Source organism: Pseudomonas sp. SM4 (assembly GCF_051913165.1).
GTDB lineage: Bacteria > Pseudomonadota > Gammaproteobacteria > Pseudomonadales > Pseudomonadaceae > Aquipseudomonas.
On record NZ_JBODOE010000003.1, the window covers coordinates 210,794 to 268,464 of the forward strand.

At 58.6% G+C, this 57,671-nt stretch carries 42 protein-coding genes (1 of these 42 cut by a window edge); 21 read left to right on the plus strand and 21 right to left on the minus strand.

Annotation, left to right across the window (positions count from 1 at the left end; translation table 11 throughout):
* The 7 genes from hisS to ACQ4MY_RS06705 form a co-directional block, all read left to right on the plus strand.
* On the plus strand, positions 1-1,001 hold the 3' portion of the coding sequence (gene hisS, locus ACQ4MY_RS06675; protein WP_016984369.1) for a histidine--tRNA ligase. The gene continues 289 nt to the left of window position 1, outside the view; 1,001 of the gene's 1,290 nt are visible here — the last part of the coding sequence; its start codon lies beyond the left edge, outside the window; it ends in the stop codon at positions 999-1,001.
* A 41-nt stretch (positions 1,002-1,042) separates the two neighbouring features.
* Entirely contained in the window at positions 1,043-1,684 is a 642-nt protein-coding gene (locus ACQ4MY_RS06680) for a YfgM family protein (protein WP_008084642.1), read from the plus strand.
* Positions 1,677-2,828, plus strand: a complete 1,152-nt coding sequence (gene bamB, locus ACQ4MY_RS06685) for an outer membrane protein assembly factor BamB (protein WP_045123217.1) — start codon at positions 1,677-1,679, stop codon at positions 2,826-2,828. The genes ACQ4MY_RS06680 and bamB overlap by 8 nt, the downstream gene beginning before the upstream one ends.
* A 136-nt stretch (positions 2,829-2,964) precedes the next feature.
* Complete coding sequence (gene der, locus ACQ4MY_RS06690) at positions 2,965-4,434, plus strand: ribosome biogenesis GTPase Der (protein ID WP_008084638.1); 1,470 nt, start codon at positions 2,965-2,967, stop codon at positions 4,432-4,434.
* Positions 4,435-4,682: 248 nt separating this feature from the next.
* A complete protein-coding gene (locus ACQ4MY_RS06695) occupies positions 4,683-5,831 on the plus strand; it encodes a pyridoxal phosphate-dependent aminotransferase (RefSeq protein WP_440094459.1) in 1,149 nt (382 codons plus the stop codon).
* Entirely contained in the window at positions 5,819-6,610 is a 792-nt protein-coding gene (locus ACQ4MY_RS06700; RefSeq protein ID WP_008082525.1) for an amidohydrolase, read from the plus strand. Before ACQ4MY_RS06695 ends, ACQ4MY_RS06700 begins: the two co-directional genes overlap by 13 nt.
* 81 nt (positions 6,611-6,691) lie before the next feature.
* Positions 6,692-7,090, plus strand: a complete 399-nt coding sequence (locus ACQ4MY_RS06705) for a hypothetical protein (protein ID WP_008082523.1) — start codon at positions 6,692-6,694, stop codon at positions 7,088-7,090.
* Between the two features lie 122 nt (positions 7,091-7,212).
* Here the strand turns inward: ACQ4MY_RS06705 and leuA are convergent, their stop codons facing one another.
* The 4 genes from leuA to ACQ4MY_RS06725 form a co-directional block, all read right to left on the minus strand.
* Positions 7,213-8,892, minus strand: coding sequence for a 2-isopropylmalate synthase (gene leuA, locus ACQ4MY_RS06710; protein WP_008082522.1), 1,680 nt, complete (start codon positions 8,890-8,892; stop codon positions 7,213-7,215).
* Between the two features lie 478 nt (positions 8,893-9,370).
* On the minus strand, positions 9,371-10,192 hold the full coding sequence (locus ACQ4MY_RS06715) for a peptidoglycan DD-metalloendopeptidase family protein (RefSeq protein ID WP_440094461.1): 822 nt from the start codon (positions 10,190-10,192) through the stop codon (positions 9,371-9,373).
* Between the two features lie 3 nt (positions 10,193-10,195).
* Positions 10,196-11,575, minus strand: a complete 1,380-nt coding sequence (xseA, locus tag ACQ4MY_RS06720) for an exodeoxyribonuclease VII large subunit (RefSeq protein ID WP_440094463.1) — start codon at positions 11,573-11,575, stop codon at positions 10,196-10,198.
* 131 nt (positions 11,576-11,706) lie between these two features.
* Positions 11,707-12,594 (minus strand): LysR family transcriptional regulator, encoded by an 888-nt coding sequence (locus ACQ4MY_RS06725; protein WP_440094464.1) that lies wholly within the window; start codon positions 12,592-12,594, stop codon positions 11,707-11,709.
* Between the two features lie 100 nt (positions 12,595-12,694).
* Between ACQ4MY_RS06725 and ACQ4MY_RS06730 the strand changes: the two genes are divergently transcribed.
* The 4 genes from ACQ4MY_RS06730 (at position 12,695) to guaA (ending at position 17,547) form a co-directional block, all read left to right on the plus strand.
* A complete protein-coding gene (locus tag ACQ4MY_RS06730; protein WP_440094465.1) occupies positions 12,695-13,462 on the plus strand; it encodes a sulfite exporter TauE/SafE family protein in 768 nt (255 codons plus the stop codon).
* A gap of 183 nt (positions 13,463-13,645) precedes the next feature.
* Complete coding sequence (locus ACQ4MY_RS06735) at positions 13,646-14,194, plus strand: sugar ABC transporter ATPase (protein WP_440094467.1); 549 nt, start codon at positions 13,646-13,648, stop codon at positions 14,192-14,194.
* A 206-nt stretch (positions 14,195-14,400) separates the two neighbouring features.
* A complete protein-coding gene (gene guaB / locus ACQ4MY_RS06740; protein ID WP_008082513.1) occupies positions 14,401-15,870 on the plus strand; it encodes an IMP dehydrogenase in 1,470 nt (489 codons plus the stop codon).
* 99 nt (positions 15,871-15,969) lie between these two features.
* Complete coding sequence (gene guaA, locus ACQ4MY_RS06745) at positions 15,970-17,547, plus strand: glutamine-hydrolyzing GMP synthase (RefSeq protein WP_008082511.1); 1,578 nt, start codon at positions 15,970-15,972, stop codon at positions 17,545-17,547.
* 134 nt (positions 17,548-17,681) lie between these two features.
* On the opposite strand, the gene ACQ4MY_RS06750 is transcribed toward guaA, so the two are convergent.
* Together ACQ4MY_RS06750 and ACQ4MY_RS06755 are read right to left on the minus strand one after the other, a co-directional pair.
* A complete protein-coding gene (locus tag ACQ4MY_RS06750) occupies positions 17,682-19,754 on the minus strand; it encodes a TerD family protein (RefSeq protein WP_440094469.1) in 2,073 nt (690 codons plus the stop codon).
* A 339-nt stretch (positions 19,755-20,093) separates the two neighbouring features.
* Positions 20,094-23,069, minus strand: a complete 2,976-nt coding sequence (locus tag ACQ4MY_RS06755; protein WP_440094471.1) for a membrane-targeted effector domain-containing toxin — start codon at positions 23,067-23,069, stop codon at positions 20,094-20,096.
* Positions 23,070-23,322: 253 nt separating this feature from the next.
* On the opposite strand from ACQ4MY_RS06755, the gene ACQ4MY_RS06760 reads away from it, so the two are divergent.
* Positions 23,323-24,699: a multicopper oxidase family protein gene (locus tag ACQ4MY_RS06760; RefSeq protein ID WP_440094473.1), complete on the plus strand. Its 1,377-nt coding sequence runs from the start codon at positions 23,323-23,325 to the stop codon at positions 24,697-24,699.
* On the plus strand, positions 24,699-25,196 hold the full coding sequence (gene tadA, locus ACQ4MY_RS06765) for a tRNA adenosine(34) deaminase TadA (RefSeq protein ID WP_440094475.1): 498 nt from the start codon (positions 24,699-24,701) through the stop codon (positions 25,194-25,196). Before ACQ4MY_RS06760 ends, tadA begins: the two co-directional genes overlap by 1 nt.
* Positions 25,197-25,330: 134 nt before the next feature.
* On the opposite strand, the gene cmoB is transcribed toward tadA, so the two are convergent.
* The 10 genes from cmoB to ACQ4MY_RS06815 form a co-directional block, all read right to left on the minus strand.
* On the minus strand, positions 25,331-26,287 hold the full coding sequence (cmoB, locus tag ACQ4MY_RS06770; protein WP_440094477.1) for a tRNA 5-methoxyuridine(34)/uridine 5-oxyacetic acid(34) synthase CmoB: 957 nt from the start codon (positions 26,285-26,287) through the stop codon (positions 25,331-25,333).
* Positions 26,284-27,027 carry a carboxy-S-adenosyl-L-methionine synthase CmoA gene (gene cmoA, locus ACQ4MY_RS06775; protein WP_440094478.1) on the minus strand — a complete coding sequence of 248 codons (744 nt, stop codon included), beginning with the start codon at positions 27,025-27,027 and terminating at the stop codon, positions 26,284-26,286. Before cmoA ends, cmoB begins: the two co-directional genes overlap by 4 nt.
* Before the next feature lie 182 nt (positions 27,028-27,209).
* On the minus strand, positions 27,210-27,698 hold the full coding sequence (locus ACQ4MY_RS06780; protein ID WP_440094479.1) for a hypothetical protein: 489 nt from the start codon (positions 27,696-27,698) through the stop codon (positions 27,210-27,212).
* Between the two features lie 133 nt (positions 27,699-27,831).
* Positions 27,832-28,479, minus strand: coding sequence for a lysoplasmalogenase (locus ACQ4MY_RS06785; protein WP_440094481.1), 648 nt, complete (start codon positions 28,477-28,479; stop codon positions 27,832-27,834).
* A 2-nt stretch (positions 28,480-28,481) separates the two neighbouring features.
* Positions 28,482-28,874 carry a protease inhibitor I42 family protein gene (locus ACQ4MY_RS06790; RefSeq protein ID WP_008082494.1) on the minus strand — a complete coding sequence of 131 codons (393 nt, stop codon included), beginning with the start codon at positions 28,872-28,874 and terminating at the stop codon, positions 28,482-28,484.
* A 223-nt stretch (positions 28,875-29,097) separates the two neighbouring features.
* A complete protein-coding gene (locus tag ACQ4MY_RS06795) occupies positions 29,098-29,487 on the minus strand; it encodes a hypothetical protein (protein WP_440094483.1) in 390 nt (129 codons plus the stop codon).
* A 198-nt stretch (positions 29,488-29,685) separates the two neighbouring features.
* Positions 29,686-32,103, minus strand: a complete 2,418-nt coding sequence (lon, locus tag ACQ4MY_RS06800) for an endopeptidase La (protein WP_158835976.1) — start codon at positions 32,101-32,103, stop codon at positions 29,686-29,688.
* A gap of 906 nt (positions 32,104-33,009) precedes the next feature.
* Complete coding sequence (locus ACQ4MY_RS06805) at positions 33,010-33,375, minus strand: DUF6124 family protein (RefSeq protein WP_440094486.1); 366 nt, start codon at positions 33,373-33,375, stop codon at positions 33,010-33,012.
* A gap of 522 nt (positions 33,376-33,897) precedes the next feature.
* Positions 33,898-36,309 (minus strand): glucose/quinate/shikimate family membrane-bound PQQ-dependent dehydrogenase, encoded by a 2,412-nt coding sequence (locus ACQ4MY_RS06810; RefSeq protein ID WP_440094488.1) that lies wholly within the window; start codon positions 36,307-36,309, stop codon positions 33,898-33,900.
* A 215-nt stretch (positions 36,310-36,524) separates the two neighbouring features.
* Positions 36,525-37,886, minus strand: a complete 1,362-nt coding sequence (locus ACQ4MY_RS06815; RefSeq protein WP_440094490.1) for a carbohydrate porin — start codon at positions 37,884-37,886, stop codon at positions 36,525-36,527.
* Between the two features lie 332 nt (positions 37,887-38,218).
* Between ACQ4MY_RS06815 and ACQ4MY_RS06820 the strand changes: the two genes are divergently transcribed.
* Both ACQ4MY_RS06820 and ACQ4MY_RS06825 read left to right on the plus strand, forming a co-directional pair.
* Entirely contained in the window at positions 38,219-38,449 is a 231-nt protein-coding gene (locus tag ACQ4MY_RS06820) for a VF530 family DNA-binding protein (protein ID WP_008088485.1), read from the plus strand.
* Position 38,450: 1 nt separating this feature from the next.
* Complete coding sequence (locus ACQ4MY_RS06825; RefSeq protein WP_440094492.1) at positions 38,451-39,080, plus strand: Pr6Pr family membrane protein; 630 nt, start codon at positions 38,451-38,453, stop codon at positions 39,078-39,080.
* A gap of 145 nt (positions 39,081-39,225) precedes the next feature.
* On the opposite strand, the gene ACQ4MY_RS06830 is transcribed toward ACQ4MY_RS06825, so the two are convergent.
* Positions 39,226-40,011 (minus strand): siderophore-interacting protein, encoded by a 786-nt coding sequence (locus tag ACQ4MY_RS06830; RefSeq protein ID WP_440094494.1) that lies wholly within the window; start codon positions 40,009-40,011, stop codon positions 39,226-39,228.
* On the minus strand, positions 40,008-40,583 hold the full coding sequence (locus ACQ4MY_RS06835) for a PadR family transcriptional regulator (RefSeq protein WP_440094495.1): 576 nt from the start codon (positions 40,581-40,583) through the stop codon (positions 40,008-40,010). The genes ACQ4MY_RS06830 and ACQ4MY_RS06835 overlap by 4 nt, the downstream gene beginning before the upstream one ends.
* A 535-nt stretch (positions 40,584-41,118) precedes the next feature.
* Here ACQ4MY_RS06835 and ACQ4MY_RS06840 point away from each other — a divergent pair.
* The 6 genes from ACQ4MY_RS06840 to ACQ4MY_RS06865 all read left to right on the plus strand — a co-directional run bounded on the left by ACQ4MY_RS06840 (position 41,119) and on the right by ACQ4MY_RS06865 (position 48,171).
* Entirely contained in the window at positions 41,119-41,610 is a 492-nt protein-coding gene (locus ACQ4MY_RS06840) for a CS1 type fimbrial major subunit (RefSeq protein ID WP_008088477.1), read from the plus strand.
* 108 nt (positions 41,611-41,718) lie between these two features.
* Positions 41,719-44,241 (plus strand): CS1-pili formation C-terminal domain-containing protein, encoded by a 2,523-nt coding sequence (locus ACQ4MY_RS06845; RefSeq protein ID WP_440094498.1) that lies wholly within the window; start codon positions 41,719-41,721, stop codon positions 44,239-44,241.
* Between the two features lie 72 nt (positions 44,242-44,313).
* Complete coding sequence (locus tag ACQ4MY_RS06850; RefSeq protein WP_008088473.1) at positions 44,314-45,051, plus strand: hypothetical protein; 738 nt, start codon at positions 44,314-44,316, stop codon at positions 45,049-45,051.
* A gap of 33 nt (positions 45,052-45,084) precedes the next feature.
* Complete coding sequence (locus ACQ4MY_RS06855) at positions 45,085-45,585, plus strand: CS1 type fimbrial major subunit (protein WP_440094500.1); 501 nt, start codon at positions 45,085-45,087, stop codon at positions 45,583-45,585.
* Between the two features lie 33 nt (positions 45,586-45,618).
* A complete protein-coding gene (locus ACQ4MY_RS06860; RefSeq protein WP_440094502.1) occupies positions 45,619-46,866 on the plus strand; it encodes a hypothetical protein in 1,248 nt (415 codons plus the stop codon).
* A 60-nt stretch (positions 46,867-46,926) separates the two neighbouring features.
* Positions 46,927-48,171 carry a hypothetical protein gene (locus ACQ4MY_RS06865; protein WP_440094757.1) on the plus strand — a complete coding sequence of 415 codons (1,245 nt, stop codon included), beginning with the start codon at positions 46,927-46,929 and terminating at the stop codon, positions 48,169-48,171.
* Here ACQ4MY_RS06865 and ACQ4MY_RS06870 read toward each other — a convergent pair.
* The 3 genes from ACQ4MY_RS06870 to ACQ4MY_RS06880 form a co-directional block, all read right to left on the minus strand.
* A complete protein-coding gene (locus ACQ4MY_RS06870) occupies positions 48,168-53,285 on the minus strand; it encodes an NEL-type E3 ubiquitin ligase domain-containing protein (RefSeq protein WP_440094503.1) in 5,118 nt (1,705 codons plus the stop codon). The two genes, ACQ4MY_RS06865 and ACQ4MY_RS06870, sit on opposite strands and share 4 nt — an antisense overlap.
* Positions 53,286-53,459: 174 nt before the next feature.
* Positions 53,460-56,573: a transglycosylase domain-containing protein gene (locus tag ACQ4MY_RS06875; protein ID WP_440094504.1), complete on the minus strand. Its 3,114-nt coding sequence runs from the start codon at positions 56,571-56,573 to the stop codon at positions 53,460-53,462.
* A 302-nt stretch (positions 56,574-56,875) separates the two neighbouring features.
* Complete coding sequence (locus ACQ4MY_RS06880) at positions 56,876-57,334, minus strand: REP-associated tyrosine transposase (RefSeq protein WP_440094759.1); 459 nt, start codon at positions 57,332-57,334, stop codon at positions 56,876-56,878.
* Positions 57,335-57,671 lie beyond the last annotated feature (337 nt).

A 57,671-nucleotide genomic window follows, 5' to 3' on the forward strand; every position in this document is an offset into this window, starting at 1 on the left:
TCACCGGCGGTGGCCAGGTGCAGAAACTCTGGTACATCGGCCCGATGTTCCGCCACGAGCGTCCGCAGAAAGGCCGTTATCGCCAGTTCCACCAGATCGGTCTGGAAGTGTTCAACCTCGACGGTCCGGACATCGACGCCGAGCTGATCACCATGACCTGGCGCCTGTGGGGCGAGCTGGGCATTCGTGATGCAGTCAAACTCGAGCTCAACAGTCTGGGCACCAGCGAATCCCGTGGGCGTTATCGTGAAGCGCTGGTCGAGTACCTCTCGGCGCACCACGACAAGCTTGACGAAGACAGCCAGCGTCGCCTGAAAACCAACCCGCTGCGCGTGCTCGACACGAAAAATGCCGACACTCAAGCGGTGCTGGTCGATGCGCCGAAGATGGCCGACTACCTCGATGACGAGTCGCGTGCACACTTCGAAGGTTTGAAAGCGCGTCTGGATGCCGTCGGCATTCCGTACGTACTCAATCCGAAGCTGGTGCGTGGCCTCGACTACTACAGCAAAACCGTTTTCGAATGGGTCACCGACAAGCTCGGCGCCCAGGGCACTGTCTGCGCGGGTGGCCGTTACGACGGTCTGGTCGAGCAGATGGGCGGCAAGCCAACCACTGGCGTCGGTTTCGCCATGGGCATCGAGCGTCTGGTGTTGATGCTCGAAACCCTTGAGCAGATCCCGGAAGAAATCTCCCGTCAGGTCGATGTCTACCTCTGCGCATTCGGTGAAGAAGCCGAGCTGGCGGGGCTGGCCCTGGCTGAACGTGTTCGTGATCAACTTCCAAACCTGCGCCTGCAAGTCAATGCCGGCGCCGGCAGCTTCAAGAGCCAGTTCAAGAAGGCCGACAAGAGCGGTGCGCTGTACGCACTGATCCTCGGTGACGACGAAATGGCCCAGCAAGTGGTAGGTTTCAAACCCCTGCGTGGCCAGGGCGAACAACAAAGCATTGCCTGGGATGCGCTCGCCGCTCACCTGGCCACCTGCGTCGTGCAGGGTTGAAGCTGTCTAAACAGCCGATTTAGCGATTAAGGAGTATTGGGGTGTCGAGTACCGAAGACGAACAGTTGGCGGATTTGAAGGACTGGTGGACACGCAACGGCAAACCTCTGGTCACCGGCGGCCTGTTGGCGCTGGTCATCGTGTTCGGCTGGCAGGCTTATCACAAATATCAGGGCAACCAGTCGCAAGGCGCCTCGGTGCTCTATCAGCAATTGCTGGAAACCACGCTGACGCCTGACGGCAAGCCTGATGCTGCCCGCGTTGCGGATCTGGCCGGCAAGCTCAACAGCGAGTTCGCCGGTTCGGCCTACGCGCAGTACGGCAGCCTGTTCGTGGCTAAAGTGGCGGTCGACAGCGGCAAGCTGGATGACGCCGCCACCGAGCTGAAAGCCATCGTCGACAAACCGGCCAACCCGGCGCTGGGCGAAATCGCCCGTCAGCGTCTGGCGCAGGTGTTGGGTGCACAGAACAAAGCCGACGACGCCCTGAAACTGCTCGACGGTGATGCCGACAAAGCGTTCCTGGCCACTCGCGAAGAACTCAAGGGCGACCTGCTGGTGCAGTTGGGCCGTACCGATGACGCGAACAAGGCGTATCAAAAAGCCAAGGCGGCACTGTCGGATGAAGCGGCGGTCGGTGGCCTTCAAATCAAGCTCGACGACCTGGCCAAAGGGGATGCGTGACGTGATCCGTTGGAAGCATGCAGCATTGCTGGCTCTGGCCCTTCTGGCCGCGGGTTGCAGCAGCAACAGCAAGAAAGAATTGCCACCGGCTGAACTGACCGACTTCAAAGAAGAAGTGGTTCTGCAAAAGCAGTGGAGTCGTTCGATCGGTGACGGTCAGGGCGAAACCTACAACATGCTGGTGCCGGCGATCGACGGTGACACCATCTACGCCGCTGATGTAACCGGCGTGGTGATGGCCATGGATCGCGGCAATGGCGATGTGAAATGGAAGCAGGATCTTGATCTGCCTGTCTCCGGCGCTGTCGGCGTTGGTTATGGGCTGGTTCTGATCGGCACCCTGCGTGGCGAAGTCGTTGCTCTGGACACCATCAACGGTGAAGAGAAGTGGCGTGCCCGCGTCAACAGCGAAGTTCTTGCGCCACCGGCCAACAACGGTGACGTCGTGGTGGTGCAGACTCAGGACGATCGTCTGATCGGTCTGGATGCTTCCACCGGTACTCAGCGTTGGGTGTATGACAGCACTCCGGCCGTACTGACCCTGCGTGGCACCAGTGCACCGCTGGTCACCAACCGCCTCGCGGTGGCTGGCCTGTCGACCGGTAAAGTAGTCGCTCTGGACATTTCCAACGGCGTGCCGGTTTGGGAACAACGCATTGCGATTCCGCAAGGTCGTTCGGAGCTGGAGCGTGTAGTCGATATCGACGGCGGTCTGCTGTTGTCCGGCGGTACGCTGTACGTTGCCAGCTATCAGGGTCGCGTCGCGGCACTGGATCTGGAAAGCGGTCGTCAACTCTGGCAGCGCGATGCGTCGAGCTACGCTGGTATTGCTCAGGGTTTCGGCAGCGTTTACGTGAGCCTGTCCTCGGGCACTGTTGAAGGCGTCGACGAACGTTCCACCACAGCATTGTGGAGCAACGATTCGCTGGCTCGCCGTCAACTGTCGGCGCCGGAAGTGTTCTCCAGCTACGTGGCAGTGGGTGACCTGGAAGGTTATCTGCACCTGTTGAGTCAGGTTGACGGTCGTTTCGTCGGCCGTGAGCGCATTGACAGCGACGGCCTGCGTGCCCGTCCGCTGGTGGTGGGTGACACGATTTATGTGTATGGCAACAGCGGCAAACTGGAAGCCCTGACCATCAAGTAACAACTATGCTTGGGGTTAAACCCCCAGGCGGCCCCGAATTCATGGGGCTTGCAGCGCTAACAGGCGTTGCCCCGAGCACCAGCCGCTGCCTCGCAGCGGCTTTTGTATTTTCTGAAATAACGAAGTGGAGAGCCGCATGGTTCCCGTAATCGCCCTGGTGGGCCGACCGAACGTCGGCAAGTCCACCTTGTTCAACCGCCTGACCAGGACTCGCGACGCCATCGTCGGCGACTTGTCCGGTCTGACCCGTGATCGCCAGTACGGTGAGGCCAAGTGGCAAGGGCGTTCCTACATTCTGGTCGACACCGGTGGTATCTCCGGTGACGAGCACGGTATGGACGAAAAAATGGCCGAGCAGTCGCTGCTGGCCATTGAAGAAGCAGATGTTGTGCTGTTCCTGGTAGATGCCAAGGCCGGTTTCACCGCCGCCGACCAGATGATCGCCGAACACCTGCGCAAACGTAACAAGCGCTCCTACGTGGTTGCCAACAAGGTCGACAACATCGACCCGGAAATGGCCCGCGCTGAATTCGCTCCGTTGGGCATGGGCCACGCGATCCCGATCGCCGGTGCTCACGGCCGTGGCATCACCCAGATGCTGGAAATCGCCTTGGGTGATTTCCCGAAAGACGAAGAAGAGCCGGAAGACGGTGAAGAAGAAATCGTTGCCGAAGGTGAGGAAGCCAAGCGCATTCCTGGCCCAAGCGAAAAAGACGGCATCAAGATCGCCATCATCGGTCGTCCGAACGTCGGCAAATCGACTCTGGTCAACCGTATGCTCGGTGAAGACCGGGTTATCGTTTATGACCAACCCGGCACCACGCGTGACAGTATCTACATTCCGTTCGAGCGTAATGAAGAGAAGTACACGCTGATCGACACCGCCGGTGTGCGCAAGCGCGGCAAGATCCACGAAGAAGTCGAAAAATTCTCCGTGGTCAAAACCCTGCAAGCGATCAAAGACGCCAACGTGGTGATCTTCGTGATGGACGCCCGTGAAGGTGTGGTCGACCACGACCTCAACCTGCTCGGCTTCGCCATCGAGTCGGGTCGTGCGCTGGTGATCGCGATCAACAAGTGGGACGGCATGACGCCGAGCGAGCGCGACTTCGTCAAGGTCGAGTTGCAGCGTCGTCTGTTCTTCGTTGATTACGCCGACATCCACTTCATCTCGGCACTGCACGGTACCGGCGTGGGTAACCTCTACGCTTCGGTGCAGAACTCGTTCAAGTCGGCGGTTACCCGCTGGCCGACCAACCGTCTGACCCAGATTCTGGAAGACGCGGTGGGCGAGCACGCACCACCGATGGTCAACAACCGCCGAATCAAGCTGCGTTACGCTCACTTGGGTGGCGCTAACCCGCCGATTATCGTGATCCACGGTAACCAGATCGAGAAAGTGCCGAAGTCGTATGTGCGCTATCTGGAGAACACTTACCGTCGTGTGCTGAAGCTGGTCGGTACGCCGATCCGCATCGAGTTCAAGGGCGGCGAGAACCCGTATGAAGGCAACAAAAACACGCTGACCGACCGCCAGGTCAACAGGAAGCGTCGGATGATGTCGCACAGCAAGAAAGCCGACAAAAAGCGCCGCGACAAGAAGTGATTGAGGTGGCCATTCCTGCCTTGGTGTGGGAATGCTCAATGGCTTCTGTAGGAGCTGCCGCAGGCTGCGATCTTTTGATTTTGCTTTAAAGGCAAGATCAGAAGATCGCAGCCTTCGGCAGCTCCTACATGGGTTCGGCGATAAGAAGGGCGCTCACCAGAGCGCCCTTTTTTTATGGGCGTCGGATGGGCTATCCTCGGGCTCTCCCGCGCCGTCGTCAGAGCCGGGTGTTGAGCAGGGAACCCCCGATGATCACCAGTAAGCTGCCGAATGTCGGCATCACTATTTTCACGCAGATGTCTCAGCTCGCGGCGCAGACCGGCGCGATCAACCTGTCCCAGGGTTTTCCTGATTTTGACGGCCCGCAGGCGTTGCGCGATGCGGTCGGTCGGCACATTGCCAGTGGCCACAATCAGTATTCGCCGATGACTGGCCTGCCGGTATTACGCGAACAGATTGCAGCGAAAATCGCTCGCAGCTATGGCGTCCAGGTCAATGCCGATAGCGAAGTGACCGTGACGCCGGGCGCGACCCAAGCGATCTTCTGTGCAATTCAGGCGGTTATCCACAGCGGCGACGAAGTCATCGTGTTTGATCCGTGCTACGACAGCTATGCACCGGCGACGGAGTTTGCGGGCGGTCGTTGCGTGCATGTGCAACTGAACCCGAACGACTTCTCCATCGATTTCGACAAACTCGCCGCGGCGCTCAGTCCGCGTACGAAAATGATCGTTATCAACACCCCGCACAACCCGAGCGGCGCCCTGATCACCCGCGCGGAACTGGATCAACTGGCAGCGCTGATCCGCGACCGCGACATCTACCTGATCAGCGATGAAGTCTACGAACACCTGGTCTTCGACGGCGTGCCCCACGTCAGCGTGCTCGCGCACGAAGAGCTCTATCAGCGCGCCTTCGTGGTCAGCTCATTCGGCAAGACCTATCACGTCACGGGCTGGAAAACCGGCTACGTCGTCGCGCCACCAGCACTGACCGCCGAGCTGCGCAAAGTTCATCAGTACGTCAGCTTCTGCGGCGTGACCCCGCTGCAATATGCGCTGGCCGATTACATGGCCGAGCACCCGGAACACGTCGAAGAGCTGCCGGGTTTCTATCAGGCCAAACGTGATCTGTTCTGCGACCTGCTCGCGCCGTCGCGCTTTACCTTCAAGCGTGTCACTGGCACCTATTTCCAACTGGTCGATTACTCGCAGATCCGCCCTGATCTGAACGACGTAGAGATGGCCACATGGATGACCCGCGAACACGGGGTGGCGAGCATTCCCGTGTCGGTCTTCTACCAGAACCCACCCGAAGGCCAGCGCCTGGTGCGTCTGTGCTTCGCCAAACGCGAGGAGACGCTGCGTGAAGCGGCGGCAAAACTATGCGTGATCTGAGTGCGTTACCCGATCTGAACCTGGCGCTGATCCAGACCAGCCTGGCCTGGCATGACCGCCAGGCGAACTTCGAGCATTTCGAAATGCTGCTGGAGCAGGCGCAGGGCGCTGATCTGATCATCCTGCCGGAGATGTTCACCACCGGTTTCTCCATGGAGTCAGAAACCCTGGCCGAAGCCGAGAACGGCCCGACCAGTAAGTGGCTGCGCGTGCAGGCGGCGAAACTCAACGCCGTGATCACTGGCAGCGTGATCATTCAGGCCGCGGACGGCAGTCATCGCAACCGCCTGCTGTGGGCGCGCCCGGACGGCGAAGTGCTGCATTACGACAAGCGCCACTTGTTCCGCATGGCCGGCGAACACAATCACTACACCCCGGGCGAGCGTCAGGTGCAGTTCGAGCTCAAGGGTTGGCGGATTCGTCCGCTGATCTGTTACGACCTGCGCTTCCCGGTGTGGAGCCGCGACGCGCAGGACACCGATCTGCTGTTGTACACCGCCAACTGGCCGGGCGCTCGTCGTCTGCACTGGAACCGCCTGTTGCCGGCGCGTGCCATCGAAAACCTCTGCTACGTGGCGGCGGTGAACCGGGTCGGCACCGATGGCAAGGGCTTTGCCTACACCGGCGACAGTCAGGTGCTCGATTTCCAGGGCGAAACCCTGCTCGCAGCGGGGGAGGCGGACGGTGTGTTCAAGGCCATTCTGGAGGCTGCACCGTTGGCGGCATATCGCGAGCGTTTTCCGGCAAACCTTGACGCGGATACCTTCGAGTTCACCTGATGTTTGTATAAAAGCGCATACAAACGTATTCAGTTCTGGCGCTGTGTGCCGATAGGAAGATCAGCCAAGGAGGATTTTCTTATGACCAGCATCAGCGCCACCACCGTCAATCCGTACCCGGTTACGCCGTCGAAAGTCTCGATCCGCGATCCGCAGGAATTAGCGGTTAATCCATTGAACACCACCGATGCCAATGGCGACGGTGAGCTGCGCGTGAACAGTGCGGGAGCCAATATCGCTTCTGTCGGCGATGCCGGCAGCCCGATCGAAGCCCTGAAAAAACAGATCGCCGAAGCGCAGAAACTGTTGGCCGAGCAGAAGGCACAACTGGCCAGCACCCAACGCAGCCAGGCCTCGCCGGAGCAAAAAGCTCAGCAGATGATGGAGATGCAGACCCAGATCGCGGTGACCGCAAGCAACATTCAAGTGCTGCAAGCCACGTTGCTGCAGGCGATGTTGAGCGTCGACACCCACGCGTAAGGTTTAAAGGCAAAAGATCGCAATGAGTTTCCTGTAGGAGCTGCCGAAGGCTGCGATCTTTTAATCTTCAATAAAAAGGCCCCGAAGTTCGCACTTCGGGGCCTTTTGCATTTCAGCGGTGATTACGCCGCTTTCGCCTCAGGCTGGCTCAGCGAGCGGTTCAGCGCGCTGAACAGGGCCTTGAAGCTGGCCGTGGTGATGTTTTCATCAATACCCACGCCGTGCACCGCACGTTCACCGTTCACGCGCAGCTCGATGTACGCCGCCGCTTTCGCGTTGGTGCCCGCGCCGATCGCGTGTTCGTTGTAGTCCATGATCTCCACCGGAACCGGCAGGCCGGCGACCAGTGCTTCCAGCGCACCGTTGCCTTTGCCGCGCCAGTGCAGGTTGGTTTCGCCCTGACCTTTGCTCGCCACTTCCACTTCAACATTGCTGTTGCCGTTTTCTTCCTGCAAGCGATGGCTGACCAGCGCGTACGGGGTGTTGGCTTGCAGGTATTCGCTGATCAACAGCGAGTGAATCTGCTTGGCGGTCATCTCCAGACCCAGACGATCGGTTTCACGCTGCACGACCTGGCTGAATTCGATCTGCATGCGACGCGGCAGGCTGATGCCGTATTCCTGCTCCAGCAAGTAAGCGATGCCGCCCTTGCCCGACTGGCTGTTGACGCGGATCACCGCTTCGTAGCTGCGACCGATGTCGGCCGGGTCGATCGGCAAGTACGGCACTTCCCACAGTGCGTCCGGTTTCTGCTGGGAGAAGCCTTTGCGGATTGCATCCTGGTGCGAGCCGGAGAACGCGGTGTGCACCAGGTCGCCAACGTACGGGTGACGCGGGTGAACCTGAATCTGGTTGCACTCCTCGACGACTTTGCGCACGCCATCGATGTCGGAGAAGTCCAGCTGCGGGTCGAGCCCCTGGGTGTACATGTTCAGTGCGACGGTGACGAGGTCGACATTGCCGGTACGCTCGCCGTTGCCGAACAGGCAGCCTTCGACGCGGTCGGCGCCGGCCATCAGGCCCAGCTCGGTGGCGGCGACGCCAGTGCCGCGGTCGTTGTGGGTGTGCAGGCTGATGATCACGCTGTCACGACGGTTGATGTTGCGGCCGAACCACTCGATCTGGTCGGCGTAGATATTCGGCGTCGCGCACTCGACGGTGGCGGGCAGGTTGAGGATCATCTTGTGCTCAGGTGTCGGGTTCCAGACCTCGATCACCGCGTCACAGACTTCCTTGGCGAATTCCAGCTCGGTGGCGCTGAAGGTTTCCGGCGAGTATTCGAAGGTCCACTCGGTGTCCGGCTGCATCGCTGCGTATTTGACGAACAGCTTGGCGGCGTTCACGGCGATGGCCTTGATACCGTCCTTGTCCTGGTTGAAGACGATGCGACGGAAAGAAGGCGAAGTGGCGTTGTACAAGTGAACGATGGCTTTCTTCGCGCCGCGCAGGGATTCGAAGGTGCGCTCGATCAAGTCTTCACGACCCTGGGTCAGCACCTGAATGGTGGTGTCGTCCGGGATGTGGCCTTCTTCGATGAGGGTGCGCACGAAGTCGAAGTCGGTTTGCGAAGCGGCCGGGAACGAGGCTTCGATTTCCTTCACGCCGACTTGCACCAGGGTTTTCCAGAAGCGCAGCTTCTTCACCGCGTCCATCGGCTCGATCAGCGACTGGTTGCCGTCACGCAGGTCGGAACTGCACCAGATCGGCGCGGTGTCGATGGTTTTCGACGGCCAGGTGCGATCCGGCAGGTTGATGACAGGAAACGCGCGGTATTTCGAAGACGGATCTTTGAGCATGCTCATCGGGAAATTCCTTATTGTCTGGGCCGAAAAGAGGCGGCCTGCCGGTGTTACGAATATGTCGGGAAAAGCTCTGGACGAGGCGCAGCGATTCAGCCTGGCAGTCGTGCGCTGACGAGGCACAGGCTGCGGTGCTGGCGAAGCTGAATGAGGGTGTGAGAGGTTTTCATGCCTTCAACCCTAACCGCGAGGGGAGAGGATGGCAAGCAGTCGAAAAAAATTGAGAGGAATACTCGGAAAGCTAGATTTTGCAGTATTTTATTGCGCAGGATATCGCTGATCGTTGTGATATTTGCGCGAGGTTTGATTGGGGCGCAATTGAAGGTGGTGGGTGTCAACAGGTTTTTCGGTGGTAGTGAGTCCGTCATCGCGGGCAAGCCACGCTCCCACAGGTGGGGTGGTGTTCACAAAAATCATGTTCACCGAGAACCTTGTGGGAGCGGGCTTGCCCGCGATGAGGCCGGTCGCCTCGCTATAAAGCTCAGGGTTGAAACGCACCAATGAAAATCGCCGGATCCACCCGCGCATCATTCAGGCTGACGTTCCAGTGCATATGCGGCCCGGTCGCCCTGCCGGTCATGCCCACCTTGCCCACTACCGCGCCACGTGCCAGTTGCTGGCCGTCCTTCACGTCAATCTTCGACATATGGCAGAACATGCTGATAAAGCCCTGCCCATGGTCGACAAACACTGTGTTGCCATTAAAGAAGTAGTTACCGATCAGAATCACCCTGCCCGCCGCCGGGGTTTTGATCGGCGTGCCGGCTGGCACCGCGAAGTCGAGGCCGGCGTGCGGATTACGTTCCTCACCGTTGAAGAAACGGCGCACACCAAACTTGCTCGACAGTGGCCCGTTGACCGGTTTATCCAACAACAGATTGCTCGGTGTGTTCGGGCTGAAGCTGCGATAGGCCTTGATCTGCACGGCCAGTTCCCCCTCGATGCGCTTGAGGTTCGACTGATCCGGGTTTACTTGTTGCTTGTTCTTCAGGGTGATGTGCTGTTCCGGGTATTTCTTGTTACCCACCGTGAAAGGCAGATTACGGCCGCCACTGCTGATCTGCTGCGCCCCCGGTTTGACCGTCAACGGCACGCCGACGATCGCCAACCAGTTGTCCTGTTCCTTGACCACCAGCACCGGTTTGCCTTGATAGGTGGCGGTCGGCGCCTGCGCGGCCGTGCCCAGATCAACCACGGCGACGCCACCCGGTACCGGTTTGTTGAGCATGCGGGTGATGTAGCTGTCGGCATGGGCGTTGAAGGTCAGACACAGCAAAAACAGTGGAGCCAGAAAACGCGGCATGGATCAGTCCAGTAAAGAGAGGGTGACAGGCGTCAGGTGATTGTCCTCGACGCGCACTTGCAGTTCGCCTTCGCCCAGTTTGGCTTTCAGGCGCTGGCCGGTGTGGGTTTGCGCGGCGTTGCGAATGGCATGGCCGCGTTCATCGAGCAGAATGCTGTAGCCACGACCGAGCGTTGCCAGCGGACTGACCACGTGCAGCGTCTGCATCTGACTGTGCAATTGCAGGCGCCGGTTTTTCAGGCCTTCGCGCATGGCGCGGGGCAGACGCTCGGCGAGGCTCTCGAGACGCTGGCGCAACATCGCCAACTGGCGGCCCGGATGTTGCCCGGCGAGGCGGGTTTCCAGACGAATCAGCCGCTCGCGACGGGTGTTGAGGCTGCGCTCGAACGCCCGACGCATGCGCATGTCCAGATCGTCCAGCCGTTGCGCTTGCTGGCGCAAACGCTCGCCGGGGTGACGCAGGCGACGGGCCATGCCTTCGAGGCGCAAACGATCACGCATCAGACGGTCACGCATGCGCATCACCAAACGGCGATGCAGGCTTTCGACCTGACGAATCAAATGGCTGGAATCCGGAGCGAGCAACTCGGCAGCCGCAGATGGCGTTGGTGCGCGCACGTCAGCAACAAAGTCACTGATCGACACGTCGGTCTCATGGCCGACAGCGCTGACAATCGGCGTCACGCAAGCATCGACGGCGCGGGCCACGGCTTCTTCGTTGAAACACCAGAGGTCTTCCAGCGAGCCGCCGCCACGGGCGAGGATCAAAGCGTCGAAACCCCGCGCATCGGCCATTTTCAGCGCGCGAACAATTTGTGCGGTGGCCTCGCGGCCTTGAACGGCAGTCGGAATCAGCGTCAGTTGCACTTGCGGTGCACGGCGGCGGAACACACTGATGATGTCGCGAATCACCGCGCCGGTCGGCGAGCTGATGATGCCGATACGCTGCGGATGAGCAGGCAACGGCACTTTGCGTTCGGCGCTGAACAGGCCTTCGGCGCTGAGCTTTTCTTTCAGCGCATCGAACGCCAGACGTAGCGCGCCGTCACCGGCAGGCTCGACGGTGTCGAGAATCAACTGATAGTCGCCACGGCCTTCGAACAACGAAACCTTGCCGCGCACTTTCACCGCCATGCCATCCTTCAACGCTTGGCGCACGCGCGCGGCGTTCTGCCGGAACAGCGCGCAACGCACCTGCGCGCCACTGTCCTTGAGCGTGAAGTAGATGTGCCCGGACGCCGGTCGGGCGAGGTTGGAGATTTCGCCTTCGACCCAGATGTTGCTGAACACGTCTTCGAGCAACACCCGTGCGCGGCCGTTGAGCTGGCTGACGGTCAGGACTTCACGGTCCAGGCCGAGTCTTGCAAAGGGATCTTTAATCATGGGGCGCAGTTTAAAGGCATTTTCGCCGTCATTGCACGATCCCTGTAGGAGCTGTCGAGTGAAACGAGGCTGCGATCTTTTGATCTGGTTTTTTGAGATCAAGGTCAAAAGATCGCAGCCTTCGGCAGCTCCTACATGGGGGGTGTGAAGGTCTGGATGAAGTGGTGAATCAACGGGGGCGGGGATTGGCGGTAGGCGAGGGCGACGGTGCTTTGGCAGTCGGGATCGCTCAGTGGCAGAAAGCGTACGCCGCTCGGGGCGATGTCTTGCATGGATTCCGGCAGCAGGGCGATGCCGAATCCGGCCTGAATCAATTGTAACTGCGTGGTCTTGCGCGACATCACCCGCGCCGCTTTCGGGAAGAAACCCTGGCGCATGCACAGGTCGGCACACAGATAACTCAAACCGCCGCGTTGCGGGTGCGGGATCGAGATGAACGCTTCGTCCTGCAACTGTGCCAGTTCGACGGTATTGCACGCCGTCAGTCGATGATCGACCGGCACCGCCAGCAGCAAGCGTTCGGTGAACAGCGGCACGAGCTGAATGCCTTCGCGCTGACGCAGCACGGGCAGGCGCAGCAAGCCGACATCGAGTCGGCCCTCGGCCAGTTCTTCAAGCTGTGCTTCGGAAGACAATTTGCCGATATCCAGCGATACGCCGGGCTGCTGCTCAAGATAGGCGCCGATATCACGGAGCAAGCGGCCGCTGATCGACACGGTGCTCGAATGACTCAAGCGCAACGTGCCGAGTTGGCCATTGCCGACCTCGGTGGCCATGGCGCTGGCTTTACCCAATTCATTGAGCAGATTGCGCGCTCGCGGCAGAAACGCTTCGCCCGCCGCCGTCAGTCGGGGCTGGCGCGCGGTACGTTCGAACAGCGGGGTTTGCAGGCGGGTTTCCATGTCTTTGATCTGTCGGCTCAGCGCCGACTGCGCGATAAACAAACGCTCGGCGGCCGCACTGAAGCTGCCGCATTCAGCGATCTCCACGAAGTAGCGCAATTGACGGGTTGAGAGCACCAGGTATGCCTTTTCGAGATGGGTGGGCGGCTTTGAAGATATTAGTCGCAATGCTCGGCGCTGGCTAAAGTCATCTCAGGCTAATAAAGGATGTGCAGCGATGAGCGTGGTGGGGTTGTTGAGTGAATGGTCGTGGGGCATTGAGGGCTGGCTGGTCATCGGGCTCGGCATCGTGCTGGCGTACATCGTGTTCGGTATTGCCGGGTTTGGCACCGCGCTGGTGGCGGGGCCGGTGCTGATTCTGTTCATGCCGTTGTCGAAGATCGTGCCGCTCCTGGTGTTGCTGGATTTCGTCGCGGCGTTCGGCAATCTGCTGCCGTCGCGGCGCGATGTCGCTAAGCCGGAGTTGTTGCGGCTGCTGCCGTGCATGGCGATCGGCTGCACGTTGGGGGTGATTTTTCTGCTCAACCTCAAATCCGAGCTGCTGTTGCTGTTGATGGGGCTGTTTATCAGCGCTTATGCGATTTACAGCTTGTGGGTGAAAGCGCGGCCGACGCAATTGTCGGCCGGATGGGCGGTGCCGATGGGCACGGTGGGCGGGCTATTTGGTGCGCTGTTTGGCAGCGGCGGCTTTTTATATGCGATTTATTTGAACAGCCGATTGCCCAAGGAAGCGGCGCGGGCCACGCAAAGTGCGCTGATCAGTTGCAGCACGGTGGTGCGTTTGAGCCTGTTTGCCATCGCGGGTGTGTATGCCGAGCTACCCTTGTTGATGTTGGCGCTTTGTCTGTTGCCGGCCATGGCGTTGGGGTTGTGGATCGGGCGGCGGTTGACCATGCGTTTGTCGCGCGAGGCGTTTGTGCGGCTGGTGACGTGGCTGGTGCTGGCGAGCGGGATTGCGCTGATCGGGCGCTACCTCAGCACTTGACCGGATTTCGTCAGGGATTAAGCTGCCCGCCGCACTGACGCCATCGCGGGCAAGCCCGCTCCCACAGGTCTCACTGTGTACACAACATTTGTGACCGGCCGAGATCCCCGTGGGAGCGGGCTTGCCCGCGATGGCGGCGGAGCGAGCATCGCAGAAATTCCATTTGACGTCGCAGGCTGCACCATGAATTCGCAAAGCATCATCGTCCCGAAAATCTCCACCCTGCCGGTCCACGAACCCCGGGCCCGGGCGATCGTGCGCTGGCTGGTGCGCAAGAACATCGTCAAGGAAGAGCTGAGCACCTGTGGCCGTACCGGCAACCGCATGGCTTATGCGATTGCCGACGGCGCGCGTGCCGTGGTGCTGCACCCGCAGGCGTTGCCGTTCGGCGAGCCGATCAATGGGTTGGAGATTGTCACCAAGCGCTGCATCTACACCCCGGCCAAAGGTTTTCTTGAAGAGGCCGGCTGCGCCGAGTGCCGCCGCGAGATCGGCGAAGCCCTGTTCGAAAGCCTGGAAGACTGGATGCCCGGGCGCACCGACAACTTCACCTGCCCGGAATGCGGTCACGAAGACGACATCAATGGTTTCCTGTATTTGCAGGAGAGTGGTTTTTCCAACCTGGGGTTCATCTTCAACAACTGGCTCGAAGCCGGCTTCAAACAAAGCTTCCTCGACGAATTCGCCGACTGGCTCGACCTGCCCGTCAGTTGGGTAAAAGTAGAACTCTGACCTTCAAACATCCCCTGTAGGAGCTGCCGAAGGCTGCGATCTTTTGATCTGGCTTTTAACAAACAACGTCAAAAGATCGCAGCCTGCGGCAGCTCCTACAGGGAGCGGTTTTTCCGTATATCAATTAGGCTGAGTTTTACGTTGAACAGCAGGGGGTGTCTGACTATAATGGCGCGCTTCCATTTTCCCGCTCGGGAGCCCCCGCGATGCTGCGTATCAGCCAAGAAGCTCTGACATTCGACGACATTCTCCTAGTGCCTGGTTATTCCGAGGTGCTTCCTAACGAAGTCAGTCTCAAGACCCGCCTAACCCGTGGCATCGAGCTGAATATTCCTCTGGTTTCTGCCGCAATGGACACCGTCACTGAAGCCCGTCTGGCAATTGCCATGGCTCAGGAAGGTGGCATTGGCATTATCCACAAGAACATGACCATCGAGCAGCAAGCTGCCGAAGTTCGCAAGGTCAAGCGTTACGAAGCCGGTGTAGTCAAGGACCCAATCACCATCGAGGCCGATGCCACGGTGCGTGAACTGTTCGAACTGACCCGTCTGCACAACATTTCCGGCGTTCCGGTACTGCACGATGGCGACCTGGTCGGCATCGTCACTTCCCGTGACGTGCGTTTCGAAAACCGTCTGGAAGCCACCGTCCGTGAAGTGATGACGCCTAAAGAGCGTCTGGTCACGGTCAAGGAAGGCGCTGACAAGAACGACGTTCGCGAGTTGCTGCACAAAAACCGCATCGAACGCGTTCTGATCGTCGACGACAAATTTGCCCTCAAAGGCATGATGACCGTCAACGACATCGAAAAAGCCAAAGCCTACCCGCTGGCCAGCAAAGACGATCAAGGTCGTCTGCGCGTTGGCGCTGCGGTCGGTACCGGTAAAGACACCGGTGACCGCGTAGCTGCGCTGGTCGCTGCTGGCGTTGACGTGGTGGTAGTCGATACCGCTCACGGTCACTCCAAAGGCGTGATCGACCGCGTTCGCTGGGTTAAACAGAATTTCCCTGAAGTGCAGGTGATCGGCGGCAACATCGCCACCGGCGCCGCTGCCAAGGCTCTGGCCGAAGCAGGCGCTGACGCCGTCAAGGTCGGTATCGGCCCTGGCTCGATCTGCACCACCCGTATCGTCGCCGGTGTCGGCGTCCCGCAAATCAGTGCCATCGCCAACGTTGCCGCTGCCCTTGAAGGCACTGGTGTTCCGTTGATCGCCGACGGCGGCATCCGTTTCTCCGGTGACCTGTCCAAGGCCATCGTAGCCGGTGCCTCCTGCGTGATGATGGGCTCGATGTTCGCCGGTACTGAAGAAGCGCCGGGCGAAATCGAACTGTTCCAGGGCCGTTCGTACAAGGCGTATCGCGGCATGGGTTCGCTGGGCGCCATGTCCCAGGCTCAAGGTTCTTCCGACCGTTACTTCCAGGACTCCTCGGCAGGCGCCGAGAAACTCGTTCCGGAAGGCATCGAAGGCCGTGTGCCGTACAAAGGCACCCTGAGCGCGATCATTCACCAACTGATGGGCGGTCTGCGTTCCTCGATGGGTTACACCGGCAGCGCCGACATCGAAGAAATGCGCACCAAGCCTGAATTCGTGCGGATCACCGGCGCCGGCATGGCCGAATCCCACGTTCACGACGTGCAGATCACCAAAGAAGCGCCAAACTACCGCGTAGGTTGATGCTTCAAGCAAATCGTTAAGCAACCGGGGCTGTTTTATTCAGCCCCGAGTTGTTTCTGTATCACGACTGTTTCTGAATGACTTAGACGAGACTGAATCATGGCCCTCGATATTCACGCTCACCGCATCCTGATCCTCGACTTCGGCTCGCAATACACCCAACTGATCGCCCGCCGCGTGCGCGAGATCGGTGTGTACTGCGAACTGCACCCGTTCGACATGGACGAAGATGCGATCCGCGAATTCGCTCCTAAAGGCGTCATCCTCGCCGGTGGCCCCGAGTCCGTACACGTTGCCGACAGCCCGCGCTGCCCACAGGCAGTGTTCGATCTGGGCGTACCGGTTTTCGGTATCTGCTACGGCATGCAAACCATGGCCGAGCAACTGGGCGGCAAGGTTGAAGGTTCCGAGCTGCGTGAGTTTGGTTACGCCCGCGTTGACGTAGTCGGCAAGAGCCGTCTGCTCGACGGCATCGAAGACCACATCGACGCTGACGGCCTGTTCGGCCTCGACGTATGGATGAGCCACGGTGACAAAGTCACCAAGATGCCACAAGACTTCCACATCCTGGCCAGCACCCCAAGCTGCCCGATCGCCGGCATGTTCAACGACGACCGTGGCTACTACGGCGTGCAGTTCCACCCGGAAGTGACCCACACCAAACAGGGCGGTCGCATCCTGTCGCGCTTCGTTCTCGACATCTGCGGCTGTGAAGCCTTGTGGACGCCGTCGAAGATCGCTGAAGACGCCATCGCCAACATCCGCGCACAAGTCGGTACCGACAACGTGCTGCTGGGTCTGTCCGGCGGCGTTGACTCCTCGGTGGTTGCCGCGCTGCTGCACAAAGCCATCGGCGACCAACTGACCTGCGTCTTCGTCGACAACGGCCTGCTGCGTCTGCACGAAGGCGAGCAAGTGATGGCCATGTTCGCCGAGAACATGGGCGTCAAGGTGATCCGCGCCAACGCTGAAGAGCAGTTCCTGAACAACCTGGCCGGCGAAGCCGATCCAGAGAAGAAGCGCAAAATCATTGGTCGCACCTTCATCGACGTATTCGATGCCCAGTCGAACAAACTGGACAACATCAAGTACCTCGCTCAGGGCACCATCTACCCGGACGTGATCGAGTCGGCTGGCGCGAAAAGCGGCAAGGCCCACGTGATCAAGTCGCACCACAACGTGGGCGGCCTGCCGGAAGAGATGAACCTGAAACTGGTCGAGCCACTGCGCGAACTGTTCAAGGACGAAGTCCGTCGTCTGGGCCTGGAACTCGGCCTGCCGTACGACATGGTCTACCGTCACCCGTTCCCGGGCCCGGGCCTGGGCGTGCGCATCCTCGGTGAAGTGAAAAAGGAATACGCCGACCTGCTGCGTCGTGCCGACCACATCTTCATCGAAGAACTGCGCAAAGCCGACTGGTACCACAAAGTCAGCCAGGCTTTCGTGGTGTTCCAGCCAGTGAAATCGGTTGGTGTTGTTGGTGATGGCCGTCGTTACGCCTGGGTGGTTGCCCTGCGTGCCGTAGAAACCATCGACTTCATGACTGCGCGTTGGGCTCACCTGCCTTACGAACTGCTGGAAACCGTCTCCGGCCGCATCATCAATGAAATCGAAGGCATTTCGCGCGTTACTTATGACGTGTCGAGCAAGCCGCCGGCGACCATTGAGTGGGAGTGATCCTGCTGGTTGTTTCGTGGTGAACAAAAAAGGCGCTTAGGCGCCTTTTTTGTTGGGTGTGTCCCTGGCCAGAGCAATCATTCGAAGCCTGACTAGAGTGCAGCGCTAGATTCGCAAGCGGGCTGGCTCAGGTATTAAAGAAACTGTGACCGAATCAAGTCGGTATCGAACGGCGTTATCCCTTGGTCAGGTTTAAATACCACCTGTGCCTGCTGTGGCGAAGCCACTCGTTCCCCTCGCGCTCGAACATGTAAATCGAACAAAGTCTCCAGATCCGGCCGTGGTGTATGCACTAAAGCCCGCAGCATCAATGACACCCCGCTGAGGTTGTTCCCGACGTTGTTCCACCGCGGAGCTGAAGTGAGTCCCAGGTCGGCCCAAATCATGCGTCGTTCCTGCAGGTCCATCACGAATGGCAGACAGATCACTGTGTCGGATGCGATATCGATACGGTCGAACACCGATCGCGGCTCGAACACTTCGCCCGACGCTGTATCAGAGCGGGCCATCCAGCCAGCGAAGCATTCCGGGAGATCGCAATACGGCTGCTCGGTGTAAGAGTTGATAGACGTGACGACATAACGGATACCCTTCTCGATAAGGACGTCGATGTCGAGGTCGATGAACTCCGAAGCCCCTTCGGGTGCATCGACGATGTCGCCGCTGTGGTAACCGCCGTAGCCCTGCAGGTTGTAGTACGCGACCGTATCTTTGAACACGAAGTCGGCGTCGAAAAATGCGGCGGACAAGTCGATATCCGTGCGTTCACTGCCATTCTTCCACCACAGAAACAGGCGAATGAATTGTGTGTCGGGCACAGGCAAGCGACTGCCCCGCACCAGTGTGCGTAGCGACTTCGATGCAGCGCGCTGCGCCAGCGGCACCTTGTATTCGCGTAATGCCGGGTCAATGAAGCAGCGGCCTAATGGCGGCAGTGAGGCAAAACGCTGTACGAGAGCTTCCTCGCAGATACGAGCCGCTGCGGCCAACACTTCAGGTGTTAGAGGTTCGCGTCGATCTATGATCGCATAGACTTTGGCGAGTGAACCTTTCGGTGTGAACGCGCGCAAGGGCAGAGGGCGCGGTGCACGTAATTGGGCCAGCAATTGCAGCAGGACAGGCGAGGAGACTTGTGCCGCAACAGCCTCGAATGCGTTGAGTACAGAGTCTGCTTGTGTCGCGCGGCGCAGGGTCACGTCTAGTCGTCGTGCGAACTCACCAGGACGGCTTTGTAGTAGAGGCGTAAGAGCGGCGATGTCATGCTGGGCCAGCAATATTTCGACACGTGAACTGAAGGTGGCGGGCGGTTCGTTACGACGCGCCGCTGTAATTGCGGCTAGCGCTCGTGGGTACTTATCGGCGTAGTCTCCCGGATGCAGTACTTCAGCCAATCGTTTCCAGCGCTCAGCATGGCGCATCACGTCTTCTACAGCGTTTGGAATGTTATCGAGCATGCGCAAAAACTGGCGGCGCATCGAGCGCTTCATTGCTTTGAAACGTATCGAAGCTGTCGTCAGTGACACATCTCCTCCACTCAATGCGACCGCCAGTCGTAGAACGTCCGTTGCCGTCTCGACGTTTCGCTCCAGAAATGCGTCCACCCGTGCATCGCCGGAGACATGCAGGATCAACGCGCCGCCAACCTGTGCACGGATCTCCCGGAACGGGATGGTCTCGGGCAGCAGACGGAACACATCGCTTTTGTACTCGCGGATAAACCAGACGACATCGGCAGTCTCCTCTTCGGAAAGCGAGGTGCGCGATGAAACCAGCGGTTCAAGCAGTGCCTCGAACTCAGAGGAGCTTCCAGAATCAATCACCCAAGGTATGAAGTTGCCCTCAAACAAGGGCGGTCGAGAGTTTTCTGTCTTTGGTAAGCGCCGAAGCGTGAAATAGTGCATGACGGCGTTCAGGTACAGCTCCGCCTCCGAGGCCTTCAGAACCTGTTCTGGAAAGTTAGGATAAAACGGCCGGTGGTGTACATGAGCGCCAGCCCGGCGCCGAAGCATTCCGACAATGTCGCGCAGCCAGTACTTGAGTTCTTTGGGTGACAACCCGCCGATTTGCTCAATCAGAGATTCTGAGAATAGGCATCGAAAAGCCGCGACTTCCCGGACAGCGGACGCGACCTGAGCGCGCGTGGCACCGCCCGTGCCCAGCGGGACTTGAACTTTGTTACGGCGACGTAGGAATAGCTCCTGATTCATGCTTGATTTTCTCCTTTGGCCGCCGTCGTGAACGAGCTGCAGCATCCTACAGCCGATAAAAAAAAACGCCTGCAAAAAGCAGGCGCGTTGTGGAGAGCGAAACCCCTAGGTCATAGGAGGTTTAGAAGGAAGGTGTTCCATAGCCACGGGCGCATTCTACGTAACGTTGTCGTTGTTTGTCAGGTTGTCGTTTGCTTCAACCGTTACAAGCTGCGTCGGCAAAGAATGGGCTGATGAGCGGCAAGTTGCTTGTTCACCGAACGGACGAGTAACGGCGTTATTGATCTGACGGGCACATCGCCGCCTGAAGGCTCGCGGCAGGCGATGGGCTTTTTTACGTCAGCTGATTTTGATCGGTTTGAACCCCATGATCCGCAACGCAGCCGAGAGCTCGGCCAGGTTGGGGTAACGTCGGCCGCTGATGGGCCAGCTCGGTCGTTCAACGTAATAGAACCCGCCCTTGTTAAGGATCGGCGTGCGAACGATGTTGCCATCGCTGCTGCGATGAATCAGCGTGGCGACGTCGTCGATGTTCATCACCGTGCAATCGCCGGGATTGATCAGTGTTTTCTCTAATGAGTCGGCCAAGGCAACGCTGGCGGGCGTGTCGATTTGCAGGCGCAGGTCGCTTTTGACGGGCGATAACGGGCGGGCAAACTCGTCGGTAGGAATGCGCCCGGGATCCGGCTCTATGCCTCGGGCAGTTCCGGCCGGGGTGCTTTCTATACGCAGGCCGATGCCGCCTTCCAGTTCGCTTAAACCCGGTACGCCTTCCCAGGTATTGGCATGGCTGTCGCCTACCAGCGCGACCCAGCGATGGGCGCCACGAGCGTTCTGATCCGCCGTGATCACTTCATGCGAAAAGTAATTCATCATCTTCTGGCGGAAAGTGCTTTTGTCGACACCGCTCATGCCGGTGCTTCTATAGCTGGCCAGGCAATCGATCGACTGGATACGGATATGATTACTTTGCGCCGCTTTGGCCAGTTCGAGAAAGGTGTACTGGCCGCTGGTGTCGGTTTTGAATCCTCCATCCATGGTCTTCAGGTAGGTTTCCAGCGTCTCCGACATCTTCCCGGTGCGATTGAAAACATCCAGATCGGCCTGATGAAAGTCTGTCAGCACATGCTCCAGATACAGGGTTTTAACTTTCTGTTTGCTGAGCACCGCCATGTTTTCGATCAGAAACTGTTTGCTGCCGACACTGGAGTGATTTTCGCCAATGATCAGCCCGGACGCCGATTTATACAGCTTCTTGATGATTTCTTTCGGCGCGAGTTTCGCTGGCAATTCAGGGATTTGCGGGCGCGATGGCAACGTGTGGGATTCCAGAAAGGCAGTGGCATCGCGGTACAACGTCTGGCGTAACGCCTTGAACTCAGCGTGCGGATTACTCGCGTCCGTTTTTGGCAGGGTGGCCATGTAATCTTTGAGCTCGTATTTGGTCCCCCTTCCTTGAGCTATTTCGTTGAGCGCATCACGGGAAGCAGGTGGAATGTCGTAAGCAGTCGGCGGACTGTCCACCTCGGGCAACGGAGTGCGGACGCGACCCCATGGCCACAGTCCGATGCACTTGCCGCCGCCCATCAGACCCGGGCGGTTGATCGGTTGCCATTCGCCAGCTTCATCCAGTCGAATCGGCAAACTGCGATAGAACGAGTAAGGATTTTCTGGATCAATGATCGCCCAGCTCTTGAGCTCTTTGATGAAGCGAACCAGGTAGTAACTGTCGTTGATCAGTACGTAATGTCCACCACCCGGCGGTTGAAAGATCCCCTGATACTGGCCTTCTCGCGAGACAGGCGATAATCCGTCCAGCACTTCATTGGTCTCGAAAGACTCCAGTAAGTCTGCGCCTTGTTGCGCATAAGCGGGTCCCGGGGCGTAACGCGCAATAGGCGGGACATCTGTAATATCTGCAGACGATTCGTCGATGAGGGGTTCGCTAAACTCGTCCTGCACGTTAAACGTTTCGCTGGCTTCGCCAACTTCCGCGACCTCTGCTGCACCGCGCAGATAAGTCAGGTTGAACAGCACATCGATTCCGCTGGCAATTGCCCCCATCACTCCGGCCTTGCGATCGGCCTTGCTGGTGCCGTTGATGGCCTGATCGATGTTCAAGCCCATGTCGGCCAGCCCCGCACCGACCACTGCCAGCGCAACGGGCCAGCCCACGGCGGCCATGGAGCCGAAAACCCGAAGAAAGGCATTCAGGTAGCCGATCCACATCTTTTTGCGCAACTCGCCATTGGAATGCAGCGACAGGTCGGCATCGCTGTGCATGCGCGCCTTGACCGAGTCGCGCAGCCAACTGAATGCATCACCGGTGATCGCTGCAGGATTCTGATTGATCAAGTGGTGATCGCTGGCGCCCCACGTCGAGTAAAGCAAGTCGATCATCGCATTCAGACCGATATTGCCGTCGTCTTGTTGCTGGGCCGCCAACGGAAAATGCGCCATGAAGCGTGCGCGATTTTCCGCGTGGTTGTTTTGCATCAGCAGCCACCAGTGCAGATCGGATTCGCTGGCGAGAATATGGAAGCAGTCGAGTTCACCGGGAGTGTAGAGAATCTGCGTGCCGTTGCTGTCGCTGATGCACAGAATGTCCGTTGCGCTGTAGCCGCCGATATTCAGCGCGCACACACGCAGACCTTCAGCGACCGGTGCTTCAGTTTGCAAATAAGCCCGCGAGACGGGCCAGTCGATATCGCTCGCCACAGCCTTGATCAGCGTCTTCAGATTTTCATTATTCAGCCGCTCGCCATCGTGTTCATCGAGGGCCTTGGCGAGGAAATTCAGTTTGGCCAGCGTGCGGAAGTCGTCTGAGTGCAGCGCCCAGAACTGCTGCATTTTCGTTCGGTAGAGCTCGCTGAAGTTGATCGCCCAGAGGTCTTTCAAGACTTCGCTGGGGCGCAGCCGGACTTCATTGGTCTCGTTATAGATCGCCGCGTCCGCGCCTACGTTGTAGAAACCGCCATAGCCGTCGAGCAGGTCGGAATTGTCCTGATCGTGGGCGTGAAAGCGTTTGACCACCAGCTCCGCCAGCGTCAGTGATTCCGAAGGTTTCGGGTAATGCTCCCACCCCAGAAAGGCCTTGTCGCTGCTGACCGAGGTGTTGCTGAAGCGATGCCACCAGACATGTTCGGGATCGATGTCTTTAATGCCGTACTTTTCGAGAATGCCTTGGGCCGCTTCGTGGGCCATGTCGTGCAAGTCGGGACAAGCCTCGGTAAACGGCAGCACCAGCGCTTGCAGAGACTGTTCATCCGCCGGGTTCGGCAGCAGTGACGGGGGCAGGGTTACAGAAATGTTCACTTCTCGCTCCTTGAGAAATGGGGGATAAAAAACTGATCAGCACTATGGCTTTTTCATAGGGACGAATCTGTAGGGCTCAGGCCATTTCAAGGTAACGAAAGAGGACAGGACCTGTAAGAAACCGCCCCCGCACAGGTGGCAAACCTGTGTCGCATTGCCACGCCGGCCTTACTGTTTCGCAGTTGCAGGTGTATCGTATTCGCCTTTTAACGGGCCCCCGGGCCTGTCGCTGATACGTGAGGTAGTTGAGTTCATGTCCTTTACCCGTCGCCAAATCCTCGGTGGCCTGGCCGGTCTTGTTGTCGTTGGTGTCGGGGCGGGGGGCGCGTCGCGTTACTGGCTGGGCAAGATGGCCGACGCTGAGGCTGGCCACGATTACGAGCTGATCGCTGCGCCGCTGGACGTTGAGCTGGTGCCAGGGCACAAGACCGAAGCCTGGGCGTTCGGCCCTTCGGCGCCAGGAACCGAGCTGCGTGTGCGTCAGGGCGAATGGCTGCGGGTGCGCTTCATCAACCACTTGCCGGTGGCGACCACCATCCACTGGCACGGCATCCGTCTGCCGCTGGAGATGGACGGCGTGCCGTACGTGTCGCAACTGCCGGTGCTTCCCGGTGAATACTTCGATTACAAATTCCGCGTGCCGGATGCCGGCAGCTACTGGTATCACCCGCACGTCAGCAGCAGCGAAGAGTTGGGGCGCGGGCTGGTCGGGCCGCTGATCATCGAAGAGCGCGAGCCGACCGGTTTCGTCTACGAAAAGACCTTGAGCCTGAAGAATTGGCACATTGATGACGTAGGCAATTTCGTCGAATTCAGCATCCCGCGTGAAGCGGCGCGTGGCGGTACGGCGGGGCGTCTTTCGACGATCAATGGCGAGCCGACGCCGGTGATCGAGTTGCCCGCCGGGCAGATCACCCGCGTGCGCTTGCTCAATCTCGATAACACCCTGACGTATCGCATCAACATCCCCGGCGTCGAAGCGAAGATCTACGCGCTGGACGGCAATCCGGTCGAGCCACGGCCGCTGGGCAAGGAATACTGGCTCGGCCCCGGCATGCGTATTTGCCTGGCGATCAAGGCACCGGCGGCCGGCGAAGAGTTATCGCTGCGCAACGGCCCGGTGCGTCTGGGCACGCTGCGTTCGGTGGCCAATACCGACGCGCCGACGGACTGGCCGAAAGCCCTGCCGGCCAACCCGGTGGCCGAACCGGACCTGGCCAATGCCGAGAAACTCAACTTCAATTTCGAATGGGTCGGATCGGTGTCGGTCGACGTCGACAACGGTCGGCCGCCGAGCCTGTGGCAGATCAACGGCAAGGCTTGGGACATCACCGACAAGACGTGTGCTGATCGGCCAATCGCCAGCCTGAAACTGGGGCAGAGCTATATTTTCGAATTGAAAAACATGACCCAGTATCAGCACCCGATCCACCTGCACGGCATGAGCTTCAAGGTGATCGCCTCGAACCGGCACAAGGTCATTCCGTATTTCACCGACACCTATCTGCTGGGCAAGAACGAGCGCGCGCAAGTGGCGCTGGTGGCCGATAATCCGGGGGTGTGGATGTTCCACTGCCATGTGATCGACCACATGGAAACTGGCCTGATGGCCGCCATCGAGGTGAAGTGATGCGCCAGATTCGCCCCGCAGCGATCATCGACCGCAGCCGTGATCGTGAATTCATGCGTGAAGCCCTGGCCCTTGCCGCGCAAGGTGCAGCGCTGGGTGAAGTGCCGGTGGGCGCGGTGCTGGTACAGGATGGCGTGATCATTGGTCGTGGTTTCAATTGCCCGATCAGCGCCAGCGACCCGAGTGCGCATGCCGAAATGGTCGCGATCCGTGCGGCGGCGCAGGCGGTGGATAACTATCGGCTGCCGGGCAGCACGCTGTATGTGACGCTGGAACCCTGCAGCATGTGCGCGGGCTTGATCGTGCATTCGCGGGTGGCGCGCGTGGTGTATGGGGCGCTGGAGCCGAAGGCGGGGATTGTGCAGAGTCAGGGGCAGTTCTTTACCCAGGGCTTTCTCAACCATCGAGTGTTGTATGAAGGTGGGGTGTTGGCCGAAGAGTGTGGCGCTGTGCTGACCGAATTTTTTAGAGCCCGCCGCGCGAAACCCACTGAATAAGGAACAACATCAAACCCTGTGGGAGCTGGCTTGCCAGCGATAGCGGTGTTTCAGTTGACATCAATGCTGGATGTGCCGACGCCATCGCTGGCAAGCCAGCTCCCACAGGTTTTTGCAGCGTTTGCGAGATTGGATTACTTCTTGGCGACGATCACGGCACGCATCGGCGCCGGCAACCCTTCGATGGTTTTGCTGTGGTCTTCGGGATCAAGGAAGTCGCTCAACGACTGATACTTCATCCACTCCGTACCGCGCTGCTCTTCAACCGTTGTCGTGCTCACATCCACGCAACGAATGTCGGTAAACCCCGCACGCCGCAACCACAATTCCAGCGCCGGCACCGACGGCAGGAACCAGACGTTACGCATCTGCGCATAACGGTCTTCCGGCACCAGCACCTGATGCTTGTCGCCTTCCACCACCAGCGTTTCCAGCACCAGTTCGCCACCCTTGACCAGGCAGTCCTTCAGCGCCAGCAAATGCTCGATCGGCGAGCGACGGTGATAGAACACGCCCATCGAAAACACCGTGTCGAAACCTTCCAGATTCGCCGGCAGATCTTCAAACGGGAACGGCAGGTGCCAGGCATTCGGCTCTGACAGATAGCGCTGTACTGCCTGGAACTGGCAAAAAAACAGCCAGTTCGGATCAACGCCAATCACACTGTCTGCACCCGCGCCGAGCATGCGCCACATGTAGTAACCGTTACCGCAGCCGACATCGAGGATGCGTTTGCCCTTAAGGTCCAGATGCGGAGCGACGCGTGACCACTTCCAGTCCGAACGCCATTCAGTGTCGACGTGCACACCAAACAAGTCGAACGGCCCCTTGCGCCACGGCGACAGTCCCATCAACGCAGTACGCATCTGCGCGCGGGTTTCGTCGTCGCAATCGGTGTCGAGCTTCAGGCCGTTGAGCAGATCGATTTCGCTTGGCTGGATCTTCGGCAAGGCATCCAGCGCACTCTGCCAGCGCTCCAGGTCGCCGTGACCTTTCTCCATTTTGTTGTCGAGTTGACGCTGCAGGGTGTTGGCCCATTCAGCCAGCGGCGTGCCGGCCAGACGGCGGGCGAGGGGGGACAGATCAATCATGGCAAGGCAATCAACGAGGCAAAGTTAAGACACTGGAACCACGGCACGACTTTCGAGAACCCGGCCGCCAACAGGCGTTCGCGGTGTTCTTCGAGGCTGTCGGGCTTCATGACGTTTTCGATGGCGCTGCGCTTCTGGGCGATTTCCAGTTCGCTGTAGCCGTTGGCGCGTTTAAAGGCGACGTGCAGATCAGTGAGCAGCGCGTGCTCTTCGGTATCGTTGAAACGCAGCTTTTCCGAGAGAATCAGCGCGCCACCCGGCAGCAGCGATTGGCGGATGCGCGAGAGCAACGCGGTGCGTTGATCCGGGGCGATGAATTGCAGGGTGAAGTTCAGCGCCACCACCGAGGCGGGCTGGAAGTCGAGGGCGAGGATGTCGCCTTCGATCACTTCGACCGGCAGCAACTCCTGAAACATCGAGTCCTGACCGTTGAGGTATTCGCGGCAGCGCTCAACCATCGCCGCCGAGTTATCCACCGCGATCACCCGGCAACCGTCGGTGCGCACGTGGCGGCGCAGGGCTTGAGTGACTGCGCCCAGCGAGGAGCCGAGGTCGTAGAGCACGCTGTGCGGCTGAGCGAACTGCGCCGCGAGTACGCCGAGGTTTTCGACGATGGTCGGGTAACCCGGTACCGAGCGCTTGATCATGTCCGGGAACACCCGCACCACGTCCTCGTTGAAGGCGAAGTCAGGCACCTGGGCCAGCGGCTTGGCGAAAATGCGATCGGGTTCTTTGCTCACGGCGGTGTCCGGCGATGTCGGTGGAAAAGGCCGGCATTTTAGCCAAACTGGCGCGAGGTTGCTTGGGTTGTCTGATAAAGCGTGAGGAGCGAGTCGGGTATTTTTTGAAGGACGCGTTCAGAAAAGACCAATGAATGATCAAACGAGCAACGATGTTTGATCATTCATTATTCGGCGCGAGATCAGAAGCTGTGCTTGAAAACACGAAGTTCGGCTTTGCCCGCGATATGCAGCTCTTTGTTTCTGTTGTCTGTACCTGTGAAGTCAAACTCGATGAGATGGCTCACTTCGTCTGAATTGTTCTCGATCACTTCGACTGTAAAAGTGCCGGACTTCGGTTTGTACTGGTAGGAGGTCGTGAAGCCGATGGCGGCGGCATCTTCGTAATAGTAGCTACCGAGGAAGGGGAATGACGGGCCTGTGACTGAATAGGTACCCGACGCAATGTTTTTATCAAAAACGAATGTCATGCCTTTTTTGGATCGATGCGAGAGGTCGTCAACATTTTGTCGAGCGATATAGCCAATTAACGTCCCGTCTTCCTGCTCCTGAAACTCTACATTCTGCGTCTGCAGCTTCACGCGGCCCGAAACTTTGGCTTCAATCTCGGCACTGACCGTGATGAAGACCAGGTCGGTGGATTTCGATTTTTTGCTTTTGAACAAACTCATGATTTTCTTCCTTGGTTTACATTCGTGGGAGATAACGCCACTGAGATGGTAGGTAGGTAAGAAAATACGAGCTACTGTCAGAACTGACAGTTCCTTAGAGCCTTTCGCAATAAGTGCCGGGTACTATCGAAGTTCAAGTGTGATCAGCACGCTGCTTTTGAGTGAACGCTGACGCTGCAATCCCCCATTGTCCCAACCAATAACTGAGAATAATCATGTACGGCGCAGCGGGGAACGGCGAAACAAATCGGTTGATCCCGATCACACTGTCGGAAAAAACAAACGCCAGCGCACCGGCGGCCGCCAACAATGCCGAGCGTTTCGGCACGTCGGTGCCCAGCCGGGCCAATGCGCGCCAGAGCATGGCGCTGATGGCCGTGCCGTAGACGATCACCGGCACCAGCAACGGGCCAAGTCCATTGGATAGCAGAATTCCCAGCAGCACCGCGCCTACACCCACGGCCAGCAGCAGTGGCAGCCATGCCAGGCGCCGGCAATCGCTCAAATAGGCCTTGAGATATGCCAGATGCGCGACCAGAAACGCGCCGAGCCCGAACACAAACAGATCGCCGGGCCACGCCAGCAGCACGTCGCCGAGCAGAGAGAAAATCAGGCCGAGGCTGATCCAGCGCCGATAGTCGCTGGGCGGTGCATCGTGTAACCAGCCGAGCAACGCCAGTACCGGCAACGGTTTGACCAACAGACAAAGCAGCGCTGCGTGCGTGCTGACACCGTAAAGAAAGGTCACCGCGCCCATCAGCGCCAGAATCAGCCAGCCCACGATCAGTTCACCGAAATGGCGCAGTCAAAGGTCTCCACCGGCAACACTTCCGGTGCCCATGGTTGCTGCGAGGTCAGACGCAGACGCCCGGTGCCAGGAGCGAACGCTTGAAAGCGCCAGGTGGAGAGTCCGGCCGCGCCGACCACACCGGCGTCCTCCGGATTGCTGTACACCTCGGGGCTCAGTGCGCGCAGCACGCCACCGGCCGAGTCCTGAATGGCCCAGCGATAACCGGTGGTTGGATTGCTTGGCAACATGACGATCAGGTTTTGCCCGTTGGTCAGCCGCACCGGGCATTCGCTCTGTTTTTCCACGGTCACGTTGTGTTTCGGTTGGCTGGCGCAAGCGGCCAGCAACGAGAGGGCGAGGGGGACAAACAGGCGAGTGGGGGACATAAGGTCAGCGGCTCCGGGCGTTCACGACGAACGGCGAGCATAACTGAAGATGAGACAAAGTGTGACAGTCAGCAAGTCCAGTGTTGTAGCACTGATGCCATCGCTGGCAAGCCAGCTCCCACAGGTTTCTTGGTTGAACACAAGATTGGTGAGCACCAATGAACATTGTGGGAGCTGGCTTGCCAGCGATAGCGGATTTACCGGCGAGGAAAATTAGATGTGATCACGGTATAACCAGATCAACTTCGATGTCCTCGGCGTGTGTATTAAATGTCAGTTTGAAATTCAACCGGTATTTCAGATTGATGTTGTCGAGGGTGGAATTGAATGTACCCGCTTTAGCGTAGTGTTTTCCTGCCATGCTGAGATAGAAAACTTCTCTCAGTCTTTGGTTGGGCACAAACGTTTGCTCACCGTCAGGTGTGGATCGATCGATGACTAACCTGATCGATTGTCCCTCTCTGAATCCAAGCCTGTAGGAACCTTCGATGATGATGTAAGTGCTCTGATTATCTACGGTGATAAGGTCCGTTTCAAAAAGCGGACTACCGTTTTTCGTGGCTATAAATGTTTTTTTGTCTTTTAGTCCGTCGCAATCTTCGTGCGCCCTCATGATGTTGCTCCTCTCATAAATTTAAAATTCATGCCGAGGAACGTTAAAGGAGCTGGTACGGGTTGGGTACTGTCAGCTCTGTCAGTTTTTAAACACTATTTGCAATTAAGATTACGTTTTAATGCCCTGCTGCGGACTTGTTACCTTCATCACGGGGAATCGCTATGCCCGTGACGAAGGTCATTAAATGATGACTTCTTAGAAAAGCACCTTCGCCACATCGGCAAACTTCTTCGCGAAATGCACGGTGATCCCTTCCTTCAGATAATCCGGCAGCTCCTCGAAGTTACCGCGGTTAGGCTCCGGCAAAATCAACTCGAAGATCTTCTGCCGCCGCGCCGCAATCACCTTCTCGCGTACGCCGCCAATCGGCAGTACATGCCCGGTCAACGTCAGTTCGCCGGTCATGGCTACGCCTTTTTTCGGCGGCTGATTACGCGCAAGCGAGAGCAGCGCACTGGCCATGGTCACACCGGCGCTCGGGCCGTCTTTCGGGGTGGCGCCTTCGGGTACGTGCAGGTGGACGAAGGCTTCGTCGAAGAACTTCGCGTCGCCGCCAAACTGTTTCAGGTGCGAGCTGACGTAGCTGTAGGCGATCTCCGCCGATTCCTTCATCACATCGCCCAGTTGCCCGGTGAGTTTGAAACCCCGGTTGAGCGTATGAATGCGCGTCGCTTCGATCGGCAACGTCGCGCCGCCCATGCTGGTCCAGGCCAGACCGGTAATCACACCGGTGCCGGACAGCACTTGTTCGTTGCGGAACACTGGGTGACCTAGCGACGCTTCCAAATCTTTCGGCCCGAGTTTGATCACCGCTTTCGGGTCGTCGATCAGCTTCATCACCGCTTTGCGCACCAGTTTGCCCATCTGTTTTTCGAGCTGGCGCACGCCGGCTTCACGGGCGTAACCGTCGATCAGGGACTTGAGCGCGCTGTCGCTGATGCTCAGGCTGCCCTTGGACACACCGGCCTTTTCCAGCAATTTCGGCCACAGGTGACGCTTGGCGATGGCGACTTTTTCTTCGGTGATGTAACCCGACAGGCGAATCACTTCCATCCGGTCCAGCAGTGGGCCGGGAATCGAATCGAGGGTGTTGGCGGTGCAGACGAACAGGACTTTCGACAAGTCCATGCGCAGGTCGAGGTAATGGTCGAGGAATTCGACGTTCTGTTCCGGGTCGAGGGTTTCCAGCAGCGCCGAGGCCGGGTCGCCCTGGTAGCTCTGGCCCATCTTGTCGATCTCGTCGAGCATGATCACCGGGTTCATCACTTCGACGTCCTTCAGCGCCTGTACGAGTTTGCCCGGCTGTGCGCCGATGTAGGTGCGGCGATGGCCCTTGATCTCGGCTTCGTCGCGCATGCCGCCGAGGCTGAAGCGATAGAACGGCCGCCCGAGGGATTCGGCGATGGATTTGCCGACGCTGGTTTTACCCACGCCCGGCGGGCCGACCAGCAGAACGATGGAGCCGCTGATTTCACCTTTATAAGCACCGACGGCGAGGAATTCGAGGATGCGATCCTTGATGTCATCAAGGCCGGCGTGGTGTTTGTCGAGAATTTTGCGCGCGTGCTTGAGGTCGAGTTTGTCCTCGCCATACACGCCCCACGGCACCGAGGTCGCCCAGTCGAGGTAGTTGCGGGTGACCGCGTACTCCGGCGAGCCGGTTTCGAGGATCGACAGTTTGTTCATTTCCTCTTCGAGACGTTTCTGCACCTGCGCAGGCAGGACTTTGCCTTCGAGGCGTTGTTCGAACTGTTCGAGGTCGGCGCTGCGGTCGTCCTTGGTCAGGCCGAGTTCCTGCTGGATGACCTTGAGTTGTTCCTTGAGGAAGAACTCGCGCTGATGCTCGCCGATCTTGCGGTTAACTTCCGCCGAGATCTCTTTTTGCAGGCGCGCGACTTCGACTTCCTTGCGCAGCATCGGCAGGACTTTTTCCATGCGCTTGAGCATCGGCACGCAGTCGAGCACTTCTTGCAGCTCGGGGCCAGTGGCGGAGGTCAGGGCGGCGGCGAAGTCGGTCAGCGGCGACGGGTCGTTGGGGCTGAAGCGGTTGAGGTAGTTTTTCAGCTCTTCGCTGTACAGCGGGTTGAGCGGCAGCAGTTCCTTGATCGCGTTGATCAGCGCCATGCCGTAGGCCTTGACCTCGTCGGTCGGCTCGGTCGGCTGGTGCGGGTATTCGACTTCGACCAGGTACGGTGGGCGGTGGTGTTTGAGCCAGGTTTTGATGCGTACGCGGCTCAGGCCTTGGGCGACGAATTGCAGTTTGCCGTTTTCGCGGCTGGCGTGATGGACTTTGACCAGCGTGCCGTATTCGGGGAGGGCGCCGGTGTTGAAGTGGCGCGGGTCTTCCTGGGGCGTGTCCATGAAGAACAGGGCCAGGGAGTGGTGGTCGGATTTGCTGACGAGGTCGAGGGTTTCGGCCCAGGGTTCTTCGTTGACGATGACCGGCAGGACTTGCGCCGGGAAGAACGGGCGGTTGTGGATCGGGATGATGTAGACCTTGTCCGGCAGGTTTTGGCCTGGCAGGGCGAGGCCTTTGCCGGAGGAGGTGTGTTCGATGTGGTCGTCTTCGGTGTAGTCGTCGGGGTGATCGGGGAATTCTTGCTGGTCGCTCATGGGGCACCTGCGCAATGGGGTATGGGTCTTAGATGGGGCAGGCTTTCGGTGGTTTCAATGGGAGGGGATGTTTCTGCTTGTGTGTTCAGGGTTTTGACAGGGGTCACGCTTTGGGGTTGGCGGCCTTTGGGCCGACCATGTTCTTGGGGTTTGGGTGTATATCCGTTGCTGCGGTAACGGCTGCTTAGGGTTTCGCCCTGACGGCGACTCACTTTTTTGACAAACGCCTCAAAAAAGTAAGCAAAAAAACGCTTGCTCCTACGTGCGGCCCGCTCGCTGGGGCTCGGGGTTCCTTCGCTGCGGGATTGATCCGGGGGGCATCGCCTACGGTTTGCTTCGCTGCACCTCCTCTCGATGTGTTTGGCTGCGCCAAACGGTCGCTGCGCTCCCACCCCCGGATCAATCCCTCCGCTCAGCCTTCCGACGTCGCTCGTGGATCAAGATCAAGATCAAGAGCTGCAGCCGAGCTAACGCTCATCCTGTTGAGTGGTGAAGAGCGGGCTCGATGCGAAAATTTATCGGGTGAACTCAATTCCTGTGAGCTGGCTTGCCAGCGATGGCGGCCTGACAGCCGACCTGGTTCTGGCGGATGAACTCGATTCAAATGTAGGAGCTGCCGAAGGCTGCGATCTTTTGATCTTGTAGGAGTAAAGCTTGCTCGCGATAACGGCCTGACAGCCGACCTGTGTCTGGCGGGTGAACTCGATTCACATGTAGGAGCTGCCGAAGGCTGCGATCTTTTGATCTTGTAGGAGTAAAGCTTGCTCGCGATAACGGCCTGCCAGCCGACCTGGTTCTGGCGGATGAACTCGATTCACATGTAGGAGCTGCCGAAGGCTGCGATCTTTTGATTTTAAAAATCCAGATCAACAGATCGCAGCCTTCGGCAGCTCCTACAGGTCGGTGTCAGTTTTGGGTGGGGAGTTCGTGGTTATCCAGTGCGCGGTTCACCGCGAGTTCGGCGAGCATGATGATTTGCTGGATCGCCAGAATCGTGCGTCGCTGCGGCAGTTCGATGTAGGCGGCGATGTCGCTGGTCATGAGGCTAGCTTGGGCCAGGGATTCGCAGGCGTGGACCAGCAGGCTTTCGTTGTCTTGATCGGGGGCGACCTGGAACATGGTGCTGGGTTTGTGGAAGCGCAGGGTGAGTGCGTTGGGTTTGAGGTAGTGGTCGAGGGCGCGTTCGGCGGCGTCGTGGAATCTTTTTGAGCCGGGGAATTCGTAAGGGGTGGTGTCTTCCGCTGCGGGCGGATTGGGTGTTGGTTTGATCATGGTGAAGCTCCGAATGATGAGTGGTGCTGTCACTCTCAATCGCCGCGACGCGACAAAGGGTGGCAGCTGTACGCAGGTTCGCGGACCGAGCCATTCGGCAATCTCGGCATACCCGAAGGTATCCCGCGCACAGCCACCATCAAACCAAACAACAAGCACCTGAGCGCTCCCGTTTGGGTCGGCGATTATGCATCAAATCGAATGAACTGCTCGGGCCGCGACGCCCGTTCGCTGAATTTGCAGCGACCCTAAGAGCCTATCCACCCAATTTCCGAGGCACAACCGACGCGACTTGTGGGAAAAACTCCGTTCAATCACCAGCATTTGTAGGACGAGCACACTTCCCACAGCCAACCCATTCCGCCCTGTAGGAGCTGCCGAAGGCTGCGATCTTTTGATCTGGCTTTTAAAAGTCAAAAGTCAAAAGATCGCAGCCTTCGGCAGCTCCTACATGGATATGTGGTGCACAAAAAAGGCGATGTCCCTCACGAGACATCGCCTTTGTTTTACCGCCGTTGAAACTTATTCCGGCAGTTTGTAGGCAATGATGTAGTCGCCCATTTTAGTGCCCAGCGAGCCGTGACCGCCGACAACGAGCAGCACGTATTGCTTGCCGTCTTTGCCGGTGTAGGTCATCGGGGTCGCTTGACCACCCGCCGGCAGACGCGATTTCCACAGCTCTTTACCGCTGTTCACGTCGTACGCGCGCAGGTACTGGTCGAGGGTGCCGCTGAGGAAGCCGACGCCGCCAGCCGTGACCATCGAGCCGCCCATGCTAGGCACGCCCAGGGTGAAGCCGATCGGGATTGGCGAGCTGTCGCGGCTGGTGCCGTTTTTGCGTTTCCACACGACTTTGCCGGTGGTCAGGTCGATACCGGCAACGTAGCCCCAGGCCGGGGCCTGGCACGGTACGCCGAGTGGCGACATGAACGGGTGCATGATCACGGCGTATGGCGCGCCGGTGTTCGGTTGCACGCCAGCGGTTTCGCTTTCGCGTTTGCTGCCGGCGGCAACTTGCTCGCGTGGCACCATTTTCGAAACGAAGGCCATGTAGTTCGGGCTGGTGAACAACATTTGGCGAACCGGATCGACCGAAACGCCGCCCCAGTTGAACACGCCGACGTTACCCGGGTAGATCAGGCTGCCCTGTTCCGACGGCGGGGTGTACTGGCCTTCGTAACGCAGTTCTTTGAACTGGATGCGGCACAGCATCTGGTCGAACGGGCTCGCGCCCCACATGGCTTTTTCGGTGAGTTCCGGGGCCAGCAGGTTGAGGTCCGAACGGGCCTGGGTCGGTGCGGTGTGGTCGCCTTTGACGGCGCCCTGCGGTACCGGGATTTCCTTGATCGGAATGATCGGCGTGCCGTCACGACGGTCGAGGACGTACAGGCTGCCCTGTTTGGTCGGGGCGATCAGCGCCGGTTTCACGCCGTCGGCGGTTTTCATGTCGAGCAGGGTTGGCTGGCTGCCAACGTCCATGTCCCACAGGTCGTGGTGGGTGAACTGGTAGTTCCAGCGCACTTTACCGGTGGCCAGATCCAGAGCAACGATACCGGCGCTGAATTTCTCGGCGCCCGGGGTGCGGTCAGCGCCCCACTGGTCTGGAGTCTGGTTGCCCAGTGGCAGGTAAACCATGCCGAGTTTTTCGTCGACGCTGGCCAGCGACCACATGTTCGCCGAGTTGCGGCTGTAGGTTTCGCCCGGTGCCAAAGGCTCGGTGGCGTCTGGCTTGTCGCTGTCCCAGTTCCATACGAGGTGACCGTCGTGCACGTCGAAGGCGCGGATCACACCCGATGGCTCGTTGGTCGATTCGTTGTCGGTGACGTGACCGCCCATGATCACCAGATCACGAGTAATCGCGGCCGGCGAGGTGGAGTAGTAGCCACCAGCGGTGAACGGGCCGATGCCTTGGGTCAGGTCAACCACACCGTTGGTGCCGAAGCCTTCGCAGATTTTGCCGGTGTCGGCGTTCAGCGCGATCAGACGGGCATCAGCGGTTGGCAGGTACAGACGACGCGGGCAGGCCTGAGCAACGGCTTTGCCGGCTTCGGAAATCACAGCGGACGCTGCGTTTTCAGTTTTGGCGTACGCGGCTTCGTCGTAGTACGACACGCCACGGCAAGTCATGTGGGCGAAGCCTTTGAAGCCGACCGGGCTCTTGATCTGCGGGTCGAAGCGCCACAGTTCTTTGCCGGTGTCCGGATCCAGGGCCAACACTTTGCTGTGCGCGGTGCAGGCGTAGACCATACCGTTGGCTTTCAGCGGGGTGTTTTCGTTGGTCAGCTCGACCGGGTCATCCGCCGTTGGCAGGTCGCCGGTCTGGATGCGCCAGGCTTCTTGCAGCTTGCCGACGTTGGCCGGGGTGATCTGCTTCAGCGGCGAATAACGGTCACCGAATTCGGTGCGGCCGTAGGCCTGCCAGTCGCCATCGGGCATGGCTGGTGCGGTGCTGCTGGTGTCGGCGGTGTCGCGGCCCAGTTCGCCGAAGGTTTCGCCCGGATGGGTAAACAGGCTGATCAGCGCGGTGAGACCGGCCAGAACCACGGCCACGGTCAGGCCGCGAGTGCCCATTGGCGCCGGGCCGTCAAGCAGCAGCGGACGACGGAACCACGGCAGCAACATCACGAAGCCGAGGACAAACCACAGGGCCAGACGTGGCACCAGTTGCCACCAGTCCAGACCGACTTCCCACAGCGCCCAAACGGTGCTGGCAAACAGGACGACGGCGTACAGGCCCAGCGCCGCGCGACGGCGCATCAGCAACAGGATGCCGCTCAGCGCAATGCCGATACCGGCCAGCAGGTAATACAACGAGCCGCCGAGCATGCTCAGCTTGACCCCTCCGGCCAACATGGCCAGGCCCATCAGTAGAAGCAGAATGCCGAGCAGGCTCGGTAGCAAACGGCCCCGACTCGAAGCACTTTCGGTGCTCATAGTGTGATTCTCCGTGACGTTTATGTAGTCCCGCGCTGTAGTCACTGTAGATGACGATTGAGCGCGGGCATGGTTCAGATAAAAACTTGTCTAGCTAACGAATTTCATGTGGGAGCGAGCCTGCTCGCGAAAGCGGTGTGTCAGTCGACTTCTTTGGTGAAGTTGAAATTGCTTTCGCGAGCAGGCTCGCTCCCACATTGGATCTCAGTGTTTCTTTAGAACGAGGACTGGATTTTGATCCCGCCGATCAGGGCGTCGTCGACGTCGTTCACGCCACCGGGGTGGCGGATGTATTGCAGGTTCGGACGTATGGTCAGCCAATTTGTTACATGCACGCCGTAATACAACTCGGCGCTGTATTCAGTGTCTTGCGGTGGCAAGAACGCCGGATCGTCATAGTCGTAAACGGCATTGGCCTGATTCGTCGCTTCGGCGTTTTTGCGGTACGCCGGGTTGACGTGCACGCGGGCGAGGGCGAAACCGATGTCGTCCTTGGCGCGCGCGTCGAACGGGCCTTTGTAGGTAATGCCGGCCTGCACGTAGTTGTCGATCGCGTTGGTTTTCTTGTCGTGCATCGTGCCGTTGGCGAATACGCTCAATCCGCGACTGTTGTCGCTGGCCACGCTGGTGACTTGCTGCTGAATGCCCAGCCAGATGCCGTGTTTGCTCGACGCGCTGCGATAGGCCTCGCCGCTGAGGGCCGCCGGTTGGCCGTTCTGATCTTTATAAGCGTCAGTGGCTTTGGCGTTGCTGTAGTAGTAACCGGCGCGGTATTCGCCCGGCAGGCCGTTGAGCTTCGGCGTCCACACCAGTTCGATCGGCAGGATCGCGCCCTGGGTGCCGCTGCCGCTGAGTTTGAAGCCGTTGCCGCGATCAAGGTTCGACGGGTTCTGCTCATAGGCACCGACCTGCGCGTACAACTCTGGGGTCAGGTGATATTTGACGCGCAGCGCCCATTGGCTGACCGGCCAGTTGTACCAGATGCCGCCGACCCAGTTGCCGACCTGCGAGCCGCAGAACGCGAGATTCTGGAAGTCGCACGGGAAGCTGTTGAAGTCTTCGCCTTCGCCGAAACGGCCGACTTTGATGTCGAGTTTCTGATCGAAGAATTTCTGCTGATACCACATCTGCGTCAGGCGCGTGGTCTGGCCACGGCCCCAGACTTCCTGGGCCGAAGTGAAGCCGCCGACGCGCGGATCGTTGATGCGGTCGTTGCTGATGTTGTTGCCGCTGCGTTTGGTGATGGTCAGTTGAAACTCGGCATCGTCCCAGCCGAGGATCTTTTGCAGATCGAGGTGCGTGCCGAGACCGAACTGATCGCTGTAACGCGCGGTGCGGTCGTGATCGTAGCCGCCGTGCAGATTACTGCCCATTTCGCCGGTGTAATCGAGTTTGAAGTCGTAGCCTTTTTCCGAGAGTTCGGTGCGCGTGCCGTTCCAGTCACCGAGCATGTACGGTGATTCGCTGTCGAACGCGGGAGCCGCTTGGACGCAAGTGGCGAGGCCAAGGGCGGTGCAGCCACCGATGGCGCGCAGGGCTGAGATAGCGCTGTCTCGGGAGAAGGAAAAATCGGGCATGAATAAGTCTTTTTTTGGTGTTTTCGGGGTGCAAACTGAGCGCTTCAATATGTCGCAGGCAGTGAAGCGATTCAGCTGAAGGGCGGCAGGATAATGATCTGTAACAAATTGAGAAAGGCCTTTTGTGAACATGCATCCTTTCAGATTTGGTAACAGTGCGAAAAGATCGCAGCCTTCGGCAGCTCCTACATTGAAATGCGTGCACCAGTAGGAGCTGCCGAAGGCTGCGATCTTTCGACCTTGACCTACATTTGAAGGAAGCCCTTCCACCGAACCACCCCCTCGGCTAAGGTGCGCGGCTTCCGCATTTTTCACTTGCCCAAAGGCCTGGCATGAACGACCAAACCCCCGATCCGCTGCACGGCGTCACCCTCGAACAGATCCTCAACGCTTTGGTGACTCATTACGAATGGTCGGGGCTGGCCGAGCGCATTGATATTCGCTGCTTCAAAAGCGATCCGAGCATCAAATCGAGCCTGACGTTTCTGCGTAAAACCCCGTGGGCGCGGGAGAAAGTCGAGCGCCTGTACGTGAAGTTGATGCGCACCAAGCGACCACTCTGAAATGGACACCGTCCGGCGGCGACGCCTGATCACCTGCGCTGCTGTAATGGGCTGGGCGGGGCTGGGTATTCAGCTTTATCTGATTTTTTTTGCGCGTTTGAGCGTCGGCGCCAGCCTGTTGGGCGGGCTGGTGAGTTTTTTCAGTTACTTCACGATATGGACGAATACGCTGGTGGCGACGGTGCTGACCTGCGCCGTGACCGCTCGCGAATCCGCCGCACGCCGTTGGTTTCTACAGCCGTGGGTGAGCAGTGGGATTGCCGTGAGCATTGTCGTGGTCGGCCTGGCCTACAGCATTTTGCTGCGGCATTTGTGGCACCCGGAAGGTTGGCAGTTTGTCGCCGATGAGCTGCTGCACGACGTGATGCCGCTGCTGTTTTTGGGGTATTGGTGGGTGTGCGTACTGAAGGGCACGTTGCGCTGGTGGCATCTGCCGCTGTGGCTGATTTATCCGCTGGTGTACTTCATCTACGCCTTGCTGCGCGGGCATTTGCTCGGCGCGTATGCATATCCGTTCATTGATGTGGCGGTGTTGGGTTATCCACAGGTGTTTATCAATGCCGGGGGGATATTGCTGGGGTTTGTGGTGATTGGGTTGCTGGTGATCGGCCTCGACCGATTTCGCCGATGACCCTCAAAAGATCGCAGCCTTCGGCAGCTCCTACATTGGAATGCGTACCTCTGTAGGAGCTGCGGCACGCTGCGATCTTTTGATCTTGTTTTTGAACAATCAACGATCAAAAGATCGCAGCCTTCGGCAGCTCCTACAGGGGATATCACTCTTCTTCGGAACCTTCGGCGCGCCAGTAGCCGACGGCTTTGATCAGTTGCTCATCCAGCCCGTGCTCATCGATCAGGACACGGCGAATCTGCCGTGAGACTTTGGTCTCCGTCGCCACCCACGCATACAGATTGCCTTTGGGCACCTGCAACTGTTTCACCGTGCTCAGCAGGTTGTCCTTGCCGCCCTCACGCAACACCCAGATCACATTGACCTGCGCTGCGCTCTCCAGCACTTGCTGTTCAGCACCGTTTTCCACCTCGATCACGACCAAGGCTTTGCGATTCGCCGCCAAACCTTCAAGGCGACGGGCGATGGCGGGCAGGGCGGTTTCATCTCCGATCAGCAGGTAGCTGTCGAAGATATCCGGCACGATCATCGAGCCACGCGGCCCGCCGATGTGCAGGAATTGCCCCGGTGCAGCTTGCTCGGCCCAGGTCGACGCAGGGCCGTCACCGTGCAGTACAAAATCGATGTCCAGCTCCAGCGCATCCAGGTCATAACGACGCGGCGTGTAGTCGCGCATTTCGGGCTTCGGCCCATCGTCCTTGCCGGCGCTGAGCACCATGGTTTCCAGCGCGGCGGCCTGCTCGGCGTTCTGCGGGAACAGCAGTTTGACGTGATCGTCCGTGCCCAGGCTGATAAACCCGGCCAGCTCAGGCCCGCCGAGGGTGATGCGGCGCATGCGCGGCGTCAGGTCGACCACGCGCAACACTTCAAGCTTGCGGCGTTTGATTTCGTGCATCACGCGGTGAATGGTTTGGGTATCGACTGCAGTCATTCGGCTTTCTCCGAGGCAGGTTGAACGGCGGGGCCGTCGACGATGGCTTTGGCGGTGTCGTTGAGCAGGTCACGCACGCGCAGGATTTCTTCCGGGCTCCAGCGGCCGTGGTGCATTTGCAGGGCGTGACGCAAGTTGTGCACGGCTTCATGGATTTCGGCGGGACGGTCATGGCCGCGCAGCGAGCGTTTGCTGACGTCGATGCGCATGCGCACGCCATCGAGCGCCACGGTTTGCTCGCCCAAAGACAAACGACCGGCCTCGGTGACGCTGTAGCGTTTTTTGCCGCCCTCGGCGTCACCGGCAATCAGGTCGCTTTCTTCGAGGAAGGTCAGGGTCGGGTAGATCACGCCGGGGCTCGGGCTGTAGGCGCCGTCGAACATGCCTTCGATCTGTCGGATCAAGTCGTAGCCGTGGCACGGCTGTTCGGCGATCAACGCCAACAGCAGCAATTTCAAATCACCGGGGGCGAATACCCGTGGGCCGCGGCCGCCGCGTTCGCGACCGGGGCGTTTTTCGAAGCCGTCACGGCCGTCGCCATGTTCGCGGTGGGGGGAATGATGGTCTCTCATTTCAGTCTTCTCTCGTCGTGTTTAGATACAACTTAAGATATATCTTATGGCTTAATCAAGCTGAAATGACCAACGGTCGAGCAGGTCTGCACGGGCGCGCAGATGGCGCAAGGGGCGCCCGAGGAGGATTTTTTCGCCGCGCCGGTAACAATAAATGCCTATACAACTTTCAGTTAGTTTGATTAATTACTCTAAAGCATCGATGTCGTCCTTATTTTATTGCGTGTGTAGTTTGCTTCTTACAGAAGTTGCATGGCCTGCAACTTTTTCATTTTGTCCTGATGTAGTATCGGTCTTACAGTTACTCAAGTGTTTTTCTTGAAAGTTGCTGTTTTTCTTTCAAGTCGAATCGCCCTTTGGCTACGCACTCGTCAGAAACGGCCTGCTTATTTCGTGGTGGTAATAGGGGAATATTCCTCGGCGTTGAACGTCCACTTTCTTACATGTCTGAAGCCGGCTGGTCTTCATTCTTCTGTTCATGTAAGCAGCACTGGACTTCAGCCATCTCCCACAACGAAATGACAGGAAGTTAATCATGCTCAAGCAACTTGCAATCGCTACTCCTCTGGCCATCCTGACGCTGGGTGCTTCGGTGGCCTTTGCGGCTGAAGAATCGCGCACCGCCATCAATATCGTCGCGGACATTCCGAGCAAGGTGTTCCACGCCCAGCCGGTCGATCCGAACTTCGGTAAAAACGAAGAAATGCGCTACGTCATCGGCGCTGGCACGTTGTCCCCGGTGCGCGGCACCTATGACATCCAGCACAGCCAGGGCTCGGTAGGCGCTTACGTTGAAGGTGGGCCGCAGCCTTTGTTCAACGGTGCCAATACCATTGCCCTGACGTACACCTTCAACGGTAAAACCCTCACCGGCGTGTCTGAAGAAGTTGTAGGCGACACCGAATCCAATGGCGGCATGCGTGCCGATCTGGTGATCACCGCCGCCAAACCGGCCGATGGCCAGTCCGGCCTGTACACCGCCACGCCGGTGGTGATGTTCGACGCGATTCCGCGCATCACGCCGTAAAGCGCTGTCGGTCATTGCCGTTTTTGGCAATGCGTTCGTCCGGCCGATCGCTAATAAACAGTGTTCGGCCGGCGTTTGGCCAATCAAACAAAAAGAGTAACTAAGTTCATGTTTCCGATGACACCCATCGCGGCAGCGCTTGCACTTTTTTTATGTGCCAATGCCTTGGCTGCGTCTACCGATGCCAGTCATACACCGCGTAACTTGTTGGCGCAGGCCAAAGGGCTGCCGAGCGAATTCGAAGAGCACTTCTTTGATGTGCCGCTGGCGGTGCGTGTTGAATTGGATCAACAGTTTCTGGGCGAGGCGATGATTGTTCTATCACGCAATGATCGCATCACCCTCCTCGAGTTTACCGAGAGTGTCGACAGCAACTTTAGCGCCACTGAACGCGATGTCTGGGCCGACTATCTCGGTCGTGGTGTCGCATTGGGCGCCTGTCAGGGCAGTTGCCCGGAGCAGATGCTCGCGGTGCACTACAACCTGGAAAATTCGCTGGTGTCGATCGTCACCGAAAATGCCGAGCGCGACAGTCAGGCCCCACGTTACTACCTGCAACCGCAAGCCGGCAGCACCGGTTTGATTGTGCGCAATCAGCTCAACCTCAACGGTGGTCAGGATCAGGATCTCGGAGGCCGTTACGGTCTGGTCACCAGCAGCAGCCTTGGTAACTGGACGCAAAGCCTGAACGTACAAATGGCCCGTCTCGGCGGCTCGGACGAGCAGATGTATCACGCCGTGCAAGAGCTCTACAGCCAGAAAGAACTGCAAGGCCGTTTTATTCGCCTAGGCTATTTCATGCCTGATTCGGAAGGCTTGACCCGTCAGCCGCGTTCGTTCGGTGTCAGCCCGGACACCGCGGTGGGCGCCATGTACGGCAGCTCCGACAGCCTCGCCATCGACAATCCGAAACCCAGCGTTTATCCGCTCTACGTCACCGCGAACCGCCAGGCTTCGGTGGAGATTTATCGCAACGGCATGTTGATCAACACACAACCGGTCGACGCCGGTCTGCAAACTCTGGACACCCGACCGTTGCCCGGCGGCATTTATGAAGTCGAAGTGCGTTTGATCGAAGACGGTCAGATCACCTCCACCACGTCCGAGCTGATCTACAAACCGAACAACTGGCGCAATCATGACGAGCGCTGGCGCTACAACGTGTTCGCCGGGCGCGAGAGCAAATTGTGGAGCAACTGGGACGATCAGGCCTCCGGCGGCATGACCGCTGGCGCGGCGTTCAACTACCTGCTGCACCCTCGGGTCATCGTCGGGTTCTCCGGACGCCAGATCAGCGAAAAACTGCAGTACGGCACCTCGATCGACTGGACGCTGGCCAATAACACCAGCGTGTTCGGCAACGTTTACCAAACCGAAGACCACGGCACCGGCCTCGATCTGCAGGGCATGTACAGCTACGGCTCCGGCAGTATTTTCCTGACCCACAACCGCAGCTGGCTCGACACCACTAACACCTACGAAACCTTGCCCGACGGCACACGAGTGCGGCAGCGCAACGTGTTCATCGGCCAGACCAGCAACTCGGCGCTGTCGGTGAATCATCGGGTCAGCAACAAAAGTTCGATCAATGCGCGGGTGTCGCACAGTGACGGCAATATCGAAGGTGTCGGTCTCGATCTCGGCTGGACGCAGCGCGGCGAATTGTTTGGCAGCGATGCCAACTGGCGTCTGTCGGTGTTCGACCGCCCCGGCAGTTTCAGCAGCGGCGATGCGCGCAATCGCGGGGTCGATCTGAGTGTCAGTCTGGCGCTTGGTGCACCGGGTGAGCAGATTTCCGGCAGCCTTGGTTCGCGCACTTCGCGTGATGGCGGACGTGACAACAACGCGTCCGTCACCTACCGCAAAGACCTGCAGGATCACCTGCTGCAAAGCGTCTCGGCCACAGCGATCACCGACACCTATGGTTTGGGGCTTTCCGGGACTGGCAGCTTCCAGAGTGACGCGGTCAACGGCGACGGTTTCGTTCAGCGTTCGTCGTTCAACGGCAATCTCACGGGGGGCTTGAACCTCGACAGCACCATCGCGTTGAGCGGTCAGCACCTGGCCATGACCCGTCAACACGACCGAGGTGGCGCCGGAATGATCGTCGACGTCGAGTCCGACCTGGACAACATCGCCCTGCGCGCCGACGACCTCAGTGGTGGCAGCGCCAACTTGCGGCCGGGACGCAATTTCATCCCGATCACCGCATACAAAAAAGGCACGGTGAGCTTCGATTTTGAAGGCAACGACGTGCCGGCCGCCGCGATCCAGCCGGCGCGCATGAGTTATCACTTGAACAAGGGGGGCGTGGACTATCGAAAAATCCGCGTGATGAAAACCCTGACGGTGCTCGGCCGCTTGATCGACCCCAAAGGTCAACCGCTCAAGGGCCACCACATCATCAACCACGCCAGCCGTGGGGTGAGTGAAGTCGACGGGTTCTTCTCGATGGAAATGAACGCCGGCGCGCCGACCCTGGAAGTGCGTCAGGGCGATCAATTGCTCTGCCGCTTCCGCCTGAACACCGATGCCGCCCGGGTGGAAAACAACGTGCTGATGATTGGCGATTTGCGCTGCACGCCGGACACCTTGGCGGACACCGCCAATGGCAATGAAACCGCTGGTTGATCCGACCTTAAACCCGTCACTCGCTGTGACAGCCCGTTGCGGCTGTGTTGAATATACAGAGGCAAATCGAACATGAAACGTTTGTTGGCAGTTGGTTTTTTCTTGTGTGCGCCCCTCGCTTTTGCTGCTCCGCAGATCAACGTCGGCGTGGTCTACGACTATCTGGATGCTGACAAAAGCACCTATCTGAAACGCATCTTCAATGGCGGCGACAGTACCGCGTTCATCAAGATCAATATTCTCGAAATGATCTTCGATGAGCAGGGCGCTGCCCGCGAAATTCCTCTGCAATCCCAGGCCGGTGCCACGGCACGCGACGGCCTGATGGCCAGCCCGGCGCGGCTGATCGTGCCGGCCAACGGCACTCAAGGCACGCGCTTGTTGTACATGGGCGCGCGCGATCAGGAACGCTATTTTCGCGTCCGTTTTGTGCCGGTGGTGCCTGAAGCCGCCGACGAATTTGCGCTCACGGATGAAGAGCAGGCGGACTACAAAAAAGACTTCGCGGCCGGCGTTACGGTGCTGGCCGGTTACGGCACGGTGTTTTTCGTGCGGCCGAAAAACACCCGGTTCGACAGCGTCATCGATGACGGCAACGGCCAATATCAAATCCGCAATAACGGCAACAGCGTGGTGGTCATCGACGAGTTCAAGGACTGTGCCGTGGGCAATGACCAGGACTGCCAGCCGACCACCAAACACCACATTCTGGCCGGGCGCACTTTCCGTTTCGACAAGCAGGCCGGGCGCAATTACCGCTTCACGGTGGTTGAAGGCGCGGCGAAAAAGAAAGTCGACGTGAAGGGTTAGGCACACCGCGATTTGGATGGCAGAGGAACGATCATGAACAGGCGAAAAATTGCACGGGTGACGCTGACCGGTTTGTTACTGGCCTGCACCTGTGCCCACGCGGCGCGCGAGGTGCAGGAGTTTGAAGTGTCGGTGAGCATTCCCTCTTCAGGGTTCCATGTCTTGCCGGCAGATCCTGGCTGGATCAGTCGCGAACAGCGGCTGCCGTGGAGTTTGCTCAACTCGACGCTCGGTGGTCTGCGCAAGGATTTTGATGTGAAAAACGAGGGCGGGGCGATCGAGGCGCAACTGGACGGTGTGGCTTATCTGTCCAGTGGCGAGAGCCAGCACAATATCAATCTGCAGGTGGTGTTCAACGGCAGAGTGCTGAAAGTCGGCGAGGCGGTTGAAGTGGTTTCCTCGGTTGACGCCAAGCAGGGGCGACGCGTGTTGCTGGAAATCACCCCGCAGAGACCGGAAGACGGGGTTTATAAACCGGGCAGTTATTTCGGCAACGTCAACATGATGTTCAACGCCGTTTTACCCGGTGCTTGAGACCGATTGTCCGGACTGAACAGGTGAAGGGACATGATGAATATTTATGCACGTTTGGTGGTTGTGCTAGTGAGCGGTTTTGCCGTGATGTCGGTGTCGGCAGCGGTTAAAGACATCGAGGCGTTGTTTCGGCCGGACTCTGCAAATCCGCAGAGTAACGAATTTATAAACCAGACACCTTCTGAGGGGTTTTGTCTGCAGTTGCCCGGCCAGTGCAAGCCGGAAGGCCTGTTCACCTTGGTCGCACCGATTGTTTTCAATGCCAGTGGGCCGATTCAGGCTTTTCACACAGACCCGCGTCAGGGCGGAATGGCTAAAGTCCCTTCGCATTGGCAGCGCATTGAAATGACCCATGAATCAGGCGACAGGGAGATTCTTGAGTTACGTATCGCGGGAGTTGGTCACGAATCTGGACTTTTTCAGCCAGTGACTGAAATTGTGGAGGGGCAGGCCGGTAAGGATCTTTCGCTGGCATGGAGCATTTTGTGGACTGGCGGCTCTTGGCGAGAGGCGCCAGCGCCCTGTATCGGCGTCTCCAGTGCCACGATGGGGCCTGTCGGTTACAACAGTTTCTGGAAAGTCCCGGTTAATGCTGGAGTCTGTGCCAAACAGGCACGATTTCTGATTCCCGGTTTTTTCTTTCGCTACTTCGTTTACGGCTATGAACTGCGCACCCCCAGCCCGTTGACGATGAAGTCTGGTCGTTACCACGGGAGCGTCGAGTACTCGGTGGGGCCCGGTAAAGATTTCGACATGGGCGACCTGATGATTCCCAACGATAACTTGCTCCAGCTCAATTTCACTCTGATCGTCGAGCACATGCTCAAAGTCGAAATTCCTCCGGGTGGCAACAAGGTTGAATTGATCCCTGAAGGCGGATGGCAGGCCTGGCTGAACCAGGGGCGTAAACCGACCCGATTGTTCCGTGATCAGACCTTCAATATCTGGACCAGCTCGCAATTCAAAATGCAGATGACATGCGAGTTCACCGTGGGTGATGGCTGCGGTCTTGAGGAGCCGGGAGGTCGCATCGTGCCGTTGCAAGTTGCGGTGACTTTGCCCACCGGCCTGACCTCGGCGGGCGGCCAGCCGGTCGTTCGTCAGCCGTTGCGGGTGAGTGGCGTGGGTACCGAGCTTTTTCAGCCCGGAATTTATGTCGATCGCAAACCGGGGGTTTTGCACTTTGACATCAAGCAGGCTGATGTCGAGCGCATGTTGTCCGGCGAGGCTGCCACTTATAGAGGCAACGTCACGGTTGTTTGGGATTCCGAGGTCGGCTGATCTGGTCAAAACCGGCTGCCGATCAGGGAAATGGTTGGCGGCCTGTACGAGGTTCAATGGATGATTTTTTTTCGAGTATTCCTGCGAGGTGCATTCTCGCTGGCTTTGGTTTTCGTGTGGTTATCATCGGCGACAGCCGAACAGGTTTCGATCAACGCATCTTTCAAACCGGATTCGGCCTATCCGCAACGCAATAAATTCATCAATGACACACCGTCCAGCGGTTATTGCGCGGGTTATGCCCAGCAATGCAAAGACAATGAAATGTTCAGTTTGCAGGTGCCGATCCGCTTCTATTCTGCCGGCCCGATTGTGGCGAATCATCCATCGATTCGTCAGGGTGCCATGTTCAAAGTCCCGACCCAGTGGCGCGATCTGACGGTGACACATCAGGGCACGGCTGAAACGAAAACGCTGAAAGTACGGATTGCCGGGCTCGGCTCAAAGTATCTGACTGAAAACATCATGAAACTTGTGGGCCCTCGTCCAGACTATCGGGATGCACACTGGGCGTTGTGGGATGGAACTTGGGTCAATACACCGCCTCCTTGCACGTATAGCGGTGTCGGTGTGATCTGGGAAAACGGTTATGGTTTTTTCTGGAAGACGCCCACTGAGGGCGTCTGTTCACGACAAGCGAAGTTCGACATCCCCTGGTTGCGTTATGACTACCTTGATTTCGCCTATGAACTGGAAACCCCCAGCCCGCTGGAAATGTCCTCGGGTAAATACATGGGTACTCTGACCTACACACTAGGCCCCGGAGCGGATTTCGATTTCGGCGACATCATGTTGCCAACCGATTCCGCATTGACCTTGAACTTTGAGCTGGAGGTGCAGCACACCCTCAAAGTCGATATTCCACCGGGTGGCACTCGTGTCGAATTGGTGCCTCTGGGCGGCTGGCAGGCCTGGCTGAATCAAGGACGTAAGCCGACGCGTTTGTTCCGTGACCAGACCTTTAATATCTCGACAAGCTCCCGTTTCAAAATGCAGATGACGTGCGAGTTCGCGGTGGGCGATACCTGTGGTCTGGAGGCGCGAGGAGGTCGTTCCGTACCGTTGCAGGTTGCAGTGACGTTACCCGCTGGTCTGACATCGGCAGCTGGCGGCGCAGTAATCCGCCAACCGTTGCGGATCAGCGGCACAGGTACCGAACTGTTCCAGCCGGGCGTTTACGTTGACCGCAAACCGGGCACGTTGCACTTCGCGGTCGAGCAGGCGGATGTCGAACACGTGTTGTCCGGCGGCGCGGCAACGTACAAAGGCAACGTCACGGTCATCTGGGATTCCGAGGTCGGTTAACCGGGGGGCAGTGCGAGTTTTTCCAACGCATCGCGGGTTTGCTGGCGGCTGAGCTGCTGCTCCTGATCGCCCAGATCATTGATCAGATGTTCGTATAAAGAATCCGGCATGGGTTGCCCGGTCAGCACTTGCTCTTTGGGGACGCCCAGTATTCGTGCGAGATCCTTGAGCTTGTCGCGCAAAGCCGCTTTTTGCTGGTAAGGATCGTTGGAGCCTGCCCAGTCGGCTTGTGCCGTACGCAAGTCGTCGAGCTGTGATGACCGCTCCTCGAAGCGGGCCTTGTTGGCGTAGTAACTGTCGGGATGAGCCTCGCGCAGATAGTCCGTCCAGAACGGCTGTTCGAGCATGCGGTTGATCAGGCCGTCGCCAGCCTCCATCGCGTTGACCGTTTCGAATGCCAGGTCGATTTTCGCCTGATCGACACCTGCAGTGATGCGAAACAGCATGTTCTGCGACTGCCACGGCAGATCGAGGCGCTGCGCCAGCCCCGTCTGATAGGCCAGGTACACCTCGACCACGTCGGGATTACCGCCACGGCTCTGGATGTCCGCTTGGGCGACATCATTGACGTAATCCAGTCGCGCAGCGCCTCGGGCCAATGTCACCAGTTTTTGTTCGAGCATGGCTCTTGAGGTCGAAGACAACCGGGCTTCGGCCGCCAGCACCCTGATGCCCATCTGATTGAACACCTGTGCCCCGGCATCCCGGCAATTGACTGGCGCGATGGCCATCTCGAACAGATCCTGACGCAGGTTTTTGTCGATATCGATCGCATGGATCATTCGCCAGACACGCTCGCTCAATTGCTCCCGTGCCGAGCCGCCGCTGCGATAATCCGCCGATTGGGTCAGGTCATCGATGATTTTGAAGAAGCCCCGCGAGTTCGGTTCGGAGGCCAGATCGGGCCACGCTTCCGGGCGATAAATGCCGATTCCCGGCATCCGGTTGAATAACGCATCGGTCTTCAAAGGCCAGCGTCTGATCATTTCGGTGGTGGTTGTCGACGTGACATGTTCGGGGATAAGGCCGACGGAAGTGCGATATTTCTCGTAGAGAACACGATTGACGTCAGACAACTCACTGGCAATCAGGCGGGTGCGCGCGATGATGAAGGCGTTGTTGGAACCCGGTACGACACGCGGAACTTCCTCGATCGGATTGCCCAGCATGTCGAGGAAAAACTGTCGTGGCCGATGCTTTTCAAACAGTCCCTCAGGCCAGGTGGTCAGCCCGGTTTCGTTCAGCGTCAGGATACCCAGACGCGGCATTCGGCTGACATTGGGAGCCAGGCCCAAGGGGTTCAGATCCAGACGCAGGGTTTGCAGGCGCGTGAGGTTCTTCAGTTCCTCCACGGTTTGCGGCGTCAACTGAATCTGGTTGCCCGAGAGGCGCAAGGTTTCCAGTTGACGCATGCGGCCGATGTCTTTCGGCAGTTGCTTCAACTCGCAGTTTCTGGCGCTCAATTGACGCAGGTGATGAAAGTCCTTGAGCAGTCCCGATCCGTCGGTGGCGAGCGGCACGTTGTCGAGGGCGAGGGTAGTGATCTGATCGAGATAAGGCTTGATGTCCGGTAGTTTTTTCCACCAGTGCTCAAGATTGTAGCGACGCATTTCAGAGGAAAGATCCAGCGTATAACCGGCTTGCGGTGCGACGCTGCGTTCGCCAAACACCGTGGCTTTACGTTCAAAACAGGCCATCAGTCTTTCGGACAGATGCAGGCCGCCGTCGAGCATAAACGTCAGGTTATGCGTGCCACCATTGCCGGAGTGCCAGTTGATCACTTCCTCGAAGCGCCAGGTGTCGAGGGCGATGCGCAATGTGTCGAGGTCGTTTTCGATACGCCGGATGCCAGACTCGGCATCGCCCTGGGTGCTTAGCGCTTGGGCAAAACCTTGCACTTCGGTTTCATTGAGGTGCGGGTAAATGTCCTGAATACGGTCGAGCAGGGTTTGCCCGGCTCTGGAGTAACCGGGACCACCGAGCAAAATAGTGGTTTCAGTCGCTACGCGGTCACTGATCGGTGGTTCGGCGAGCAACGTGCGACGTACGCTCGCCGGCTCGGTTTTCGCCAGAATCCAGTGTTTGAAACCGGCGGCGTCATCGAGGCGATAACCCAGTGTCTGGCGCTGATCAGCGGGCAGGGCGTTAAGGATTGCTTGAAACAGATCGCCCGGCCGGTCTTGCAGATGCTGGCCTTGAGCGTCATGCGCGGTGTAGCGAGAATCGGCGTCCTTGATCAGTGTGTTTACTGTCGTGGCGTCAGCGGAGCCAACGCTGCAAATCAGCTCGCCATCCAGCGATTGCTGGCGCACTTCAATGCGCAGTCGGGCCAGCGCATCGCTGTGGATACGCAGGGCATTGAGGGCCAGGCGTTCAGTGTCGGCGGTCGCCAGCCAGTCATGATGAAAACCTTGCCAGGCATGAGTGCTGCGGGTTTCAAATTGCAATTCGTTGCCCAGTTGCTTAAGGCGCAATGGCAAGCGTTGTTGCTGCTTCATCAGGTTGAGTTCGGCTGGCGTGGCGTTGCCCAGCAAGGTGTCGGCGAGCGGCGCCGGCAGCGCCGGGAATGCCTCGGTCAACACTGTTCGCGCCGGGTTGAACGTTTGTACCTGAGGTTGGTAACGCTGCTCGAATAATTGCCGACGCAGACTGTTTGCGCTGTCGGCAATGCGTGTCTGCAGATGCGCTTCAAGCTCGGCGGGCGCTACGTCGAGGGCAATCGGTGCGCCATTCGCCTCCAGCGTTTGCAGGACTGTATTCAAACCCTGCCCTCCGTTGAGTTGTTGATCACTCAACTGAACCACCAGTTTTCGGCCTTGGGATGACCTGGCCGCTGCGGATTGCCAGAGTGTCTCGCCGCGATTGTTGCTGACCCGCAGGGGGACGTCGGCAGGCCACAGTCCTTGAGCTTCGATGATTTGCAGCTGGCTGGCCGGATCACGTCTGGCCCGGGCCTGCCTGACCGGGTCATCGCTGCTGACGTTGTCGACGAAGGCCTGCACATCGCGCTCGATATTGAAGCGCTGCACGGTGTCGGCCAGCAACGGCGGTATGGGCGCATTCTCGTGGTACATGCGGCGCAACACGTTGGGCGACGTGCCGCTGGTCTGTCGAATCAGCTCAAGTTCCTGCGGATCGGTAAACCCTTCGACCGAATGGCCCAGGCGGCGCATCAACGTAGTGTCATCCCAGCTTCGAGGCGTTTCTCCTTCGAGTACAAAACTGCCGGAACCGTTGTGCCGAACCGGTACTTCAAAAGCATCCGGGCGCGTGGCGTGGCGCACGACCAGTGCATCGGTCGTCGCCTGTTTCGACAGTTGGTAATGGTGTTCGCCGACCCGCAGCAGGGATTTGCCTTCGTGCGCGTACAGCCCGTGCTCACCCCGCGCGAGTTCGGGCGGCAGCTTGCCTTTGAATCGGTACGGCAGCAGATCAGGTTTCCACAGGCGAGTCTTTGCGCTTGGCAGGCGCACTGCTTTCAGGCTTTCGATGAAGGGTGAAACGGTGAAGTGAAAAACCGGCGCCAGCGCAATGCCAGCCGCGAGATTTTCGATGACGTCGGTGAGGTGGGCCCAGCCTGCTTGCCGGTCACCTTCGCTCAGTTCCACCGCACCTTCCAACACCTCGTAAAGCAATTGACCTCCCGTCACCACCAGCATCAGTTCGCCCAGTCCGGGCACCACCAGCGCAAAGGCGCCGAGGGCGACAAAGCCGATATTCAGATAATTGGCCCAGCGTTCGGAACGTGCCTTGGCGTCCTCGTCGGCGTTGGGCACGGCGATGACTCTGGCGTCGCTGATCATTTGATCGAGGGTTGTTTCATGCAACACCGGCCACAGTTCGAAGTCCTCCCAAGGGCCTTTGCCCGGCAAGGTGCAGTCGCTGATGTGGAAGTTCGGCGACTCCAGCGGATCCTGACGAACTCCGAATTCGCGCGGTGGTGGGATGTCTGCGTGGAGTATCAGTCGTTCGCCCAGTTGCACCAGCTCGTGATGGCGCCACTTCTCGACAAAAGACCGTGGCGGGCCATCGCTGACAGTCTCGTTGAAGCGTCTGAAGTAATACGACCTGTCCTTCTGCGCAACGAAACGGCTGAAGAACAGTTGATAGGACGTTGGCGAGCCGGCATCGGTGCCAATGTTGCTGGCGCGGGCGGTCAGTTGGCGGGTCAGTTCCTGTTGGAACGCCTCGAAGCTGGCGTAGCGTTTGACCGGATGTTCGGGGTCACCGGGGATCCAGGCGATTATCGACCCGGTGCTGTAGCGATGTAACTCGCACGGAATGAACAACACGCAATCGGTCAGGCGCAATCCCATGATGCTTAAGCCGCAAAAGCGAAGTTGTTTCTTGCCGTCCATGATGACGCTGTCGCCTTTGACGACTTTCATCAGCTGATTGTATTCGGCCTGGCCGATGTCTTTTTTGATCAGCGCCAGACAGGCTGCTGTCTGCAGGGATTGCTTGCAGTACGCGCCGTTGATCTGCCGCAGCAGGTTTTCGACGAGGCGATTGTTCGGCGGGCGCAGGAAGTCTGTCAGGTAGCGCTGATAGTGCTCGCCGATGTTCAGACGCCGGCACAGGCGCGCGAATACGTCGACGCTGACCGGGGTCGCGATCGGTTCGAAATGGCCATTAACATCGGGGCGGCTGATAAAACACGAACTCGTGTCATAGAACCCCGGTCGGGTTTCGTCATATTCGAAGTTGTGCAACGCCGCTTGCAACAGCGAGAGGGTTTTAACCGTCAGCGCTTCACTTTTCAGACCGAAAATGCCCAGGCTTTTTGGTGCGTACAAGCGCAGCCAGGTGTTGTCGGCATCTAAACTGGGGTCAAGTTTCTGCAGTTCAGGTTCCAGCAGTTTTTTCGCAAAGCTGTCGATGCTCTGGATTTTGTCGAACAGGGCGTCCCGTTGGTTCTGGCGCAGGTGCAGGGCTTCGGTGGCGTCCCTGAGTGTCTGTTGTTGGTCTGAGGACGCCTTGGTGAGCCAGGCCGGCAGCACCGGCCGGATCTCGCGCAGCTCGGCGCGGCGTGTCGCCGAGGCCTTGATCAGTACGGGGGGGATGGCCTTTTTCAAGGTCTCGAAGTGGATGCCCCGAGCACGGGAGTCAGACATGCGCAAAATCCTTTTGGCGTCGAAAGGATTTCAGTTTGCGCGGCTGTCTGGCCGGGTGTGCGGTACATAGTTATCGCTTGTGTATCGGCTTGTGTGCACACAGACTTTTGTGGCGAGGGAGCAAGCTCCCTCGCCACAGTTGCGTTCACTTGGAGGCGGGTTTTACCGCTGATTTCAATTGCGCTGGGCGACGACAGGCACCTCGCAGCGGGTGTGGGAGTCAGGTTGCAGGTACGGCGACAGAATCGGTGCCATGCCTTTGAGCACCTGCACGGGCAGCGCCGAGGTGAACTTGAAGTTCTCCGCCGAGCGCCCCGGCACGAATGCCGTCAGCGTGCCGAAGTGATGATCGCCGATGTAGAACACGAAGGTCGCCGTGCGGTTGATCGATTTCGAACTGAGAATGCGCCCTCCCGAGCCAATGGCTTCGATGCGGTTATCACCGGTGCCGGTCTTGCCGCCCATGACCAACGGCGTACCGTCGGCGGTTTTGAAACTGCCGGAAACACGCTTGGCGGTGCCGGAGTCGACCACTTGCGAGAGCGCCTCGCGCATGGCCGTGGCGACTTCGGATGGCATCACCCGTTTGCCGACATGCGGATCGTTGGTCACGCGGGTTTCGTACGGTGTGCCGGCGGCAAAGTGCAGGCTGTCGATGCGCAGGGTCGGCATGCGTACGCCATCGTTAAGGATGGTGCCGATCAACTCGGCCAGTGCCGCAGGGCGGTCGCCGGAGCTGCCGATCGCCGTCGCCAGCGATGGCACCAAGTGATCGAACGGGTAGCCGACTTTCTGCCAGCGCTGGTGAATTTCAAGGAACGCTTCGATTTCGAGCATGGTGCGAATGCGGCTGTCGCGCGCGCCTTTGTGTTTGCTCTTGAACAGCCAGCTATAGACTTCCTGACGCTCGAAGTGGCTGGCTTTGACGATCTGACTGAAGGTTGCGTCCGGGTTATGCAGCAGATAGCCCATCATCCACAAATCCAACGGGTGAACCTTGGCGATGAAGCCCTGATCGGGCAAATCATAGCTGCCCGGGCCATAGGAATCGTAGAGACGGATCAAGCGATCATCGGTGAGTTTTTCGTTAAGCTTGGCGCCTTTGAGGTGAGCGCGGACGAAGGTGTTGAAGTCTTCCTGACTGGCGTCCGGCAACAGATAACGATGCACCGCCGCCATGCGGATCGGGGTCGGGCGCATGCTGTCGAGGAAGGTGTCGAGGCGCGCTGGAGTGTCTTTGTTTTTGTACTTTTTCCAGAACTTGAGCAGGAACGACGTGCCTTCGCGGTCGGCGAAACTGGCCAGGTATTCCTGACGCCGGGGGTCGCGGTCATCCTTGAGCAGTTCGGCGCTGCTGTTGGGGCCGGAGTAGGTGACGTAGCGCACCACATCGCGCATCAGGCGAATGAACGGCAGGTTGATCGACTCCCGCAGGGCATCGCGCAGGGTCGGCATGCGGCCGTTGTCTTCCTTGCGAAAGTTATGGAACACATGCAGACCGCCACCGGTGAAAAACGCTTCGCCGGGGCTTGCCGAGTATTTGCGGTCGAGCGCGGCGCCGAGCATTTTCGACAGATCGCGATCCTTGTTTTGCACCAGATAATCGATGACCCACTGGCTCAGGCGATCCTGATCCGGCACGTCGACTTTCTTCAGTTCCGGTACAGACATGCCGGCGTATTTGTCGTGCAGTTCGGCGATGATTTGCAGGTAAGTCGTCAGCACGCGCATTTTCGCCGTCGAGCCGAGTTCGAGTTTGCTGCCTTCATTGATGTCGAACGGCTGATCGGTGCTGTCGGTCTGGATGCGTACGCGCGAGCCGTCCGGGGTCAACTCGAACAGGGTGAAGCTGTAGCGCACTTGCGTGGTGCTGGTGGGCGTCAGCAGTCGTTCGCCCATCAGGCCGATTTCAGCGGCGAAGGCCGGGTCGGCGAGTTTTTTCAGGTACTCGGTGGCCTGCATTTGCAGGTCGCCTTGCAGGGTGCTGGTGGCCGATAGGTCGAGACGATCAAGGTCATACAGCGGCCGGTTGAGCATGCTCGCCAAACGACTGCGGGCGACGCTGATGCCTTTGTTGGTTTCAATCGGCTGGATGGTTGGCTGGGTTTGCCAGTCGCGATACGTGACCTTGCTGGCGAGTGCGGCATCGGCCAGCGCGTTGTCGATGACGCCGTTCTGCTTGAGCAGGCGCAGGTGGCTGTCGGTGAGGTCGGCGAGTTCTTCGCGGCCCTTGGTCAGGTAATGCGAAGGGCGGCGCTGGGCGATCATCAGCGAGAGCATTTCGCGCAGAGCCAGACCTTTGTCGGCCATGGTTTTCGGGTCGGTGGCCGGGCTGTTCAGTTGTTCGTTGGCCTTGTTGAAATCACTGCCGTACCAGACGCGCAAGCCTTCAGCCATACCGTGTACTTCGCCGTGCCCCGGGACTGCCGACAGCGGCACACTGTTGAGGTAATCGCGGACGATGTTCTGCCGCGAAGTCAGTGTTTCAGGTCCGGCCTGATAAGCGCGCACGCTGGCGGAAACCATCTGGCGGATCTTCTCCGCGCCCGATACGGTCAGGCCATCCGGCGAGTGCCGATACTTTTCCAGTTGCGTCGCCAAGGTACTGCCGCCTGCCGACTGACCGGGCAAGTGCAGCAGTTTCGCCACTTGCGACCACGCCGCCATGCCGAATCGCGGCCAGTCCACGGCCGGGTTGGCGCGGGGCTGTTTGGGGTCGAGCAGAAAGCGGTTTTCGATGAACAGCAGGCTGTTGACCACCACGGGCGGAATCGCCGCGAAGTTGGAATAGAGTTGCTGGGGGTAGTTGTATTTATACAGAGGCGCGGCGCGGCAATCGGTGATGGTCAGGCCGGCCTGGATCTTTTCCGAGTAGGGCACGAACAGGCCTTTGTCGGTGTAGCTGAGCAGGGCGGGGGAGAAGCGGGTCTGCTCGGTGATCACATAATTGCGTTTAAGCAGGCGCGGCAGGAATTCATCGAGGGAGCTGTAACCCAGGCGCAAATCGAATGGCCCATTACCGGGGTAGTGAATCGCTTCACTGGGGCCGGGCTCCAGTGTGTAAGTCAGCGATGCGGCGTATTTGCTGACCTCAGTGGACTGGAAACGCGAGGTGCGCATCTCCTTGGCCGCCCCCATGCCAACCACGATGGCAATAATCAGCAGCAGCAACCAGAAAGCCTTCCAGCCATGCCGAGGACGGCGTGGTTTTTTGGGGACAGGCGCTTGATCCACACTCTCAGTCGGAACCACGGTTTTACTCGAATCGGTTTGCCACAAAGCGCCCATAGTCGATTGATCCATTCACGCAGATTGATCGGACTTGTTTGAAGCTTAGACGGTGGTTGGCAGTGGTGAAAAAATTGTGATGGGTTGGGGGTGGGGAGTTGCTGAATAAATCTGGAATGAGGGGCAACTCATTCATCCGTAGTAAGGAATCCATTTAGTAGAGGGGTTTTTGTGGCGAGGGGATTTATCCCCGATGGGGCGCGAAGCGCCCCTGTTTTTCCCCTCGAAAAGCGGGCCTGCTGCGCAGTCCATCGGGGATAAATCCCCTCACCACAGGTAATGTGAACAATTGAAAGGGGGGGTTACAGCCAGCAGGCATCCCAGAGCGGGTAGTCACCTATCTTCTTGACCAGACCGGCCCGCAATGGATTCGCCACGATGTACCGGGCGAACGGCAGCAAATCCTCATCATCACGAATCGCACGGTCGTGAAAACTGCTTTGCCACAACGGCCCATGTTTCCCGGTTTTCTGATTGACGGCCTGAGTACAGCGGGCCTTTATTCCGCCAATGACCTCCGCGAGCGAACCGCTTTGCAGCTGCACCAGCCAATGGAAATGGTCAGGCATCACCACCCACGCAATGGACTCTACGCAGCCTTGGTCATGTGCCTTGCGAAGCTCTGCCACCAGCAATCGGCCTGTTTGCCAATCGGCGAAGACGGGTTGGCGCTGGTGAATGACTGAGGTGATGAAATAGGCGCGGCCGGGTTCGGAGAATCGGCCTTGGCGTAGACGGTATGAATTTGGATAGTTAGGCACTTCACTTCCTTGTTTGGTTTGTCGAACCCTCAAGGCTAGTTCCGGGTTGGTAGCTCTGAATCTGTAACTGTTGTGCGAAATTTCTGAATCCAGTGAAGTATTTGTGGTGAGGGGATTTATCCCCGATGGGGTGCGAAGCACCCCCAAAGCAGACATCTGATTTCTCCAGATATATCTCATTGGCAGGTTTGGGCCTGCTGCGCAGGCCATCGGGGATAAATCCGCTCACCACAGGGGATTGGGAGTCAGAGAGTTCTGCGCTAGAGCCTTCGCAAGAGCAATTGCACCTAGGCAGGGGCATGACGATGCACCAATGCTGTGCAATACTCGCCGCCTT

Excerpts from the sequence above, each read along its gene's own strand:
- ACQ4MY_RS06790 (WP_008082494.1), bottom strand. The coding sequence starts at position 28,874 with ATGTCCCCCACTCGCCTGTTTGTCCCCCTCGCCCTCTCGTTGCTGGCC.
- ACQ4MY_RS06715 (WP_440094461.1), bottom strand. The coding sequence starts at position 10,192 with ATGCCGCGTTTTCTGGCTCCACTGTTTTTGCTGTGTCTGACCTTCAAC.
- ACQ4MY_RS06845 (WP_440094498.1), top strand. The coding sequence starts at position 41,719 with ATGTTTCCGATGACACCCATCGCGGCAGCGCTTGCACTTTTTTTATGT.
- ACQ4MY_RS06705 (WP_008082523.1), top strand. The coding sequence starts at position 6,692 with ATGACCAGCATCAGCGCCACCACCGTCAATCCGTACCCGGTTACGCCG.
- ACQ4MY_RS06860 (WP_440094502.1), top strand. The coding sequence starts at position 45,619 with ATGATGAATATTTATGCACGTTTGGTGGTTGTGCTAGTGAGCGGTTTT.
- guaB (WP_008082513.1), top strand. The coding sequence starts at position 14,401 with ATGCTGCGTATCAGCCAAGAAGCTCTGACATTCGACGACATTCTCCTA.
- ACQ4MY_RS06750 (WP_440094469.1), bottom strand. The coding sequence starts at position 19,754 with ATGAATCAGGAGCTATTCCTACGTCGCCGTAACAAAGTTCAAGTCCCG.
- cmoB (WP_440094477.1), bottom strand. The coding sequence starts at position 26,287 with ATGATTGATCTGTCCCCCCTCGCCCGCCGTCTGGCCGGCACGCCGCTG.
- ACQ4MY_RS06805 (WP_440094486.1), bottom strand. The coding sequence starts at position 33,375 with ATGATCAAACCAACACCCAATCCGCCCGCAGCGGAAGACACCACCCCT.
- leuA (WP_008082522.1), bottom strand. The coding sequence starts at position 8,892 with ATGAGCATGCTCAAAGATCCGTCTTCGAAATACCGCGCGTTTCCTGTC.
- ACQ4MY_RS06780 (WP_440094479.1), bottom strand. The coding sequence starts at position 27,698 with ATGAGTTTGTTCAAAAGCAAAAAATCGAAATCCACCGACCTGGTCTTC.
- der (WP_008084638.1), top strand. The coding sequence starts at position 2,965 with ATGGTTCCCGTAATCGCCCTGGTGGGCCGACCGAACGTCGGCAAGTCC.
- ACQ4MY_RS06830 (WP_440094494.1), bottom strand. The coding sequence starts at position 40,011 with ATGACTGCAGTCGATACCCAAACCATTCACCGCGTGATGCACGAAATC.
- ACQ4MY_RS06695 (WP_440094459.1), top strand. The coding sequence starts at position 4,683 with ATGATCACCAGTAAGCTGCCGAATGTCGGCATCACTATTTTCACGCAG.
- ACQ4MY_RS06820 (WP_008088485.1), top strand. The coding sequence starts at position 38,219 with ATGAACGACCAAACCCCCGATCCGCTGCACGGCGTCACCCTCGAACAG.
- ACQ4MY_RS06700 (WP_008082525.1), top strand. The coding sequence starts at position 5,819 with ATGCGTGATCTGAGTGCGTTACCCGATCTGAACCTGGCGCTGATCCAG.
- ACQ4MY_RS06840 (WP_008088477.1), top strand. The coding sequence starts at position 41,119 with ATGCTCAAGCAACTTGCAATCGCTACTCCTCTGGCCATCCTGACGCTG.
- ACQ4MY_RS06795 (WP_440094483.1), bottom strand. The coding sequence starts at position 29,487 with ATGAGGGCGCACGAAGATTGCGACGGACTAAAAGACAAAAAAACATTT.
- ACQ4MY_RS06825 (WP_440094492.1), top strand. The coding sequence starts at position 38,451 with ATGGACACCGTCCGGCGGCGACGCCTGATCACCTGCGCTGCTGTAATG.
- tadA (WP_440094475.1), top strand. The coding sequence starts at position 24,699 with ATGCGCCAGATTCGCCCCGCAGCGATCATCGACCGCAGCCGTGATCGT.
- ACQ4MY_RS06815 (WP_440094490.1), bottom strand. The coding sequence starts at position 37,886 with ATGCCCGATTTTTCCTTCTCCCGAGACAGCGCTATCTCAGCCCTGCGC.
- ACQ4MY_RS06855 (WP_440094500.1), top strand. The coding sequence starts at position 45,085 with ATGAACAGGCGAAAAATTGCACGGGTGACGCTGACCGGTTTGTTACTG.
- ACQ4MY_RS06730 (WP_440094465.1), top strand. The coding sequence starts at position 12,695 with ATGAGCGTGGTGGGGTTGTTGAGTGAATGGTCGTGGGGCATTGAGGGC.
- ACQ4MY_RS06865 (WP_440094757.1), top strand. The coding sequence starts at position 46,927 with ATGATTTTTTTTCGAGTATTCCTGCGAGGTGCATTCTCGCTGGCTTTG.
- ACQ4MY_RS06870 (WP_440094503.1), bottom strand. The coding sequence starts at position 53,285 with ATGTCTGACTCCCGTGCTCGGGGCATCCACTTCGAGACCTTGAAAAAG.
- ACQ4MY_RS06760 (WP_440094473.1), top strand. The coding sequence starts at position 23,323 with ATGTCCTTTACCCGTCGCCAAATCCTCGGTGGCCTGGCCGGTCTTGTT.
- xseA (WP_440094463.1), bottom strand. The coding sequence starts at position 11,575 with ATGATTAAAGATCCCTTTGCAAGACTCGGCCTGGACCGTGAAGTCCTG.
- ACQ4MY_RS06735 (WP_440094467.1), top strand. The coding sequence starts at position 13,646 with ATGAATTCGCAAAGCATCATCGTCCCGAAAATCTCCACCCTGCCGGTC.
- bamB (WP_045123217.1), top strand. The coding sequence starts at position 1,677 with ATGCGTGACGTGATCCGTTGGAAGCATGCAGCATTGCTGGCTCTGGCC.
- lon (WP_158835976.1), bottom strand. The coding sequence starts at position 32,103 with ATGAGCGACCAGCAAGAATTCCCCGATCACCCCGACGACTACACCGAA.
- ACQ4MY_RS06835 (WP_440094495.1), bottom strand. The coding sequence starts at position 40,583 with ATGAGAGACCATCATTCCCCCCACCGCGAACATGGCGACGGCCGTGAC.
- guaA (WP_008082511.1), top strand. The coding sequence starts at position 15,970 with ATGGCCCTCGATATTCACGCTCACCGCATCCTGATCCTCGACTTCGGC.
- ACQ4MY_RS06810 (WP_440094488.1), bottom strand. The coding sequence starts at position 36,309 with ATGAGCACCGAAAGTGCTTCGAGTCGGGGCCGTTTGCTACCGAGCCTG.
- ACQ4MY_RS06875 (WP_440094504.1), bottom strand. The coding sequence starts at position 56,573 with ATGGGCGCTTTGTGGCAAACCGATTCGAGTAAAACCGTGGTTCCGACT.
- ACQ4MY_RS06850 (WP_008088473.1), top strand. The coding sequence starts at position 44,314 with ATGAAACGTTTGTTGGCAGTTGGTTTTTTCTTGTGTGCGCCCCTCGCT.